This is a genomic window from Kitasatospora sp. NA04385 (assembly GCF_013364235.1).
GTDB lineage: Bacteria > Actinomycetota > Actinomycetes > Streptomycetales > Streptomycetaceae > Kitasatospora.
This window is the reverse complement of the sequence record NZ_CP054919.1, coordinates 2461151-2518355: the sequence shown is the minus strand read 5'-3', so window position 1 is coordinate 2518355 and position 57205 is coordinate 2461151. Positions and strand designations below refer to the sequence as shown.

The window sequence follows — 57205 nt, the reverse complement described above, 5'->3', positions numbered from 1 at the left end:
ACACGCGCCCGTCCGCCCGGCCGCTGGACGAGCGGCGGCTCGCGGTGCTCAGGGCGATCGTCCAGGACTACGTGGGCACCGAGGAGCCGGTCGGCTCCAAGGCGCTGGTGGAGCGGCACAACCTGGGCGTCTCCCCGGCCACCGTCCGCAACGACATGTCCGCGCTGGAGGAGGAGGGGTACATTCACCAGCCGCACACCAGTGCGGGCCGGATCCCCACCGACAAGGGCTACCGGCTGTTCGTCGACCGGCTCGCCGAGGTCAAGCCGATGACCGCTCCGGAGCGCCGGGCGATCCGGCACTTCCTGGAGGGCGCGGTCGACCTGGACGACGTGGTCGCCCGGACGGTGCGGCTGCTCGCCCAGCTGACCAGGCAGGTCGCGGTCGTCCAGTACCCCTCGCTGACCCGCTCCACCGTGCGGCACATCGAACTGGTGTCACTCACCCCGGCCAAGCTGATGCTGGTGCTGATCACCAACACCGGCCGGGTCGAACAGCGGATGGTCGACTGCCCCGCCCCGGTCGGCGAGGCCCTGCTCGGCGACCTGCGGGCCAGGCTCAACAGCATGGCGGGCGGCTGCCGGCTGCCCGAGGTGCCGACCGTCCTGGAGGACCTGCCGGCCGGCTTCGAGCCCGCCGACCGGCCCGCGGTCAGCACCGTGCTGACCGTCCTGTTCGAGGCGCTGGCCGAACAGAACGAGGAGCGGATCATGCTGGCGGGCACCGCCAACCTGACCCGCTTCGGCCACGACTTCCCGCTCACCATCCGGCCGGTCCTGGAGGCCCTGGAGGAGCAGGTGGTGCTGTTGCGCCTGCTGGGTGAGACGGCCGACTCGGCGATGACGGTCCGGATCGGCCACGAGATCGCCTACGAGGGGCTCAATTCCACGTCGGTGGTCTCGGTCGGTTACGGTTCGGGCGACCAGAGCGTGGCAAAGCTGGGAGTGATCGGTCCGACCCGGATGGATTACCCGGGCACAATGGGGGCGGTGCGCGCGGTGGCACGGTACGTCGGCCAGATCCTGGCGGAGTCGTAGCGGGACGGCGCGTCCGCAGCGGAACGGCGCAACAAGCAGCGTGCTGTCGCAGGCACTTCTAGAGGCGGAACAAACCGGAGCATTTGGTGGCCACGGACTACTACGCGGTACTCGGCGTCCGACGCGACGCGGGGCAGGACGAGATCAAGAAGGCGTTCCGGCGCCTCGCCCGTGAACTGCACCCGGACGTCAACCCGGACCCGAAGACGCAGGAGCGGTTCAAGGAGATCAACGCCGCCTACGAGGTGCTCTCCGATCCGCAGAAGCGCCAGGTCTACGACCTCGGCGGGGACCCGCTGTCGCCGGGCGGCGGCGCGGGCGGCTTCGGCGCGGGTGCGGCCGGGTTCGGCTTCTCCGACATCATGGACGCCTTCTTCGGCGCCGCGACCGGCCAGCGCGGCCCGCGCTCGCGCACCCGCCGCGGCCAGGACGCCATGATCCGGCTGGAGATCACCCTGGAGGAGGCCGCCTTCGGCACCACCAAGGAGCTCCAGGTCGACACCGCCGTCACCTGCACCACCTGCAACGGCGAGGGCGCCGCGCCCGGCACCTCCGCGCAGACCTGCGACATGTGTCGCGGCAAGGGCGAGGTCTCCCAGGTCACCCGGTCCTTCCTGGGCCAGGTCATGACCTCCCGCCCCTGCCCGCAGTGCCAGGGCTTCGGCACCGTCGTCCCCACCCCCTGTCCAGAGTGCGCCGGCGACGGCCGGGTCCGCGCCCGCCGCACCCTCACGGTCAAGATCCCGGCCGGCGTCGACAACGGCACCCGGATCCAGCTGGCCGGCGAGGGCGAGGTCGGCCCCGGCGGCGGCCCCGCCGGCGACCTGTACGTCGAGATCGCCGAGACCAGCCACCCGACCTTCCAGCGGCGCGGCGACGACCTGCACTGCACCGTCACCATCCCGATGACCGCCGCGTCGCTCGGCACCCAGGTGCCGCTGCAGACCCTGGACGGCCTGGAGGAGGTCGACATCCGGCCCGGCACCCAGTCCGGCCAGTCGATCCCGCTGCACGGCCGCGGCATCACCCACCTGCGCGGCGGCGGCCGGGGCGACCTGATAGTGCACGTCGAGGTGCAGACGCCCACCAAGCTCGACCCGGAGCAGGAGGAGCTGCTGCGCCGGCTCGCCATGCTCCGCGGCGAGGAGCGTCCGTCCGGGCAGTTCGCGCCCGGCCAGCAGGGCCTGTTCTCCCGGCTGAAGGACGCCTTCAACGGCCGGTGAGACCCGTACCACCCGGGCCGGGAGCGGCGGGGGGCTGCGCGCCCCCGCCGCTCCCGGCCGGTTTTTTCGATGGGCCCTGCTGAGAGGACCGCTGCACCGATGACCGCACCCGTGTTCGTCGTCGACGACCTGACGGGGACCGCCCCCGGCGCGACCGTCCGGCTCGACGGCCCCGAGGGCCGGCACGCCGTCGCCGTCAAACGCCTGGAGCCCGGCGAGGCGCTCACCCTCGCCGACGGCCGCGGCCGCGGCGCGGACGGCACCGTCGCCGCGCTGCACGGCAAGGACGCCCTCGACGTCCTGGTCACCGCCGTCCGCGAGGAACCCGCGCCCGCGCCCCGGATCACCGTCGTCCAGGCCCTCCCCAAGGGCGACCGCGGCGAACTCGCCGTCGAGACCATGACCGAGGCCGGGATCGACGCGATCGTGCCCTGGGCCGCCTCCCGCTGCATCACCCAGTGGAAGGGCGAGCGCGGCGCCAAGGCGCTCGCCAAGTGGCGGGCCACCGCGCGCGAGGCCGGCAAGCAGTCGCGGCGGCTGCGCTTCCCCGAGGTCCGGGACGCGGTGACCACCCGGCAGCTGCTGCCGCTGCTCGCCGCCGCGGGCTTCGCGGCCGTCCTGCACGAGGAGGGCGCGCTGCCGCTGGCCACCGCGCAGCTGCCCGCCGACGGCGAGATCGTCCTGGTCGTCGGGCCCGAGGGGGGCGTCTCCCCGGAGGAGATCGCCGCCTTCGCCGAGGCCGGCGCCGCGCCCTACCGCCTCGGCCGCTCCGTCCTGCGCACCTCCACGGCGGGCGTCGCGGCCGGCTCCCTGCTGCTGGGCCGCACCGGCCGCTGGGGGTGACGGGCGGGGCGGGCCTCCCCGGGGCCCGGCGCCCCGCGCGGCGGGTTTCGTGCTCCGTGCGGCGGGTTTCGGGTCCGGCGCCCCGCGCGGCGGGTTTCGGGTCCGACCTCTGACGTGGCGCCGCGGTTCCCGCCTAGGCTGGCGGGATGACGGAATCGACGCGCGGCTACCTGCGCCACCCCCACCTGCACGGCGACCTGGTGGCCTTCGTCGCCGAGGACGACGTCTGGCTGGCGCCGGTGGACGGCGGGCGGGCCTGGCGGGTGACGGCGGACCAGGTGCCGGTCGGCGCGGTGCGGTTCTCGCCGGACGGGCGGTCGCTGGCCTGGGCCTCGACCCGGGACGGCGCGCCGGAGGTGCACGTCGGCCCGGTGGAGGGCGGCCCGGCGCGGCGGCTGACGTACTGGGGGAGCCCGCTCACCGCGCTGGTCGGGTGGAGCGGCGACGGCCGGCCGGTCGCGATCACCACCGCCGGGCAGGAGACGATCCGGCGGACCTGGGCGTTCGCGGTGCCGCTGGACGGTGGGGAGCCGTCGCGGCTGCCGTACGGGCCGATCGGCTCGCTGGCCTTCGAGCCGGTGCCGGAGGGCGCCGGCGGCGGCCGGGTGCTGCTGGGGACGCACAACCGGGAGGCCGCGCACTGGAAGCGCTACCGGGGCGGCCGGGCCGGGAAGCTGTGGATCGGCGGCGCCCGGTTCGAGCGCCTGCACGCCGACCTGGACGGGCAGTTGGAGTGCCCGCTGTGGGTCGGCGACCGGGTGGCGTTCCTCTCCGACCACGAGGGCACCGGGCGGCTGTACTCCAGCCTCCCGGACGGCTCCGACCTGCGGGCGCACGGCCCGGCGGACAGCGGGTTCTACGCCCGGCAGGCGTCCACCGACGGCACCCGGGTCGTCTGGCAGAGCGCCGGTGAGCTGTGGCTGCTGGACGACTTGGACGGCGCCCGGCCGCGCCGGCTGGACGTCCGCCCGGCCGGGCCGCGCACCCGGCGCCGCCCGCACCCGACGGCCGCCGCCGGGCAGGTGGAGAGCGCCGCGCCGGACCGCACCGGCCGGGCCGCGGCCGTGGTGGTGCGCGGCACCGTGCACTGGGTGACCCACCGGGAGGGCCCGGCCCGGGTGCTGGACGAGACGCCCGGCGCACGGGCCCGGCTGGCCCGGGTCGTCCCCGGCGAGGACGGCGCGCAGGGCGCGGTCTGGGTCACCGACGCCGAGGGCGACGACGCGCTGGAGCACGCCCCGGCGGTGCTGGGCGCCGAGCGCCGCCGGCTGGCGGCCGGACAGCTCGGCCGGGTGCGCGCCCTGGTGGTCTCGCCGGACGGCCGGCAGCTCGCGGTGGCCTCGCACGACGGCCGGGTGCTGCTGGTGGCGCTCAGCGACGGCGCGGTGAGCGAGCTGGCGCGCAGCGCCGACGGCGAGGTCTCCGGACTGGTGTTCAGCCCGGACTCGGGCTGGCTGGCCTGGTCGCAGCCGGTGCTCGGCCCGTGGTCGCTGCGGCAGATCATGCTCGCCGACCTGACCTCGCGCACCGTCGGCGAGGCCACCCCGCAGCGCTTCCACGACTACTCGCCGGCCTTCACCGCGGACGGCAGGCACCTGGCGTTCCTCTCGGTGCGCAGCTTCGACCCGGTGTACGACCAGCACGCCTTCGACCTGTCCTTCCCCGGCGGCACCCGCCCGTACCTGCTGACGCTGGCCGCCGAGACCCCGTCGCCGTTCGGCCCGCAGCGCGGCGGGCGGCCGGCGGGCGGCGAGGAGGAGGAGCCCAAGGAGAGCGAGAAGGACGCCGCGGTGCCGGTCACCCGGGTCGACCTGGAGGGCCTCGCCGACCGGATCGTGCCGTTCCCGGTGGAGGCCGGGCGGTTCGGGGTGCTGCGCGCCGCGAAGGACGGGGTGCTGTGGACCAGGTACCCGTTCGGCGGCGAACTCGGCGACAGCGCCGCCTCGTTGGACGACGAGCCGGCCCGCACCGCGCTGGAGCGGTTCGACCTGCGCAAGCGGCGGGCGGAGGAACTGCTCACCGGCGTCGACGCGTTCGCGGTCAGCGGCGACGGCGCCCGGCTGGCGGTGCTGGAGGACGGCTCGCTGCGGATCGTGCCCGCCGACCAGAAGGCCGGGGAGGACGAGGAGGGCGACGTCGGCCTGGACCGGGTCCGGGTGACCGTCGACCCGGCCGCCGAGTGGCGGCAGATGTTCGACGAGAACGGCCGCCTGATGCGGGACAACTTCTGGCGCGCCGACCTGGGCGGCGTCGACTGGGCGGGCGTCCTGGCCAGGTACCGGCCGCTGGTCGAGCACCTCGGCAGCCGCTCCGACCTGGTCGACCTGCTGTGGGAGACGGTCGGCGAGCTCGGCACCTCGCACGCGTACGTGCTGCCGCCCGGCCGCGGCACCGAGGCCGCCCGGCGGCAGGGCCTGCTCGGCGCGGACCTGGTGCGCGACGGCGAGCTGTGGCGGGTGGCCCGGGTGCTGCCCGGCGAGTCCTCCGACCCGCGGGCCCGCTCCCCGCTGGCCGCGCCCGGCGTGGCGGTCCGGCCCGGCGACGCGCTGCTGGCCGTCAACGGCCGCCCGGTCGACCCGGTCAGCGGCCCCGCCCCGCTGCTGGCCGGCACCGCCGACCAGCCGGTCGAGCTCACCGTCACCGGCCGGGACGGCGGCGAGCGCCACCCCGTGGTGGTGCCGCTCGACGACGAGGAGGCGCTGCGCTACCACGACTGGGTCGCCGGGCGGCGGGCCGCCGTCCGCGAGCTGTCCGGGGGACGGCTCGGCTACCTGCACGTCCCCGACATGCAGAGCGCCGGCTGGGCGCAGCTCCACCGCGACCTGCGGTTCGAGATGTCCCTGGAGGGCGTCGTCCTCGACCTGCGGGAGAACCGCGGCGGCCACACCTCCCAGCTGATCGTCGAGAAGCTGGCCCGCCGGATCGTCGGCTGGAACCACGGCCGCGACCTCGCCCACCCCGACCCGTACCCCGGCGACGCCCCGCGCGGCCCGGTGGTGGCGCTGGCCGACGAGTTCTCCGGCTCCGACGGCGACATCGTCAACGCCGCGATCCAGGCCCTGGGCATCGGCCCGGTGGTCGGCACCCGCACCTGGGGCGGCGTCATCGGCATCGACAGCAGGTACACCCTGGTCGACGGGACGCTGGTCACCCAGCCCAAGTACTCGTTCTGGCTGAAGGGTTACGGCTGGAACCTGGAGAACCGGGGCGTCACCCCCGACGTCGAGGTCCCGATCGCCCCGCACGACTGGGCGGCCGGCCGGGACCCCCAGCTGGAGACCGCCGTCCGCCTCGCCCTGGAGTCCCTGGACCGCACCCCCGCCAAGACCCCGCCCCCGGTCGAGTGACCCCGCCCGCGGGGCCGTCCGCCGCCGCCCGGACGGCCCCCGGGAACGCCGGACCCGCCCGGTGCGGCGCGCCGGTCGCTGTAAGGTCGTTGCACCAGTGACGGGTTCAGGTGAGGAGTGCGGGAGATGGCCGGCGAGCCGCAGGCGGACTGTGTGTTCTGCAAGATCGTGTCGGGGGACATCCCGGCGACCGTGGTGCGCAAGAGCGAGCGGACGCTGACGTTCCGGGACATCAGCCCGCAGGCGCCCACGCACCTGCTGGTCGTCCCGCGGGTGCACTACGCCGACGCGGCCGAACTGGCCGCCGCCGAACCGGAGGTGGCGGCCGAGCTGCTGGCCGAGGCGGGCGGCGCGGCGGCGGGCGAGGGCCTGGACTCGTACCGGCTGATCTTCAACACCGGTGCGGGCGCCGGGCAGACGGTGTTCCACGCGCACGTGCACGTGCTGGGCGGCAAGCCGCTCACCGAGGGACTGGTCTGAGCGTTGTCGCAGCGTGAACTCGTCGTCCTGGGCACCGCCAGCCAGGTGCCGACCAGGCACCGCAACCACAACGGGTACCTGCTGCGCTGGGACGGCGAGGGGCTGCTGTTCGACCCGGGCGAGGGCACCCAGCGGCAGATGCTGCACGCCGGGGTGAGCGCCACCGGGATCACCCGGATCGCGGTGTCGCACTTCCACGGGGACCACTGCCTGGGGCTGCCCGGGATCGTGCAGCGGATCAACCTGGACCGGGTGCCGCACCCGGTGGACGCCTACTACCCGGCGTCCGGGCAGGAGTTCTTCGACCGGCTGCGGCACGCCAGCGCCTACCGCGCGACGGCCGAGATCCGCGAGCGCCCGGTGGCCGCCGCGGGCCCGCTGGAGGCGCCGGGCGCCCCGTTCGCGCTCGGCGCGGTGCGGCTCTCCCACCCGGTGGAGTCGTTCGGCTACCGGCTGACCGAGCCGGACGGGTTCCGGCTGCGGCCCGAGAAGCTGCGCGAACTCGGCCTGCGCGGCCCCGCGGTGGGCGTGCTGCAGCGCGAGGGCCGGGTCGAGCTGGACGGGCGGACGGTCACCGCCGAACAGGTCGGCGAGGTCCGGCCGGGCCAGCGGTTCGCCTTCGTGATGGACACCCGGCTCTGCGACGGGGTGCACGAACTCGCCGAGGGCGCCGACCTGCTGGTGATCGAGGCGACCTTCCTCGACCGGGACGCGGCGCTCGCCGAGGAGCACGGCCACCTGACCGCCGCCCAGGCCGCCCGGGTGGCCGCCGGGGCCGGCGTGCGCCGGCTGGTGCTCACCCACTTCTCGCAGCGCTACCCCGACCTGTCCGGCCACCTCGCCGAGGCGGCGGAGCACTTCGACGGCGAGATCGTGGTCGCCGAGGACCTCGCCCGGATCCCCGTCCCGCCGCGCCGTTGACCGCCCCCGGGCCCCGGCCCGCCCCGCCCGGCCCCGACGTGCGGGAAAACCGCTCGCGCATCGGGGCGCGAGCCCCCACCATCGAAGCCGCCGCGCCGCTCCGGCGAACACCTGCGCGGCGTACCCTGGTGACCCGGAGAGCCCGAGCCACACGACACGACGGATTGGGATGAGGCAGGCCGCAGCGCCGACCCATGACTGACACACCGCAGACCCGAACCGACGGACAGCGGCGCCCCGACGAGGCGTCCACCAGCACCCGGATCGTCATCCCGGAGAAGCACCCGATGGTCACCCTGCTGGGTGCGGCCGACTCGCTCCTGCGAGTGATCGAGGAGGGCTTCCCGGGCGCCGACATCCACGTCCGCGGAAACGAGGTGACGGCCACCGGCTCGCCCGCCGAGGTCGCGCTCGTCAAGCAGCTCTTCACCGAGATGATGCTGGTGCTGCGCACCGGCCAACCCCTGACGGAGGACGCCGTGGAGCGCTCCATCAGCATGCTCAGGAGCGCCGCCGAGGACCCGGCCCACCCGGCCCCGTCCGAGGTGTTCACGGCGAACATCCTGTCCAACCGGGGCCGCACCATCCGCCCCAAGACGCTCAACCAGCAGCGCTACGTCGAGGCGATCGACAAGCACACCATCGTCTTCGGCCTCGGCCCGGCCGGCACCGGCAAGACCTACCTGGCGATGGCCAAGGCCGTCCAGGCCCTGCAGGCCAAGGAGGTCAACCGGATCATCCTGACCCGGCCGGCCGTCGAGGCGGGGGAGCGGCTGGGCTTCCTGCCCGGCACCCTCTACGAGAAGATCGACCCGTACCTGCGCCCGCTGTACGACGCGCTGCACGACATGATGGACCCCGACTCGATCCCGCGGCTGATGGCGGCCGGGACGATCGAGGTGGCCCCGCTGGCGTACATGCGCGGCCGCACCCTGAACGACGCCTTCATCATCCTCGACGAGGCGCAGAACACCTCGCCCGAGCAGATGAAGATGTTCCTGACCCGCCTGGGCTTCAACTCCCGGGTGGTCGTGACCGGCGACACCAGCCAGATCGACCTGCCGGGCGGCACCCGCTCCGGCCTCAAGGTGGTCCAGGAGATCCTCGCCGACGTGCCCGACATCCACTTCTCGGTGCTGACCAGCACCGACGTGGTGCGGCACAAGCTGGTCGGCCGCATCGTGGATGCGTACGAACGCTGGGACGCCCGGCAGGAGGCCGAGGAGTCCGGCGACCGCAAACCCGTCCAACGGCGGGGCGCCCGGGCGCCCCGGCAGTCCCATCGCACCGAAAGCTGAGTACTGAGCCCTCCATGTCGATCGACATCGCCAACGAGTCCGGGTGGGACATCGACGAGGAGTCCATCCTCGACGTCGCCCGCTACGCCCTCGACAAGATGCGGATCCATCCGCAGTCCGAGCTCTCCGTGATCCTCTACGACAGCGAGTCGATGGCGGAGCTGCACGTCCAGTGGATGGACCTGCCAGGACCGACCGACGTGATGTCCTTCCCGATGGACGAGCTGCGTCCGGGCAAGGAGGGCGAGGACCTGCCGGAGGGCCTGCTCGGCGACATCGTGCTCTGCCCCGAGGTGGCGCAGCAGCAGGGACTGGCCGCCCCCACCAAGCACTCGATGGACGAGGAGCTGCAGCTGCTCACCGTCCACGGGGTGCTGCACGTGCTCGGCTACGACCACGAGGAGCCCGACGAGGAGCGCGAGATGTTCGCGCTGCAGAAGCGGATCCTGGACGACTGGCGGGCCGGCCGCGGCCTGTCCGGCCTGTCGCCCGCGCCGACCGTCCACTGAGGGCCGGCCCGCTGTGAGTGGTGAGAGTACGAGCTTCCTGATCGGCGCGCTGCTGCTGGTCGGCCTGGGCTGGCTGGCGGCGTGCGCCGAGGCGGGCATCTCCCGGATGTCCCGCTTCCGGGCCGAGGAGGCGGTCCGCTCCGGGCGGCGCGGCTCCGACCGGCTGCTGACCCTGGCCTCCGACAGCATCCGCTACCTCAACCTGGCGACGCTGATCCGGGTCGCCAGCGAGATGGGCGCCGCGGTGCTGGTCACCGTGGTGTGCGTGCGCAGCTTCCAGCAGACCTGGCAGGCCGTGCTGGTGGCGTTCGGCGTGATGGTGCTGGTGTCCTTCGTCGCGGTCGGGGTCTCCCCGCGCACGATCGGCCGCCAGCACCCGCTGAGCACCGTCACCGCCGCGTCCTACGTGCTGCTGCCGCTGGCCCGCATCCTCGGGCCGATCCCGCGGCTGCTGATCCTGCTGGGCAACGCGCTGACGCCCGGCAAGGGCTACAAGGAGGGCCCATTCGCCTCCGAGGCCGAGCTGCGGGCGCTGGTCGACCTGGCCGAGAAGGACGACCTGATCGAGGACGAGGAGCGCCGGATGGTGCACTCGGTCTTCGAGCTGGGCGACACCATCGTGCGCGAGGTGATGGTGCCGCGCACCGACCTGGTGATGATCGAGCGGCACAAGACCGTCCGCCAGACGCTGACGCTGGCGCTGCGCTCCGGCTTCTCGCGCATCCCGGTGGTCGGCGACAACGAGGACGACGTGGTCGGCATCGTCTACCTCAAGGACCTGGTGCGCCGCACCCACATCAACCGGGACGCCGAGTCCGACCAGGTCGACGCGGTGATGCGCCCGGCGGTGTTCGTCCCCGACTCCAAGCCGGCCGCGGACCTGCTGCGCGAGATGCAGCAGATGCGCTCGCACGTCGCGATCGTGATCGACGAGTACGGCGGCACCGCCGGACTGGTCACCATCGAGGACATCCTGGAGGAGATCGTCGGCGAGATCACCGACGAGTACGACCGGGAGATCGCCCCGGTCGAGGACCTCGGGGACGGCTCGTACCGGATCACCGCCCGGCTCACCGTGGAGGACCTCGGCGAGCTGTTCGGGATCGAGCTGGACGACGAGGACGTGGAGACCGTCGGCGGGCTGCTGGCCAAGTGCCTGGGCCGGGTGCCGATCCCGGGCTCCTCGTGCGAGGTGCCGGTGCCGGAGGGCAGCGGGCTGGCCGCGATCGGCCTGACCGCGGAGAGCTCGGCGGGCCGGCGCAACCGGATCGGCACCGTGGTGGCCACCCCGGTGCGGGTCGCGGAGGAGAGCGAGGAACCGGCGGAGGAAGCCGCCTCCTAGGCTCCCGGACGCCCGCGTGACGACGGGCCCCTGGACGGGCCGTCCCGATCGGAGACCCGGTTGGGACGGTACGGCCCGGGGCCCGTTTGCGGTGCCGCCTGGGGCGTGCGCACCGTGGAAGACATGGCACATCTACTGCGCGCGGAGTACGGCCCGAACGGGCCGGCCGGCGAGGTGGCCAGGTGGCACGTGGTCCGTGCCGCCGACCCCTCGCACGGCATGTGCGGCGCCGAGATCGCCTCGGACGCCGAGAGCAGGCCGGAGGAGGCCTGGGGCACCGGGCTGCACTGCTGCCAGCAGTGCGGGTCGCTGTACCTCCACGAAGTGCCGTTCCTCCGCACCGAGCACGCGGGGAGGACCTGATGAAACTGCACGACGAACTCCCGGTCGACCACCGGCTCGGCACGGTCTACCGCTACGGCGCGGGCCTGTGCGGGCTGTTCCTGGTGGTGTTCGGCATCCTCGGGCTGACCGGCACCCACCCCGGGTTCCTGGACACCTCGGGCAAGGAGGTGATCGGCCTGTCCAGCAACGGGGCGCTGAGCGTGCTCTCGCTGGTGGCCGGCGGGATCCTGATCCTGGGCGCCGTGATCGGCGGCAACACCGCCTCCAACATCAACATGATCATGGGCGTGCTGTTCGTGCTGGCCGGCTTCGTCGGCCTGATGGTGCTGGACTCCAGTGCCAACCGGCTCGCCTTCCACATCTCCAACGTCATCTTCAGCTTCGTGTTCGGCTTCGTGGTGCTGACCTTCGGGATGTACGGCAGGGTCGGCAGCCACCTGCCGCAGGACAACCCGTACTGGAAGCGGCGCCACGCCAAGGACGACGCGCTGCCGGACGGCCCGCCCGCCCTGGTGAAGGTGCTCCGGCCCGGACCGCCCAAACCGACCGGGCACTGAGCCGGTGGCGCTGAGCCGACGGGGGCCGGTGGCGCTGACTAAGCGGCGCTGACCGAGGCTTGGGCGGGGCGTCCGGCGGGTGGCGGGCGGTAACTATGCTCGGGGCCATGACCGAGATTTCCGAGCTGGACCCCGAGGACAAGAAGATCATCACGCTGGCCCGCTCGGCCCGCGCCCGCAACGGCGTGGCCGAGGGGGCCGCCGTCCGTGACGAGACCGGGCGGACGTACGTGGCCGGGACGGTGGCGCTGGAGTCGCTGCGGCTGAGCGCGCTGCGGACGGCGGTGGCGATGGCGGTGGCGAGCGGGGCGAAGGGCCTGGAGGCGGCCGCGGTGGTGTCCGAGGCGGACGCGCCGGCGGCGGACGACCTGGCCGCCGTGCGGGACCTGGGCGGGGCCGGGACGCCGGTGCTGCTGGCTGGGCCGGACGGAGTGCTGAAGGCGGCCGTGGCGGCGGAGTGAGAGCGGCTCGTCGCGGCTGACGCGGCAGGGCGGGGCCCGAGCGGGTGGGGCCCGGGCGGGCGGGGTGTCCGGAAGGGGCCCCGCCGCCCCTGCGGTCGGCCCTCTGGATCCCCTGGGTGCGATAATCGCATCGGCCGGGGCCGGTTCCGGCGGGGGAGGGGACATGGGCGTCGCGGCGTTCTTCTGCGGACTGATCCTCTGCGTCATGGGCTTCGGACGCTGGCACGAGACCGGCTCCCCGTGGTGGCTGGCCGGCACCCTGACCCTGCTGGCACTGGTCCTGGTCGGCGCGATCACCGGGGGCGGGAAGAAGAAGGCCGACTGAGCCCCCGCGGCCGGACGCCCGGGGCCGACCGGACGTCCGACCGGACGTCCGGGGGACCGGCCGGGTGCCCGGTGACCGGGACGGCGCCGCGGATCGGCGACAATGGGTGCCATGAATGCCCCTTCCTCCCCGTACCGCTCCGGGTTCGCGTGTTTCGTCGGCCGTCCCAACGCGGGCAAGTCGACCCTGACCAACGCCCTGGTCGGGACGAAGGTCGCGATCACCTCCGACCGTCCGCAGACCACCCGGCACACCGTGCGCGGCATCGTGCACCGCCCCGACTCCCAGCTCGTACTGGTCGACACCCCCGGGCTGCACAAGCCCCGCACCCTGCTCGGCGAGCGGCTCAACGACCTGGTCCGCAGCACCTGGGCCGAGGTCGACGTGATCGGCTTCTGCGTGCCCGCCGACCAGAAGCTCGGCCCCGGCGACAAGTTCATCGCCAAGGAGCTCGCCGAGATCCGCAAGACGCCGAAGGTCGCGATCGTCACCAAGACCGACCTGGTCGACTCCAAGCGGCTCGCCGAGCAGCTGATCGCCGTCCAGCAGCTGGGTGCCGAACTCGGCATCGAGTGGGCCGAGATCATCCCGGTCTCCGCCGTGGGCGACCAGCAGGTCGAGCTGGTCGGCGAGCTGCTGGCCAAGCTCATGCCCGAGGGCGTGCCGCTGTACCCGGACGGCGACCTCACCGACGAGCCCGAGCAGACCATGGTCGCCGAGCTGATCCGGGAGGCCGCGCTGGAGGGCGTGCGCGACGAACTGCCGCACTCGCTGGCCGTGGTGGTCGAGGAGATGATCCCGCGCGAGGGCCGTCCCGCCGACCGGCCGCTGCTGGACATCCACGCCAACGTGTACATCGAGCGGCAGAGCCAGAAGGCCATCGTGATCGGCGCCAAGGGCGCCCGCCTCAAGCACGTCGGCACCACCGCCCGCAAGCAGATCGAGGCGCTCCTGGGCACCCCGGTCTACCTGGACCTGCACGTCAAGGTGGCCAAGGACTGGCAGCGCGACCCCAAGCAGCTGCGTAAGCTCGGCTTCTGACGGCACGTCGCATCGGGAGGGGTCGGCCGGGATGGAACTGCACACCCACGAGTGGGGCACGGGCGGGCGCACCGCGCTGCTGGTCCACGGCATCCAGGCCGACCACCGCACCTGGCGGGTGATCGGCCCCGCGCTCGCCGAGCGCGGCTACCGGGTGGTCGCCGTCGACCTGCGCGGCCACGGCGCCTCCCCGCGCGGCACCGGCGCGACCCCGGCCGAGCGGTACGGGCCGGAGCTGTTCGCCGAGGACCTGGTCGACACCCTGCCCGCCGGTGCGGACCTGGCGATCGGCCACTCGATGGGCGCGCTGGCGCTCCACCTGGCCGTCGAGCGGCTGAAGCCCGCCCGGGCGGTCTACAGCGACCCCGCGTTCGTCTACGACCGCCCCGGGATGGGCCCCGAGCCGTTCGTCGACTTCAAGCGCTTCGGCACCAGGGACTTCATCACCGGCCTGCACCCCGACCGGGCCGCCGAGGACGTGGACGCCGAACTCGCCGCCCTCGCGCTCTGGGACACCGACACCGCGCTCGGCCTGTGGGAGCACCCGGAGCTCTCCCTGCTGCCGCGCGCCCCGGTCGTCCCCTCGCTGGTCCAGCTCGCCGACCCGAGCGGCCTGGTGCCGGAGCGGGACGCCGCCGAGCTGCGCCGCCGCGGCTTCGAGGTGCGCACCGTGCCCGGCGCCGGGCACTGCATCCACCGCGACGACCCGGCGGGCTTCCTGGCCTCGCTGGACGGCTGGATCTGAACGGCCCCTGCCGCGTCGGCGCGTTGACGGTGCCACGGGCGGTGTCGTGGGTGGTGCCCGGGGGGTGGCCGGGCGCCCGGGGGCCGGTCCGGTGGTGCCCGGGCGTCCGGTCAGGCGCCTTCGCGCAGCACCAGGCTGACCAGTTCGCGCTGGGAGTCGGTGAGTTTCGGATCGGCGCAGTGGACGGTGCGGCCGTCGACGGTGATCTCGTAGTGGAACCCGTCGGGCACGCCGTACGCGGGCGCGCGCAGCCCGCCGGCCACCGCTTCGCGGGCCAGGGCGTGCACGTGCGGAGCGTCCGCGCGCTCCTCGGTGTTCATCTCGGCATACCGGAGCAGGCCGGCGAACCCGCCGGTGCGGGTGACCTGGATACGCATGGTTGTCAGTGTGCTACGCAACGAAGGTCTTTGCCGAGGCTTTTCGCCAACTTCCCGCAGCTCTCCCGGGCTTTCCGGCGGTCGGCCGCGGTCGGGCGGCCGTCTCACTGGATGGGATCGTGGCGGGGCTCACTGCGTCGGCCCGTCCCGTCTTGTTACAGTGGATGCATCATGCGTATCCGGCTGCTTCTTCTTAGCTGCCGCGGCGAGGGCCTGTAGTCCAGTCAAGGCCGGCCCCCTCGCCGCGGGGAGTCGTGTTGCGCCCAGCGTGGTCTTTCGCGGCGCATTCAGTCGGCCGAGTTCGGGTGTCCTGTATCCCCCGACCGCAGACCGCCTTCGACAAGGGAAGCCGAGAGCCTCACCCATGACCGAACAGTCCTCCGTCGCCCGCGCGTTCGTCGACCGCCCCACCCCGATCACCGCCGCCACCGTGCAGCAGAAGCCCTCGGGGATGCCGTTCCAGCGCTACGTACCCTTCGGCACCGTCGACCTGCCGGACCGCACCTGGCCGAGCAAGGTGATCACCCGGGCCCCGCGCTGGCTGTCCACCGACCTGCGCGACGGCAACCAGGCGCTGATCGACCCGATGTCCCCGGCCCGCAAGCGCAAGATGTTCGACCTGCTGGTGAAGATGGGCTACAAGGAGATCGAGGTCGGTTTCCCGTCGTCCGGCGCCACCGACTTCAACTTCGTCCGCTCGCTGATCGACGAGGGCGCGATCCCCGAGGACGTCACCATCTCGGTGCTGACCCAGGCCCGCGAGGACCTGATCGAGCGCACCGTCGAGTCGCTGAAGGGCGCGCCGCGGGCCACCGTCCACCTGTACAACGCGACGTCGCCGCTGTTCCGCCGGGTGGTGTTCCGGGCGAGCCGGGACGAGATCAAGGCCATCGCGGTGGACGGCACCCGCCTGGTGATGGAGTACGCCGAGAAGATCCTGGGCGACGAGACGGTCTTCGGCTACGAGTACTCGCCGGAGATCTTCATCGACACCGAGCTGGACTACGCCCTGGAGGTCTGCGAGGCGGTGATGGACGTCTGGCAGCCCGGTGAGGGCCGCGAGATCATCCTGAACCTGCCGACCACCGTCGAGCGCTCCACCCCGAACGTCTACGCCGACAAGATCGAGTGGATGTCGCGGAACCTGTCGCGCCGCGAGTTCGTCTGCCTGTCCACCCACCCGCACAACGACCGGGGCACCGGCGTCGCCTCGGCCGAGCTGGCCGTGATGGCCGGCGCCGACCGCGTCGAGGGCTGTCTGTTCGGGCAGGGCGAGCGCACCGGCAACCTGGACCTGGTCAACGTCGGGATGAACCTGTTCTCCCAGGGCGTCGACCCGATGATCGACTTCTCCGACATCGACGAGATCCGCCGCACCGCCGAGTACTGCAACCAGATGCCGGTGGCCGAGCGCCATCCCTACGCGGGCGACCTGGTCTTCACCTCCTTCTCCGGCTCGCACCAGGACGCGATCAAGAAGGGCTTCGACGCCCTGGAGGCCGACGCGGCCGCCGCCGGCGTCCCGGTCTCCGAGCACACCTGGGGCGTGCCCTACCTGCCGATCGACCCGAAGGACGTCGGCCGCAGCTACGAGGCGGTCATCCGGGTCAACTCGCAGTCCGGCAAGGGCGGCATCGCCTACGTGCTGAAGAACGACCACAAGCTGGACCTGCCGCGCCGGATGCAGATCGAGTTCTCGCGGATCATCCAGGCCAAGACCGACGCCGAGGGCGGCGAGGTCACCCCCGCCGACATCTGGGCGGTCTTCCAGGACGAGTACCTGCCGACCCCGGCCAACCCGTGGGGCCGGATCTCGCTGCGCGGCTCCCGCAGCCTGACCACCGAGGACGGCCGCGACGTGCTGAGCACCGAGGCGGTCGTGGACGGCGCCCTGGTCACCCTGACCGGCACCGGCAACGGCCCGGTCTCCGCGTTCGTCAGCGCGCTGGCCTCGATCGGCGTGGACGTCCGCGTCCTGGACTACGCCGAGCACGCGCTGAGCGAGGGCGGCGACGCGCAGGCCGCCGCGTACGTCGAGTGCGCCGTCGGCGACAAGGTGCTGTGGGGCGTGGGCGTCGACAGCAACACCGTGCTGGCCTCGCTGAAGGCCCTGGTCAGCGCCGTCAACCGGGCCGCGCAGCGCGACTGACGCCGCCGCGCCCGCCCGTGCGCTCCGAGGGGGCCCGCCACCGGCGGGTCCCCTTCGCGTTCCCGGCCCGCGCGGGTCCTTCCCGCCTCTTCCGCTTCTCGCGTGCTGCTCCTTGGGTGCTGCTTCTCGCGCGCTGCTCCTTGCGTGCTGCGAGCGGGCATTGACGGATCATCAGGAGATATCCGGCTCGCGGTGCGGGCGTTCGGGGAGTGTCGGCGGTCACATGTGGTCCCGGTCACAAATTTTCCCCTCGGCACCCGTTCAGGGTGCTGACACGAGCCGGTAACCGTGGCAACATCGTCGGACCGGAACCGGGGTCGGTGGGACGACTCCGGCGTCCGGACGCGTGACCTGCCCATTGATGTGCAGGCCGCCTGCCATGTCTGGGGAGTGGCGCCGTGACAGGGTTGTGGGGTGTTCGCCCTCGGTGGCGGACGGATGTCCTCGGTGAATTCTTCTGCCCGGGCTGTGGTGGAGACCGCAACTACCGCCGGCAACACGGCCGGCGGTGGCTGCGGTTGCTCGGGACGCCGGTCCTGCCGCTCGGCGGCGTGGTCCGCAGCGTCCAGTGCACGTCCTGCCGCGGCCGCTACGGGGTCGACGCCCTGGACCAGTTGACCTCGGTCCGGCTCGGCGCGATGCTCCGCGACGCCCAGTACACCATCGCCCTGGCCGCGCTCGCGGCCGGCGGCACCGCTGGGCGCGGCGGGCGCGAGGCGGCCTGCGCGGTGATCAGGGAAGCCGGGTTCGACGACTGCGGCGAGGCCCAGGTGCTGGCCGCGCTGGCCGCGCTCTCCGGGCACGGCGGCGGCGAACCGATCGACGTGGACGCCGAGGGCGGCGGGCTCGCCGTCGAACTGCACGCCGCGCTCGAACCGCTCGCCCCGCACCTCGCCGTGCAGGGCCGCGAACGACTGCTCACCCTCGGCGCGGTGATCGCCCTCGCCGACGGCCGCTACCTCCCGCAGGAGCGGGCCGTGCTCGCCGTGGTCGGCCGCTGCCTGCGCCTCACCGACCAGCAGGTCGGCCTGCTGCTGGAGGCGGCCACCCGCGCCCCGCACTGACCCGACCCGCTCCCGCCACGCTCCTTCCCCCTTCCCGCTGCTCCCCGTCCCCCGTTCTCCGCCTTCTGCACCTCCGCACCACCGCACCACCCATGAGCCGGGCCCGAAACTCCCCCCTCCCGGGCCCGCCGTGTCCCGCACCGCACGGGTGAAAGCCCCCACAACCCCGGTGCGGGTTCACGGCTGCGCGCCGCCACCTCCCTCGTCCGGCCGGGCTGTCGGCGGGGTGCGGGACAATGGGTTCCACCATGAGTCTCTTCCGCGACGACGGCATCGTGCTGCGCACCCAGAAGCTCGGCGAGGCCGACCGGATCATCACCTTCCTCACCCGCCAGCACGGCCAGGTGCGCGCGGTGGCCCGGGGGGTGCGCCGGACCAAGTCGAAGTTCGGGGCCCGGCTCGAACCCTTCTCGCACGTCGACATCCAGTTCTTCAGCCGCGGCAGCGACCTGGTCGGCCGCACCCTGCCGCTGTGCACCCAGGTGGAGACCATCGCCCCCTACGGCGCCCGGATCGTCGACGACTACGCCCGCTACACGGCGGGCACCGCGATGCTGGAGACCGCCGAGCGCTTCGCCGAGAACGAGGGCCAGCCCGCCGTCCAGCAGTACCTGCTGCTGGTCGGAGCCCTGCGCACGCTGGCCGCCGGCACCCACCAGTCGCACCTGGTGCTGGACGCCTTCCTGCTGCGCTCGCTCGCCGTCAACGGCTACGGCGCGAGCTTCACCGACTGCGCCCGCTGCGGCCTGCCCGGCCCCAACCGCTTCTTCTCGCTCCAGGCCGGCGGCGTGCTGTGCGGCGACTGCCGGGTGCCCGGAAGTGCCGTACCCTCCCCTGAGACACTGGTACTGCTCGGCGCGCTGCTCTCCGGAGACTGGCAGACCGCCGACGGCTGCGAGCCGCGGTACTGGCGCGAGGGCAGCGGGCTGGTGGCCGCCTACCTGCAGTGGCACCTGGAGCGGGGCATCCGCTCGATGAGATACGTGGAGAAGTGAGCATGGTCGCGCGACGGCTGTTCGGCAGCAAGCGGACGTACGAGGCTCCGGCCCCGCACCCGAGCGGCGCCAAGCCGCCGAAGATCCCGGGCGAGCTGGTCCCCAACCACGTCGCGGTGGTCATGGACGGCAACGGACGCTGGGCCAAGGAGCGCGGCCTGCCCCGCACCGAGGGCCACCGGGTCGGCGAGGGCGTCGTCCTCGACGTGCTGCGCGGCTGCCTGGAGGTCGGGGTCAAGAACCTCTCGCTGTACGCCTTCTCCACCGAGAACTGGAAGCGCTCCCCGGACGAGGTGAAGTTCCTGATGAACTTCAACCGGGACGTGATCCGCCGCCGCCGCGACGAGATGGACGCCATGGGCATCCGGATCCGCTGGGCCGGCCGGATGCCGCGGATGTGGAAGAGCGTGGTCCAGGAGCTCCAGGTCGCCCAGGAGCAGACCAAGGGCAACGACGCGATGACGCTGTACTTCTGCCTCAACTACGGCGGCCGGGCCGAGATCGCCGACGCCGCGCTGGCCATCGCCCGCGACGTCGCCGCCGGGAAGCTCAACCCGGAGAAGGTCAACGAGAAGCTGTTCGCCAAGTACCTGTACTACCCGGACATGCCGGACGTCGACCTGTTCCTGCGCCCCAGCGGCGAGCAGCGCACCTCCAACTTCCTCGCCTGGCAGTCCGCCTACGCCGAGCTGGTCTTCCAGGACGTGCTCTGGCCGGACTTCGACCGTCGCGACCTGTGGCGCGCCTGCGAGCAGTACGCCCGCCGCGACCGCCGTTTCGGCGGGGCGCTGCCCAACGACGTCGCCGCCGAGCTCCCGCCCCAGCGCTGACCGCGGCGCGGCCGTGGCCTGGGCCGTAGCCCCGGCCACGGCGGGGCCTGGCCCTGGCCCTGCTCGGGGCTACGCCGAGGGCCCGGATCGGACTGTTCCGATTCGGGCCCTCGCCGTTGCCGGGGCCGGGTTCCGCCGTCCGGCCGCCGGGCGGCTACTCCGTCTGCTGCTTGGCGGCGCAGTCGCCGCAGGTGCCGAAGATCTCCAGGGTGTGCGCGATGTCGCTGAATCCGTGTTCGGCGGCGACCGCGTTGGCCCAGCGTTCGACCGCGGGGCCCTCGACCTCGACGGTCGCCCCGCAGTGCCGGCACACCAGGTGGTGGTGGTGCCCGCTGCTGCACCGCCGGTAGACCGCCTCGCCCTCGGCGGTGCGCAGCACGTCCACCTCGCCGGCCTCGGCCAGCGACTGCAGCGTGCGGTAGACGGTGGTCAGACCCACCGAGTCGCCCCGGTGCTTGAGCATGTCGTGCAGTTCCTGCGCGCTGCGGAAATCCTCAATCTCGTCCAGGACCGCCGAGACGGCGGTGCGCTGCCGAGTCGATCGCGCGCGCGGCGACGGGCCTGCGGTGGTCACCGTGGGTCCTCCTGCTGATCGGGTGGTTTCGCACATCATTGTGCCAGCCCCCGACTTGACAGCGACTCCCCCGGCAGCGGTGCATCGGTCGTCGTCCCCGCCGGTGCCCGGACCGGCTCCGTTCCCCCCAGGACTGCCGCCGGGCCTCCGGTGGTTCCCGACCCGCCCGGGGAACTCCCGGCGGCGCCGTCGGGCAGGGCCACGTCGCACACCACCGGGCCGTGCTCGGCGGACGCCCGGTGGCGCCGTCGGGCCAGCGGTGCGGCGACCGCGCTGAACAGGGCGAAGGTGAGGATGGCCAGGAACACGATGGTCGGGCCGGACGGCAGGTCGGCCTGGTAAGAGGTGCCGACGCCGAGCAGCGCCGTCACCACGCCCACGCCGATCGCGGTGGCCTGGGTGGCCGCGAAGGACCGGGTCAGCTGCTGGGCGGCCGCCACCGGGACCACCATCAGCGCGCTCACCAGCAGCAGGCCGACCACCCGCATGGCGACCGTCACGGTGACGGCGGCCATCACCGCGATCAGCAGGTTCAGCACCCGCACCGGCAGGCCCGTTACCCGGGCGAACTCCTCGTCCTGGCAGACCGCGAACAGCTGTCGGCGCAGGCCCACGGTGACCGCGAGGACCACCGCCGCGAGCAGGCCGATCACCGCCAGGTCGCCGGGGGAGACGAACAGGATGGAACCCCAGAGGTAGCTCTCCAGGCTGCCCGCGCCGGACTGGCTGCTCATCGAGACCAGCAGCTTGCCGCCGGCCATGCCGCCGTAGAAGAGCATCGCCAGCGCGATGTCGCCGCGCTGGTTGCCGCGGGACCGGACGAGCTCCATCACGACGGCGCCCAGCACGCAGACCAGCACCGCCGTCCACATCGGGTTGGCCTGGAACAGGAAGCCGAGGCCGACACCGGTCAGCGCGACGTGCCCGATGCCGTCGCCCATCAGCGCCTGTCGGCGCTGCACCAGGTAGATGCCGATCGAGGGCGCGGTGACGCCGACCAGGACGGCGGCGAGGAACGCCCGCTGCATGAAGTCGGGTTGGAACATCTCGATCATGTCAGTAGCCCCTGGGTGGTGCGGTGGTGGTCGTCGGCGTGCGGGTGGACGTGGTCGTGACCGGGCAGCGCGTGCTGGCCGACGCCCCGGGGCGGCGGTCCGTCGTGCGCCACGCAGCCGTCGCGGAGCACCACGGCGCGGTCGATCAGCGGCTCCAGCGGCCCGAGTTCGTGCAGCACCAGCAGCACCGCGCAGCCGCGTTCCACCTCGGTGCGGAGGATGTCGGCGAGCACCTGCTGGCTGTCCACGTCGACGCCGGCCATCGGCTCGTCCATGATCAGCAGGTCGGGGGCGCCGACCAGGGCGCGGGCGATCAGCACCCGCTGGTGCTGTCCGCCGGAGAGGTGGGCCACCCCGTCCCCGGCCCGCTCCAGCATGCCGACGGCGGTCAGCGCCCGGTCCACCGCGGCCCGGTCCTTGCGACGGAACGGCAGCAGCCCGTGCTGCGGCAGCCGCCCGGTGGAGACCACCTCGCGCACCGTGGCCGGCACCCCGCCGGCGGCGGTGGTGCGCTGCGGGACGTACCCGATCCGGTGCCAGTCCCGGAACCTGCGGTACGGCCGGCCGAACAGCTCCAGGGTGCCCGACTCCAGCGGCACCGAGCCGATCACGCTCTTCACGGTGGTGGACTTGCCGGACCCGTTGGCGCCCAGCAGGGCGACCACTTCGCCCGGCCGGACGGTGAGGTCGACGCCGCGGAGCACCGGCCGCCCCCCGACGGTGGCGACCGCGCCCCGGAGCCCGACGACCGCCGGCCCGGCGTCCTCGGGGGAGGACGGATGCGGCCGGTCGGAGTCTGTCGTGGCAATGACAGCACTCATGATGGTTCCTCGCTCTGCTCTCGCCGCTCGCTCAGGTCCGTTTCGGAGGGGCCCGGGTGGGTCGGGGCGGGCTCTGGTGCTTCCAGGTGGGGTTCGGGCACCCGGTTCCGGGTCTCAGGCCCCGGGTTCCGGGAGGTTCCGGGTTCCGGGAGGGCCCGGGAGATCCGCGGTGGTTCCGGGGTGGTTCCGGGGTGTCCGGGGAGGGCTCAGCGGGCGCCGAGCGCGGCCCGCAGGTTGGTCAGGTTCTGCCGCATGACGGAGAAGTAGTCGTTCCGGTCCGGCTCATTGATCCCTTCCAGGGGGTCGAGCACGGCGGTCTTGAGCCCCAGGTCGGCGGCCACGGTGTCGGCCAGCTTGGGGCTGACCAGGGCCTCGAAGAAGACGGTGGTCACGCCGTTCTCCTTGGCGGCGCGCTGGATCGCGGCCATCCGGGACGGGGTGGGCTCGGCCTCCGGGTCGACCCCGTTGATCGCGACCTGCTCCAGTCCGTAGTGGTCGGCGAGGTAGCCGAACGCGGCGTGGCTGGTGACGAAGGTCCGGGTGGCGGTACCGGTCAGGCCGTCCTTGAACTCCTGGTCCAGGGAGCCGAGCCGGGCCACCAGGTCGTCGGTGTTGTGCTGGTAGTCGGCGGCGTTGGCGGGGTCGATCCCCGCGAGTTCGGCGCCCACGGCGCGGGCCACCGCCGCGTACCGGGTCGGGTCCAGCCAGATGTGCGGGTCACCGGTCGCGCCGCCGTGCTCGTCCTCGTGCTCGCCGTCGTGCGCCTCGGTCCCGTCCTCCCCGCCCTCGTCGAGGTGGTGGTCCACCAGGGGGGAGACGGCGGTGGCGTCCACCGCGTGCTTGACGTGGGACTGCTCGACCGCCTTGTCCACGGTCGGTTGCAGGCCCTTCAGGTAGACCACCGCGTCGGCCCGCTGGACGGCCGCGACCTGCTTGGCCGTCAGCTCCAGGTCGTGCGGCTCGACTCCGGGAGCGGTCAGGTCGGTGACCTTGACGTGCTCCCCGCCTATCTGCCGGGCCAGGAACTCCATCGGGTAGAAGGAGGCCACGACCTCCAGCCGGCCGCCGTCCTTCCCCGCCGCGCTGCTGACGCCGCCGCAGCCGGAGAGCAGCAGGGATCCGGCGAGGGCGGTGACGGCGAGTGCTATCGGGGTGGACGTGCGGCGAATCCTCATGACAACCATTCTCATCTTATCTGGAAATGATTGTCAACTTGCATTGGGTGGGCCCGTCCCTTACCAGCCACGCCCCGCCGGTGCCGCCGCCTGTACCGTCCGGGCACCGCACCTTCACCGGGCGACCCCCAACACGCCGGAGAACGCACGGCTGTTCACTCCCGGTACAGCCACCCGGCGGCCCTCCCGTGCCACTATCGAGTTGAACCCCGCCCCTGCATCCCCGGTACCCTGAGTTATTCGGGCGCGCGCAACCAGCCGCGCCCTGACCGTGCCGTCGTACTGAAGAGAGCACTGTGGCCGCCGACAAGATCGACACGATCGTCAGCCTGAGCAAGCGCCGTGGCTTCGTCTACCCTTGCAGCGAGATCTACGGCGGTACCCGTGCCGCCTGGGACTACGGTCCGCTGGGAGTCGAGCTCAAGGAGAACATCAAGCGCCAGTGGTGGCGCGCGATGGTCACCGCTCGGGAGGACGTCGTCGGTATCGACTCCTCGGTGATCCTCGCCCGCGAGGTCTGGGAGGCCTCCGGCCACGTCGCGACCTTCAACGACCCGCTGACCGAGTGCCTCTCCTGTCACAAGCGCTTCCGCGCCGACCACCTGGAAGAGGCCTACGAGGCCAAGCACGGCAAGCTCCCCGCCAACGGCCTGGCCGACCTCAACTGCCCGAACTGCGGCAACAAGGGCGCCTTCACGGAGCCCAAGGAGTTCTCGGGCATGCTGAAGACGCACCTCGGTGTCACCGAGGACGCCGCCGGCCTGGCCTACCTGCGCCCGGAGACCGCGCAGGGCATCTTCACCAACTTCCGCGCCGTGCAGACCACCACGCGCAAGAAGCCGCCGTTCGGCATCGCCCAGGTCGGCAAGAGCTTCCGCAACGAGATCACCCCCGGCAACTTCATCTTCCGGACCCGCGAGTTCGAGCAGATGGAGATGGAGTTCTTCGTCAAGCCGGGCGAGGACGAGACCTGGCACGAGTACTGGCTCGAGCAGCGCTGGAACTGGTACGTCGACCTCGGCCTGCGGACCGAGAACATGCGCTTCTTCGAGCACCCCAAGGAGAAGCTCTCCCACTACGCCAAGCGCACGGTGGACATCGAGTACCGCTTCAACTTCGGCGGCAGCGAGTTCTCCGAGCTGGAGGGCGTGGCCAACCGCACCGACTACGACCTGACGGTGCACAGCGAGCACTCCGGCCAGGACCTCAAGTACTTCGACCAGGACGCGAACGAGCGGTACTTCCCGTACGTGATCGAGCCCGCGGCCGGCCTCAACCGCGCCATGCTGGCCTTCCTGCTCGACGCCTACTTCGAGGACGAGGCGCCGAACGCCAAGGGCGTCATGGAGAAGCGCGTCGGCATGCGGCTCGACCCCCGGCTCGCCCCGGTCAAGGTCGCGGTGCTCCCGCTGTCCCGCAACGCCGACCTCTCGCCGAAGGCCCGCGGCCTCGCCGCCGACCTGCGCTCCGCCTGGAACGTCGAGTTCGACGACGCCGGCGCGATCGGCAAGCGCTACCGCCGTCAGGACGAGATCGGTACCCCGTTCTGCGTCACCGTCGACTTCGACACCCTCGAGGACAACGCGGTGACCGTCCGCGAGCGCGACACCATGGCGCAGGAGCGCGTGTCGCTCGACCAGGTGAAGTCCTACCTGGCCACCCGCCTGATCGGCTGCTGACACCGGGCCCCGGAGCAGAGCCGCAGTTCTCCGTCCGGCCGGCGGACACCCCTTCGCAGGGGCGTCCGCCGGCCGTTCGGCGTTCGGGCCCCGTCCGTTGAAGTTCCCGACCGCCCTGCCGGGCGGGCCCGTTCGAGTGGCGTGCCGAGCGGGGCGGTCGGGACGAGCAAGCGGGACGAGTGGGCGGGACGAGTGCGAGGGTGCGCGGGCCTGGATATCCGGGCGGGGTGTGCGGTCCGGGACGCGCGGTGCGGTGCGGTGCGGTGCCCGCGCGGAGGCCCGGTCAGCGGCGCTGGCGGGACTTCGACCGGGGCCGGGCGGCCGGTTCGGTCGGCAGCCCTGCGGTGCGCAGCGCCGCGAACACGCTGCGGGCCCGGCTCTCCTCCAGGCCGTCCGTGGCGAACAGCACCGCGTTGTACAGCTCCACCGAATCCCGGACCGCGGCCGCGAACTGGCCCACGTCGTCGGCCGAACGCATCCGCACCAGCTCCCGGACCAATTCGGCGGCAGACTCCTCGTCCAGCGCCGCGGCGATCGTGGCGACCTCTCCGACCGGTCGGCCCGCGGCCTGGCGCAGCAGGTGGTGGACGTCGCCGGAACGTCCCGAGGCCCGCAGGCACCGGGCCAGCTCGGAAAGTTCACCGGCAGGAGCGGAGGCCCGTTCCCACAGCAGGGTCTGCCCGTCGGCGGACTGCCCCGACTGCTCCAGTGCGGCGAGCAGAGCGGGAAGCGCCTGCGCGTTCACCGTCCACAGGGCGTGGAACAGGTCGGCCGCCTCCTCCACCAGCCCCTCGCGGCGCAGTTCCGCCAGTGTGGCCGCCGCGTGCTCCGGAGCGCCGAGGGCCACGGACCTGGCCAGGTAGGTGGAGGAACCGGCCGGTCCCTCGCCGTGCAGCAGGGCCGCCAGCCCGACCAGGTCGGCCGGCGCGATCATCAGCGCCACCTGCCCCACGATGGCCGCGGACTCGTGCACCGCGCCCTGCCGGTGCAGGTCGGTGATCCGCTGGACGAGGGCGATCAGCTCGGCACCGGTTCGGAGCCGCGCCCCGCCCGCCTCCGGGGCCGTCCCCGCGCCGGCCCCGGCGCCCTGGAACCCGGCGTCGGGGCTGCTGTTGTTCGCGCTGCCGTTCCCCCTGCCGTCGTGCGTGCTGTTGTCGCGACCGGTGCGCGGCCGGTCGGAGCGCCAGGAGTCGGTGCCGGGCGCCTTGGTGCCGCCAAGCCCGTCTCCGGGAGAGTGTGTTCTGGCCCACGAGGTGCCGAGGTGTTCGTCGTTTCCGGCGCTCGGGCCGTTGCCCCGGGCGGCCGTGTCGCGTCCGGCGGGGCCGGTGTCGGTGTGGGGCGGTGCGGACGGGGAGGCCCCGCGGTCGTCGTTCCTCCTGCTGGAGCGGAGGGGGCGGCTGGTCCTGAACCGGGCACCGCGCAGCGGCGGGGCGTCCGCGGCCGGGGGCGCGGTCGAAGCGGAGGCGCCGATGGTGCTGGTCGTGTCGGTCGTGCCGGTGGAGCCGCCAGCTGTGGAGTTGAAGTCATGGGCGGGATCAGGGCGGTGCCCGCCACCGAAGCGGGCCCCGGTCGGGAACGAGCGCTGCGGGAGCACCGGGGCGGCAGTCGGCCCGGTTGGCTCGGCCAGCCCGGTCGGGCGGTGGGATCGGGGGCCCCCGAGCTGGCCTCCGAAGGCATCGTTCGGGCCGGGAGCGTGGGCGGAGGCGTGGGCAGCGGGTGCCTCGGCCAGTCGTACCGCCAACTGCCGGTCCTCGGCGGCGAGGAGGCGGTCGCTCAGTTCCAGGCAGCGCGCGCCGAGTCCTTCGCGGAGGTTCTGCGCCTGGGCGAGCTGTCGTACCAGTTCGGGATCCGGTTGCCGGGGCGGGCGACCGTACGCGGGCGCGTGGTCGGGTTCGTGGCCGCCCCGGACGGCTTCGGCGAGCCGGCGCTCGCGCTGCGCGGCGAACTGCCGCGCTCTCAGGAGTTCGTCCAACTCCGCTCTGAGCATTTGGACATCGGCCGCATCCGGCCTCGTATTGCGTACGGTCATCGCGTCCCGCCCCGACCTCTCCGAGGAGGCCACCCGACCGGCCTCCGAACACAACAACTGGTGGCCATCCTGGCGCTGCCGTACGGCGGGAACGTTACGGGAGCAAGTCTTAACCTTTTCGGGATGTGGATGGGAACGGCCGTTGTGGTGCCGGAGACCGGTGCAATGCGTGGATTGCGGCCAAATCCCGCCCTACTCACCCCACTTGCGCGAGTTGAGGCCAATCGGCTTACAGGGAGGGGTGGTTCAGCGTGGGAGGTCAGCCCGCCAGCCGGGCCCGCGCCTCCATCAGGGCGAAACCGAGCAGGTTCAGGCCCCGCCACTGCTCCGGGGAGACGGCCCGCTCGTCGTCGGCCGCGAGTCCGATGCCCCAGATCCGGTCGAGCGGGCTGGCTTCCACCAGGACGCGGGTACCGGTACGGAGCAGGTACGTGCGGAGCCGTTCGTCCTGTCCGAACTTCGCGGTGCTGCCGGTCACCACCAGTTCGAAACGGTGCGCCACCCACCGGTCCTCGTCGAACCCCTGGATCAGGCGGCCCAACTTCTTCGCCTCCGCGGGCGTCCGCGCCCCGAGGATCTTCGGGACGGCCTCCTCGTCCCCGAACAGCCTGGCCTTCCCGGCCATCATCCAGTGTTCGGCGGTGTGGTACCGGACCCCGTCGACGGTGAACGGGGAGGGCCACCACTGGCTGAGCGAACCGGGACCGACCTGTCCGTCCTGCTGCGGTCGGTGCCCCCAGAAACACAGGTACTTCGGACGCACCCCGGACGACGTGATCGCGGCCGTCAACTGCTCGTGGGTACGCGTCTCGTGCGGGAGGAGGGGCGGGGGCGTCGTCATGCCGCCATCCTCGCACCGGCTCCGGACAGCGGCTTCCCATTTTCGCGCGGCCCCTGCCGCCGCGTTCTTCCGCGCGGGACGCCGCCCCGCCCCGCCCCGTCGCCGGGCCCGCTTCCCGCCCCGTCCGCACCTGGCAAACCGTAGTAGTGCCCGCCGACCATGCCCGCACCGGTGAGCGCGACCCCGGCAACGGGGGGTCGATCGCCGGATAGCGGTCGTTGGTCGGCAGGGCGCATCGCACTATGGAGGAGTCAAGGACCGAGGGTCTACAGGAGGAAGAACGAGAGCGGATCGGTGGCGGCGGCATCCGTCGGATCACCGGCAGGTCGGGCGGCTCCTTTCGGCCCCGAGCGAGGCAGGTGGTTCAGGTTCCTTGGGCAGGGGTGGGGAAGCGAACCTTCCGAGGCGGGTTTCCTCCTCAGGCGCTCAGTTCCCCAGCGCGGAGCGGCGGCGTGGACCGGCTGTGCTTCTGCGGGACTGCCGGGAGCGCACTTCCCCGAAGCGGGACTGTCGCTCCAGACCGGGTCGCCGCCGCACTCCGGGATCGCGCCGAGCGGAGACGGTCGTTCTCACCGTGTCGGACGCTGCTCGGCTGGCCCGGCCGGGTCGGGGCGGGGACGCCCAGGTCTCGGCCCGGCACCGGGGCCCGGCAGCCCTGGACCCGCCGGGCGATCGAGCCGGACGGTCGCACCCGCTCGTCCGCGCGGGCGTGGCGGGCGTGGCGGACATGACCGATGTGGCGGGTGCGACGGGCACGGGCACGGGCACGGTGCCGGGCCGGGGAGCCCCAGCAGCGGCCGAGCGGTTCGGTCGGCCCCCATCCGCAGCGACCCGCAACCGGCTCGACATCCCGGTGTACAGCCGGTTCGCCGGAGAGCCGGACGCGATCCCCGTAGCGACCTGTGTCGTCAGGTGGACGTTCTGCACTGACACTCCTTCCTTGAGGAACCCGGTGGGCCGGTCGCCCACCGGAGTCGGGACGGCGGCCCGCCTCCGGATCTTCCGAAGCCGGAATCGCCGGAGCCGGAGACGCCCGGCGACCCGGGGTACCGGACCGGCACCCGGCCGGAACGCCGTCACCCCGCACACGGCGGCCAACGGCAGCTCCGCGCCCACCGCCATCAACAGGGCGACCAGCAGCTCCGACCCGCTGGAGGCCGCCGCCAGGTCGCACCCGGCGTCCGTGACCAGCAGGACGCCGGCCAGAACGGCGGGCCCGAACGGGCTCCGGCTCCGTCGCAGCCGCACGGAGGCCGCGGACAGGGCCGCCGCCTCGGCCAGATCGAGCACCGCCCAGGGGCGGCCGCCGGGCAGCGCGGCGAGCAGTGCCGCCCAGGGCAGCAGGACCAGCGCGCAGCCCAGGAACAGCACCTCGGCCCGCAACCACCCGGCCCACCGGCCCGGAACCGCGGGACGCCCGGCCCCTAGGACACCACCGGCACCGCCCGCGGCGGGTACGGGAACCAACCCGATCACGCTGCCCTCCCCTGTATCGGGCGGCCCGCGCAAGCGCAGCCGACGGCCGCAGGCAGCCGCGCCCAGCGGAACTCTCCGGCCACCGAGCCGAACCAGAACCGGCCCGCCGTCCGCACGGTGTCCGCACCCGTGGGCCGCCGCCGCAGACCACCGGCGAGGAAGTGCACCGACGGGGGCGCCCCGCAGGGTGGCAGCCGGCCCCACGCGCACGAGACCGGCCCTCCCCCCGGTCTTCCGGCCGGGCCGCGTCGGGCCCCGCGCAGCCCGGAGCCACCCAGTGAGGACTCGACCACGACGTCGAGCAACTCGCCGTACTCGTAGACCTCCATCGCGGTGCGGCGGCCCTCGCGCAGCCGCACCGCCCACGGGCCGACCTCGGCGATCATCCCCAACTCGGCGGCAGAGGAGGCGAGTTCGGATGAGGTGCCGAGGAGGTCGGCGGTCGCCGCCCGGACGGCGGAGAAGGGGACGCGGCCACAGCGGATCAGGTTCGTGTTCGTCATGCCGTCAAGAATCCTTCGGGGCAGTGATCTTGTCGGTAGCGCACGGCTCCGTCTTCTTGGTGTAGCCAGGTACACCAAAAAGACGGAGGCTCACGCCATGGAGGCCGTGATCGGACGGCCTCTACGCTGATCCGCATGTTCCAGTCGAAGATCGATACGCCTCCGAGCCGGGCGGTACAGGGTGCCGCGGTCCGCGCCGCCCTGGTCGCGCGCACGCCTTGGTCCGCGATTGCTCGACGGGACTCGCTGTTCCTGGCCGCTGGCCTCCCGTTCGGCCTGCCCTGCGCGATCGTCCTCAGCTCCTCGGGCGGCGCCCTGCTGCTGTGGTCGTTCCTGGCCGTGGTCCTCTTCGACCTGCTGACCACCGCCCAGCGCAGCCGGGTCCGCGCCCTGCATGGAGTGGAGATCCCGGGCCGGGTCCCGCCGGGCGCGGGGTGGCTGGTCCGGCTCCGTGCGGGGCTGACGTGGCGCCAGGCCCTCCACCACCTGGTGGTCGCCCCGCTGCAGGCCCTGTGCGCCGGCCTGGTGCTCGCCCTCTCGGGGGCGTCGCTCGTCCTGCTCGGTTTCTTCGGCTGGGTGTGGCTGCTGCCGCCCGGCAACCCCCTGCGCACCGGGCCGGGTTGGGCCGTCGAAGGTGCCTTCGCCACGTTCGGCGGCCTGCTCCTGCTGGCGGCCGTGCCCTGGCTCGCCGCCCTGTTCGCCGCGGTCGACCTGTGGACGGTCCGGGCGCTGCTCGGCCCGAACCGGGCGGAGGTGCTGGAGCGCCGCGTCGAGCACCTGGCCCGCAGCCGGGTCGACGTGGTGGACGCCGCGGACGCCGAACGGCGCCGCATCGAGCGGGACTTGCACGACGGCGCGCAGCAGCGGCTGGTCTCGCTCGCGATGAACCTGGGCCTCGCCCGGCGCACCCTCAAACACCTCCCGCCCGAGGCCCTGGAGGTCATCGCCGCCGCGCACGAGGAGGCCCAGGCCGCCGTCAAGGAGCTCCGCGACCTGGTCCGCGGCCTGCACCCCGCGGTGCTGGAGGACCGGGGGCTCGACGCGGCGCTCTCCGGCATCGCCGCCCGCAGCCCCGTCCCGGTGCACCTCACGGTCGACCTGCCGGGCCGGATAGCCCCCACCGTGGAGGCGGTCGCCTATTTCACGGTCTCCGAAGCGCTGGCCAACGCCGCCAAGCACTCCCGGGCCTCCCGGGTGGACCTCGCCCTGCGCCGGTCGGCCGACCGGCTGCGCATCACCATCACCGACGACGGCATCGGCGGGGCGGAGGCCGGCCGGGGCACCGGTCTGGACGGCCTGCGCAAGCGCGCCGCCTCGGTCGACGGGTCGTTCGCCATCACCAGCCCCCGCGGGGGCCCGACCACCATCACCATGGAGCTGCCATGCGAGCTGTGATCGCCGAGGACTCGGTCCTGCTGAGGATCGGCATCGTCAAGGTGCTGGAGAGCGAGGGCTATGAGGTCGCCGCCGCGGTGGGGGACGCCGAAGCGCTGCTCGCCGCCGTCGAGGAGCACCGCCCGAAGATCGTCGTCGCGGACGTCCGGATGCCCCCGGGCTTCTCCGACGAAGGGGTCCGGGCCGCACTGATGATCCGCCGGCAGTGGCCCGATACCGCGGTCGTCCTGCTCTCCCAGTTCGTCGAGGAGCGCTACGCGGCGGACTTGCTGGCCAGGAACACCAGCGGTGTCGGCTACCTGCTCAAGCAGCGGGTCGCCAACGTGGATGAGTTCGTGGAGGCGCTGCACCGGGTCGCCCAGGGCGGTACCGCCCTCGACCCCGAAGTCGTCGCCCAACTGCTGCTGCGCCGCGACAGCGATCCGCTGCACCGGCTGACGCCCCGCGAGCGGGACGTGCTGGCGCTGATGGCCGAGGGGCGTTCGAACACCGCGATCGCCGATTCCCTGGTGGTCAGCGACAGCGCCGTCTCCAAGCACATCAACTCCATCCTCACCAAACTCGACCTGCCGCCCGCCGAGGACACCCATCGGCGGGTGCTCGCGGTGCTGCGCTTCCTGGAGGTCAGCCAGTGACGAGGCCCGCCCCGCCCGAGCCCCGGGTGGTTCCCGCCGAGCCCCGGGCGGTTCCCGGACCGGGCAGGCTCGCCCGCTGGCTGCCGGTCCCGGGGCCGGTCGGCCCGACGGCCGCGCCCGGCCCGGGCGAGCGCCGGGTCTGGCGGATCGTCGGCGTGCTGGCCCTGGCCTGCGTCGTCCTGGCGGGCGCCGCTGCCACGGGGGCGCTGCTCGTCCGGCAGGAGGCGGTCCGGGAGCGGACGTACTTCGAGACGGTCGGGCAGCTCGACATCGACTCCGGCCCCGCCCAGGTCACCGTGCGTTCCGGCGGCACCGACCGGGTGGTGGTGTCCGAGCGGATCGGCTGGGCCCTGCGGAAGCCCACGGTCACCGCCAGGATCGGCGAGGGGACGATGACGGTCTCCGTCGACTGCCCGGAGGCCCGGATCCTGCACGGTTGCCCGGTGGCCCTGGAGATACAGGTGCCGCCGTCGACCAGCGTCCACGCCCGCAACGGCTCCGGGCGGACGGAGATCGCGGGTGTGTCCGGCAACGTCTCGGCGGAGACCGGCAGCGGCCAGATCGAATTGATCAAGGTCAGCGGGTCGATCTGGGCGAGGAGCGGGTCCGGACAGATCATCGGCACGGAGCTGAGCTCGTCGAGGGCCCAACTGTCCGCCTCCTCCGGGTCGGTCACCCTGCAGTACGACCGTCCGCCGGACGAGGTCACCACCCGCCTCGCCTCCGGAAACCTCGTCCTGCAACTGCCCGACGACCACAGCCGGTACCGGATCGACCTCAGCAGCGACGGCGGCAGCCAGACGATAGACCAGTCCCTCCAGGACAGCGGCGCGCCGAGACTGCTCGACATCACCTCCTCCTCCGGCACCGTCACCATCGGCCGGACCGGGAGACCCTGACCCGCCCGGGCCCGCCCGACAAGGGGGGCCGCTCGTCGCACTCGTCCCTCACCGCACCCATCCCCACCACGCCGCACCAGCCCAGCCCTGACCGCCCGGCCCCACCCCCCGGTCCAACCACCCAGTTCCGCCAGGTCAGCCCGCCCCGCACCGCCCCGTCAGCCGCCCCGCCCCGGTCCCGGACGGGCCCGCCCGGCGGGTGGGAGAGAATGGAGAGTCCGGAAGCCCGCCGTTGGGGCCCTACCCGTATGAGGATCCGCCGCGCATGACCACCACGCCCGACACCGTCCAGGCCACCCCGGCAGCACCCGGCGCACCGGAGTTCGCCCCGTTGAACATCGGGCCGATGCAGGTCTGGCCGCCGGTGGTGCTGGCGCCGATGGCCGGCATCACCAATGCCCCCTTCCGCACCCTGTGCCGGGAGCAGAGCGGCGGCCGGGGTCTGTACGTCTCCGAGATGATCACCACCCGCGCGCTGGTCGAGCGCAACGCCAAGACCATGCAGCTGATCAAGTTCGACCCGAGCGAGAAGCCGCGCTCGATCCAGCTGTACGGGGTGGACCCGGAGACGGTCGGCAAGGCGGCGCGGATGATCTCCGCGGAGGGCCTCGCCGACCACATCGACCTCAACTTCGGCTGCCCCGTCCCCAAGGTGACTCGCAAGGGCGGCGGCTCCGCGCTGCCGTACAAGCGCAACCTGCTGCGCGACATCCTGCGCCAGGCGGTCGCCAACGCCGGCGACCTGCCCGTCACCATGAAGATGCGCAAGGGCATCGACGACGACCACCTCACCTACCTCGACGCCGGCCGGATCGGTGCGGAGGAGGGCGTCTCCGCCATCGCCCTGCACGGCCGTACCGCAGCCCAGCACTACGGCGGTACCGCGGACTGGTCGGCCATCGCCCGGCTCCGCGAGTCCGTCCCGGCCGGCATCCCGGTGCTCGGCAACGGTGACATCTGGTCCGCCGACGACGCGGTGCGGATGATGCGCGAGACGGGTTGCGACGGCGTGGTCGTCGGCCGGGGCTGCCTGGGCCGGCCCTGGCTGTTCAAGGACCTGGTGTCGATCTTCGAGGGGGACGTCGACTACGCCCGCCCCACCTTCGGCTACGTGGCCCGCGCCATGGTGCGGCACGCCCAGCTGCTGGGGGAGTGGCTCGGTGACGAGGCCCGCGGCGTCATCGACTTCCGCAAGCACGTCGCCTGGTACACCAAGGGCTTCTCGGTCGGCTCCGAACTGCGGGTGAAGCTCGCCGGTTCCAGCTCGCTGACCGAACTGGCCGAGACGCTGGCCCTGGTCGACCAGGAGCAGAGCTGGCCGATCGGTGCGGACGGTCCGCGCGGCCGGACCAGCGGCAACAACCGGGTGGTCCTGCCGGAAGGCTGGTTGGACGATCCGTACGAGTGCGCCCGACTCGCCGAAGACGCCGAATCGGACACCTCTGGTGGATGATCTGTACGCCACGGCAGGTTCTGCCTGGGCCCGAGCCTGGCCGTGGCGTCCCAGCCTGATTGTCCAAGATGGACAGTGAGGCTCCTTCGAGGCTAATTCGAGCAACGCAGAGCGACTGGATCATCAACGGAAAGCGACACTCGACGTAGTCCGGGTCGGCTCGACAGCTGAGATGCGCTCGTGACGCTGGCCACATATCGTGGCGAGTGACAGCCAGTCAGCGGACTTCGCCAAGGTGTACAAGTCCGGATCGCTTCCCGAACGGCCCTGCCGGCGGATCGCCGCAGCTGACTGCAGGAAATCAAGCCGGGGAAACGTGGTGGAGCGAATGCCGTCACGGTGTGTCCGGTTCGCGTGAGCTGCATGTGGCGATGTGTTCACTTCTTGAAGCATCGCAAGCGTCACCCGGACGATTTCAGCAACGCAGGCGAACGCCCGCCCGGGCATTAGATCTGCTGGCCAATCGCCCGCTCAGCAGCTCGTACGAGCTATTCGCTCCCCTAGAAGGCCTTCGAAATGGGTATGTTCTCCGGCGTCAGGGCAACCGTGTGCGAGGAGAACGACCCGTGGCGGCGAAGCAGAAGTTTGTTTACTCCTTCACCGAAGGAAACAAGGACCTCAAGGATCTTCTCGGCGGGAAGGGCGCGAACCTCGCCGAGATGACCAACCTGGGTCTCCCCGTCCCTCCGGGGTTCACCATCACCACCGACGCCTGCAAGGTGTTCCTGGAGACCGGTACCGAGCCGGGCTCGCTGAACGAGGAGATCACCGGCCACCTGGCCGCCCTCGAGGAGCAGATGGGCAAGCAGCTCGGCCAGGCGGACAACCCGCTGCTGGTCTCGGTGCGTTCGGGCGCCAAGTTCTCGATGCCCGGCATGATGGACACCGTCCTGAACATCGGCCTCTCCGACGCCTCGGTGACCGGGCTCGCCGCCCAGTCCGGCAATGAGCGCTTCGCCTGGGACTCGTACCGCCGCCTGGTCCAGATGTTCGGCAAGACCGTGCTGGGCGTCGACGGCGAGCTCTTCGAGGAGGCGTTGGAGGAGGCCAAGCACGCCAAGGGCACCGCCAACGACCTGGACCTCACCGCCGCGGACCTGGAGTCGCTGGTCGCCACCTTCAAGGCGATCGTGCTCCGGGAGACCGGCCGGGAGTTCCCGCAGGACCCGCGCGAGCAGTTGGACCTGGCGATCCACGCGGTCTTCCACTCCTGGAACGGCGACCGGGCCCGGCTGTACCGCCGGCAGGAGCGCATCCCGAACGACCTGGGCACCGCCGTCAACGTCTGCACCATGGTCTTCGGCAACCTCGGCGAGGACTCGGGCACCGGTGTCGCCTTCACCCGCGACCCCTCCACCGGCACCCAGGGCGTCTACGGCGACTACCTGCAGAACGCCCAGGGCGAGGACGTGGTGGCGGGCATCCGCAACACCCTCCAGCTGGCCGACCTGGAGCAGCTCGACAAGAAGTCGTACGACGAGCTGATGACCATCATGCACACCCTGGAGAACCACTACCGGGACCTGTGCGACATCGAGTTCACCATCGAGCGCGGCAAGCTCTGGATGCTGCAGACCCGGGTCGGCAAGCGCACCGCCGCCGCCGCGTTCCGGATCGCCGTCCAGCTGGTCGACCAGGGCCTGATCGACCTGGACGAGGCGCTGCACCGGGTCACCGGCGGCCAGCTCGCCCAGCTGATGTTCCCGCGCTTCGCGCCCACCTCCGAGACCAAGCCGGTCGCGTACGGCATCGCCGCCTCGCCCGGCGCGGCGGTCGGCCGGGTGGTCTTCGACTCGTACACCGCGGTGAAGTGGTCCCGCTCCGGCGAGCAGGTCATCCTGGTCCGCCGCGAGACCAACCCGGACGACCTGGAAGGCATGATCGCCGCCGAGGGCATCCTCACCTCGCGCGGCGGCAAGACCTCGCACGCGGCCGTGGTCGCCCGCGGCATGGGCAAGACCTGTGTCTGCGGCGCCGAGGAGCTGGAGGTCGACACCAAGAACCGCAAGTTCACCACCGCCGACGGCCAGGTCGTCCACGAGGGCGACGTGGTCTCCATCGACGGCGCCAACGGCAAGGTGTACCTGGGCGAGGTCCCGGTGCTGCCGTCCCCGGTGGTCGAGTACTTCGAGGGCACCATCCACGCCGGCGCCGACGTCCAGGGCGGGCTGGTCCAGGCGGTGCACCGGCTGATGTCGCACGCCGACGTCCGCCGCCGCCTCGCGGTGCGCGCCAACGCCGACAACGCCGAGGACGCGAACCGCGCCCGCCGGTACGGCGCCCAGGGCATCGGCCTGTGCCGCACCGAGCACATGTTCCTCGGCGAGGAGCGCCGCAAGGAGGTCGAGCACCTGATCCTGGCGGACAACGACAAGGACCGCGAGAACGCGCTGTCCAGCCTGCTGCCGCTGCAGAAGGGCGACTTCCTGGAGCTGTTCCAGTCGATGGACGGCCTCCCGGTGACGGTCCGGCTGCTCGACCCGCCGCTGCACGAGTTCCTGCCCGACATCACCGAGCTGTCGGTGCGCGTCGCCCTCGCCGAGGCCCGCAAGGACCCGAACGAGAACGACCTGCGCCTGCTCCAGGCCGTGCACCGGCTGCACGAGGCCAACCCGATGCTCGGCCTGCGCGGCGTCCGCCTCGGCCTGGTCATCCCCGGCCTGTTCGGGATGCAGGTCCGGGCGATCGCCGAGGCCGCGGCCGAGCGCAAGCTGGCCGGCGGCGACCCGCGCCCCGAGGTGATGATCCCGCTGGTCGGTACCGTCCAGGAGCTGGAACTGGTCCGCGACGAGTGCGAGCGGGTGCTCGCCGAGGTCGCCGCGTCCACCGGCGTCACCCTGGACATCAAGCTCGGCACGATGATCGAGCTGCCGCGGGCCGCCGTGACGGCCGGTCAGATCGCCGAGGCCGCCGACTTCTTCTCCTTCGGCACCAACGACCTGACCCAGACGGTGTGGGGCTTCTCCCGCGACGACGTCGAGGCCTCCTTCTTCACCGCCTACCTGGAGAAGGGCATCTTCGGGGTCAGCCCGTTCGAGACCATCGACCGCGACGGCGTCGGCGCCCTGGTCAAGAACGCCGCCCAGGCCGGCCGGGCCACCCGCCCGGACCTCAAGCTCGGTGTCTGCGGCGAACACGGCGGTGACCCCGACTCGGTGCACTTCTTCCACGAAGTGGGGCTGGACTACGTATCCTGCTCTCCCTTCCGGATTCCGGTGGCGCGCCTGGAGGCAGGCCGCGCCGCCATCGAGACGGCGGGCAGCGACTCGCGCTGACACGAAGCAGCGCGGTTCACTGACCGCACCCCTCCGGAAGGGGAGGGGCGTACGGCGGAGCTCGGCGCAGGAGAGCCGCCGTACGAAGCAGCCGGGGCGGGAACGGACAACGGCGTCCGTTCCCGCCCCGGCGGCGTTCTCCCGTCCGCTCCGCCCCAGCCTGCCCGCTTCGCTTCCGGTCGTCCGCTCCGCTCCCGCCCGCCGGGTGCGTGCGCCGCGCGCCGTGCGCCGTTCGGGTGAGCGGGTGCGGCAGGCTGGGGGCCATGAACAGCCGCAACCGCCTGATCAGCCTCGTTGCCGTGGTCCTCCTCGGCATCGCCGCGGGCGTCGCCGCCCTGCTGAACGGCGGGAACGACCCGGACGGCGCGAGCAGCGCGAAGTCCCCGCCCGCCGCGTCCGCCCCCGCTTCCCCGTCCGCCACCCGCGGCGGAACCGCGAGCGCACCCAAGCCGTCGGCCCCGGCCAAGTCGTCCGCCGCCCAAGGCGCCTGGGTCCCCACCGACCCGGCACTGGCCGACGTCTGCCGTGGCAAGCTGCCCGTCCAGGCCCTCGACACCCTCGGCCTGATCGCCCGGGGCGGCCCCTATCCGTACCGCTCGGACGGCATCGTCTTCGAGAACCGGGAGGGTCGGCTGCCCCGTCAATCCAACGGCTACTACCACGAGTTCACCGTGGTCACGCCCGGGTCGGGCGACCGCGGAACCAGGCGGATCGTCACCGGGGGCATCGGTGAGCAGTACTGGACGGCGGACCACTACGCGAGCTTCCAGGAGATCGATCCGCGCTGCTGAAGCACCTGCTGACAAGCCGTCGGAAAATTACTTTCCCCTCCGGAAAGTATGTGTCAGAGTGATAGCACTTGATCCGGCAGCGGGCCGGATTCGACGGCACGTCCGCTCGGGGGTCCAGATGGTTGACGACAAGCAGCACGCGCACGAGCAGTCCGAGGAGCTCACGCCCGCACAGGCGTTGGCGATCGCCCAGCGCGCGCAGGCTGCCGCCCGGCGGCCCGCACCGATGCCCTGGTGGTACGGCCCCGGAGTGGGCGCGACCCTGGCGGTCTACTGCGCGGCGATCGGCCAGAGTTTCCAACGGCAGGCACAGTGGCTGATACCGCTGTGCGCGGCCGCCCTCGCGGCGGTGCTGGCGGCCATAGTGCGGGTGGCCATGCGTTCCAGCGGTGTCGCCGCGCAACTGGAGAAGACCAAGGTTCCGCCGGGCGTCCTGCGGGCGCTCGGCCTGACCGTCCTGCTGTCGGTGCTGGCCTGGTTCGGCACCTGGCTGGCCACCGGCGAGCAGGGATGGGCCATGGCTGCCGCGGGCGTGGTCGCGGGCCTGGCCGTGTGGGGCGTCATCACCATGGCCAACCGGGAAATCAAGGAGCAGAGCATGAGCAGCGAGCAGTGAACGGGCTCGACCCGATACTCCACCAGCCCACCAGGCTCACCGTCCTGGCCTTCCTCAGCGGGTGCCAGGAAGCCGAGTTCTCCGTCGTCCGCGACTACTGCCAGGTCTCGGACTCGGTGCTCAGCAAGACGGCCTCGGGCCTGGAGACGGCCGGCTACCTGCGGGCCCGCAAGGGCTACGTCGGGAAGCGGCCCCGCACCTGGCTCTCCGCGACCCAGCAGGGCCGCACCCTGCTGGCGGCGCACCTCGCGGCGCTCCAGCAGATGGCCGCCGCCGCGGAGGCAGCTGGGGCAGCGGCCGGAACCGGGCCAGCCGGAACCGGACCGGACGGGAGCGGGAACGCGGGCTGAGACAGGGCGGAGAGCGGGCCGCCCGGCGGAGTGTCAAAAGGATCACACCCAGGAGCGGAGGTGGGCCCGACCCAGTGCTGTCCGTGCTCCTTGACAACTCGACAGAGTGCCGAGAAATCTCCGGCGGGAACCGGCCGGGGCGGGACGCGACACCGCGCGGTGCCGCGCCCCCGCCCCGGACCGGGACGACCACCGGCTCAGGCGGCCGGCATCAGGGAGTCGCCGATCATCGGATCGGAGACCAGGGAGCTGCCGTGTCTAAGGCACTCCTGGTTGAGGGGGGCCGGGTCCGGCGCGCTGGGCGAGGTCGCGGCGGCGATCCGCAGCTCGATGATGTCCCGGACGGCGGGCCACTCCTCGTCCAGGATCGAGTAGAACGCGGTGGACCGGACCACCCCGTCCAGCCCGCGCGAGTGCGCCCGGCGCACCCCCTCGGAGGTGGCGCCCAGCCGCTCGATGGCGATCCGGGAACGGGTGTTGCGGGCATCGGCCCGCAGCGAGATTCGCTGCACCCGCCACACCTCGAAGGCGTGCCGCAGCATCAGCAGCTTCGCCTCCGTGTTGATGCCGGTGCCCTGGGCCCGCGGGGACAGCCAGGTGTTGCCGATCTCCGCGGCGTCGGGAACCGCTTCCACCGGATCGCCGTGCGGCACGCCCGGCACGGGCGGCCAGACCAGCGGGCCCTGCCAGTAGTCCAGTTCCAGGAACCGGGTGGAGCCCACGACCCGGTTGTCGGCCGTGCTCACGGTGGCGAACGGCATCGACCGGCCCGCCGCCCGATCGGCGAGGGCGCGGGCGATGTACTCCCGGGCGGCCTCCAGGCCGTGCGGCACGGGGGTGAAGGCGTAGGTCGTACGGTCCTCGGAGCCTGCCACGGCCAGGGCCGCGGCGTGGTGCTCGGCGAGGGGCTCCAGCCGCACGGTGCGGCCGTAGAGGGTGACGGGTACGGGCACGGATCCTTCGGTCCTTCGGCGGTCGTCGGGGCCCGCGTGCCGGGTTCGCGGCGCGAGGGCAGTGGTCGATGTCGCCCCGGCCCCGGAGAACGGCCGCCCGGGGGCGCTACGCCAGAGGCTCGGGCGTGCGGCGGGACGGCAGCCCGGAGGCGGGCAGCGCGGTGCCGGTACGGACACGGGTCGACGGACCGATCCGGCGGGATGAGCGACGGGACAGTGTGCGTCCGCGAGATGGCCGAGAGAGAAACGAGATCACGAAGCGAAGCAGGCGGCCAAGTGAAGGCAAGGTGCGCATGGGATGGCTGGCAGCGCAACGGACCGGGGCGTGGCCCACGACGTGACAGACGGCGTGGCGCGACGACGCGACGATGCGAGGCAGCGAGAGGACGATACCCGCCAGAAGGCGGTGCGTCACTTCGCGGCGCGCCAGCGGGGGCGCGCGGGTCCTTCCGGCACGCCGCGACGCTCCGCCGTCCCGTCGGCAGACCCGTCTGCCACGCCCGCGACCAGGTGCTTTGCCCGAAGGTGAGAGGATTCGAGAGACGGCGTGAAGACTCGTGCGCGGGTGGGAATTCCGACGAGCCGTCGCACGCTGGACAGATCAGATTCGAAAGCATTGCGAGACGACGAGACGGAACGGGGATGGGTGCGCCGTGCGTGATCCCAAGGAGCTGTACGAACTGGAACCGCAGGGGGTGACCGCCCTGGCGGCGGCGCGCGCCGCCGCCGAGGCCGGCACCGGCCTGGTGCTGCTGTACCACTTCGAGGGCTTCATGGACGCCGGCGAGGCGGGCGGCCAGGTCGTGGCGCACCTGCTGGAGCAGGGGTCCCCGCAGGTGGTGGCCAGGTTCGACCACGACAGGCTGGTCGACTACCGGGCCCGCCGCCCCGCGATGACCTTCGACCGCGAGAGCTGGACGGACTACGAGCCGCCGGAGATCCTGCTCCAGCTGGTGCGCGACTCGGTGGGAGCGCCCTTCCTGGTGCTCACCGGCCCCGAGCCGGACACCGAGTGGGAGCTGTTCGCGGCCGCCGTCGGCGACCTGGTGGAGCGGTTCGAGATCCGGCTCGCGCTCTCCTTCCACGGCATCCCGATGGGCGTCCCGCACACCCGTCCGGTCGGCCTCACCCCGCACGGCAACCGGGTCGACCTGGCCGCCGGCCACCCCAAGTGGTTCGACCAGGCGCAGGTGCCCGGCAGCGCCCAGGCACTGGTCGAGTACCGGCTCGGCGAGGCCGGGCACGACGTGCTGGGCTTCGCGGCGCACGTCCCCCACTACATCGCCCGCTCGTCCTACCCGGCGGCCGCGGTGGCGATCCTGGAGGCCACCCAGTCGGCCACCGGCCTGGTCCTGCCCGGCAGCGAACTGCGCGCCCGGGTCAACGAGGTCTACGCCGAGATCGAGGACCAGCTCTCCCAGGGCGACGGCGAGCTGCGCTCGGCGATCCAGGGCATGGAGGGCCAGTACGACGCCGTCTCCGGCGCCGTCGACCGCGAGAGCCTGCTCGCTGAGGCCAGCGACCTCCCCTCGGCCGACGAGCTCGGCCGGAGGTTCGAGGAGTTCCTGGCCGAGCACGAGCGCGGCGCCGAGTAGGTGCGCCGCCGGTTCCCGGCCGCCGCGGCGGCCCTGACCGGGGCGGTCCTGATCGGCACCGCGGGGTGCGGCGCGGGGGGCGCCTCCCCGCTGCCCGAACCCGAACGGCCCTCCCCGACGCTCTCGGCCACCCGCGCCGCCGTCACCGGGCCGTACGTGGCCCTCGGCGACTCCTACACCTCGGGCCTGCGGATACCGCCGCAGAACGGCTCCCCGCTGGGCTGCGGCCGCTCCGGCGTCAATTACCCGTCCCTGGTGGCCCAGCGGCTCGACCTCAAGGAGTTCACCGACGTCAGCTGCAGCGGGGCGCGCACCGGCGACCTGACGGCGGCCCAGCGGACCGACGACGGGACCAACCCGCCCCAGCTGGACGCGCTCGGGGCGGCCACCCGGCTGGTGACGCTCGGGATCGGCGGCAACGACGCCGGCTTCCTCGACGTGCTGGGCCGCTGCGCGATCGAGAACGTCCGGCACAGCCTGACCGGCCGGGGCGAGGACGCGCCCTGCCGGGCGTACTACACGACCGGCGCCGGGCGGGGCGAGGTCCAGCAGAAGATGGCGGCCACCGGCGAGCGGCTCGCCGCCGCCCTCGGTGAGATCAAGCGCCGCGCCCCGCAGGCCGAGGTGCTGCTGATCGGGTACCCGGCCCTGCTGCCGCAGGACTCGGGCCGCTGCGCCGGAACACTGGGCGAGGGGATCGCCGGCGCCGACGTCGATTTCGTCTCCGAGCAGGAGCAGGGCTTGAACGGCATGCTCCGGCAGCGGGCCGAAGCCGCCGGGGTGGCGTTCGTCGACACCTACTCAGCCTCCGCCGGCCACGACATGTGCGAGGACGTGGGCACCCGCTGGGTGGAGCCGCTCGCCCCCGGCCAGGGGCTGGCACCGATCCACCCGAACGCCCAGGGGCAGCAGGGCATGGCCGCCGCCGTCCTGGCCGCGCTCCGGCCACAGCGCTGACCTCGCCCCCGTCGGCGGGACGACGGGGGCGAGGCCGGTCGGAGCGGGGCGGGCGGGCCGCCCCGGGTCCCGGGTCAGAGGACCGAGTCAGGGGCTGGGTGAGCGGGCCGGGTCAGACGGAGCGGGCCGCGTGGACGGCGATCCGGACGCCCTCGTCGTCCAGGCACTCCCCGGTGGCCAGGTCGAAGCGCTGCTTGAGCAGCGGCGAGGCCACGTAGACCCGGCCGTCCGAGGTGGAGCCCAGCAGGCCGCGGGAGAGGACGTACGCGCCGGTGAACGGATCGCGGTTGTCGGCGGCGTAGAGGCGGTCGTTGCCGTCGCGGAACACGGCGACCTGGCGGCCGTCCGGCAGCAGGACGGCGACGCCGCGGCCGGGGACCAGCAGGTCCCAGTCGCAGACCGGGGACCAGCCGGCGTCGGAGAGCAGTTCGACCCGGGTGGCGGTGGCGGTGGCGGTCATCGGGCTTCCTCCAGGATGCGGGCGGCCGGGAACGGGGCGTTGTCGGGGTCGAGGGCGGCCAGCAGCTGCTCCGAGGTGGACAGCAGCACCAGGTCCGGCTTGACCTGGTCGCGCTCGGGCACGAAGCGGATGCTCGGGTCGGGCACCCCCGGGGCGTTGACGAAGGAGACGAACCGGCGCATCCGGTCGGGGTCGGCCAGGGTGGCCGCCCACTCGTCCTGGTAGTCGCCGATGTGGCGCGCCATCAGCGCCTCCAGCTCGTCGGCGATGCCCAGCGAGTCCTCGACCACCACCTCGCGGACGTGGTCCAGGCCGCCGTCGATCCGCTCCAGCCAGGTGGAGGTGCGCTCCAGCCGGTCGGCGGTGCGGATGTAGAACATCAGGAACCGGTCGATCAGGCGGACCAGCTGCTCGTCGTCCAGGTCCTGGGCGAGCAGGTCGGCGTGCCGGGGCGTGGCGCCGCCGTTGCCGCCCACGTACAGGTTCCAGCCGTTGGTGGTGGCGATGACGCCGAAGTCCTTGCCGCGGGCCTCGGCGCACTCGCGGGCGCAGCCGGAGACCGCGGACTTGAGCTTGTGCGGCGAGCGCAGGCCGCGGTAGCGCAGCTCCAGCTGGATCGCCATGGCGACCGAGTCCTGCACGCCGTAGCGGCACCAGGTGGAGCCGACGCAGGACTTCACCGTGCGCAGCGACTTCCCGTACGCGTGGCCGGACTCGAAGCCCGCCGCGACCAGTCGGCTCCAGATCATCGGCAGCTGGTCCACGCTGGCACCGAACAGGTCGATCCGCTGACCGCCGGTGATCTTGGTGTAGAGGCCGAACTCCTTGGCCACCTCGCCGATCACGATCAGCTTGTCCGGGGTGATCTCGCCACCCGGGATGCGCGGCACCACCGAGTAGGAGCCGTTCTTCTGCAGGTTGGCCAGGAAGTGGTCGTTGGTGTCCTGCAGGCCGCCCTGCTCGCCGTCCAGGATGTGCCCGGAGGCCTCCAGTTCGGGCGCCAGCGAGGCGATGATCGAGGCGACGGTCGGCTTGCAGACCTCGCAGCCCTCGGAGCCCTCCGGCACCCGGCCGTGCTCGGCGAGCAGCCGGCGGTGCGTGGAGATCCGCTTGACCAGGACGATCTCGTAGAGCTCGGCCCGGGTGTGGGCGAAGCACGGGCACAGGCCCCGGTCGACCTCGACGCCGCTCGCCTCCAGCTCGTCCGCGACGATCGTGCCGAGCAGCTTGACGCAGGAGCCGCAGTTGGTGCCCGCCCGGGTGCACTTCTTCACCTCGGGGACGGTGGTGCACCGGTGATCGGTGACGGCCGCCCGGATCGTGCCCTTGGTGACGTTGTTGCAGCTGCAGACCACCGCGTCGTCGGGCAGCGCGGAGCTGCCGAGCGAGACGGCGGTGTCCGCGCCGGCCGGCAGGACCAGCGATTCGGCGGGGACGGGCAGCGGCCGCCCGGTGCCCGCCAGCGGGCGGAGGGTGGCGTAGGCCGAGGCGTCGCCGACCAGGATGCCGCCGAGCAGCGCCCCCTCGCCGGTGACCACCAGCTTCTTGTAGACGCCGGAGCGGGAGTCGGAGTACACCACGTCCAGCGAGCCGGGCGTGCTGCCGAAGGCGTCGCCGAAGCTGGCCACGTCGACGCCGAGCAGCTTGAGCTTGGTGGAGAGGTCGGCGCCGGTGAACGGCTGCGCGGCCTGCTCGGCCAGCTGCTGGGCCACCGCGACGGCCATCTCGTAGCCGGGGGCGACCAGGCCGTACACCCGGCCGTCCACCGCGAGGGCGCACTCGCCGATGGCGAAGACGTGCGGGTCGGAGGTGCGGCAGTGCTCGTCGATCGCGATGCCGCCGCGCTCGCCGACCGTCAGGCCCGCCTCGCGGGCCAGTTGGTCGCGGGGGCGGACACCGGCGGAGAACACCACCAGGTCGGTCGCCAGCTCGGAGTCGTCGGTGAAGGACATGCCGACCGCGCGCCCGTCGGCGACGGTGATCGCCTTGGTGCCGATGCCGGTGTGCACCACCACGCCCATCGACTCGATGGTCCGCCGCAGCGCGGCGCCGCCGGCGTCGTCGACCTGTACGGGCATCAGCCGCGGCGCGAACTCCACCACGTGGGTCTCCAGGCCCAGGCCCTTCAGCGCGCCCGCGGCCTCCAGCCCGAGCAGGCCGCCGCCGACCACCGCGCCGACCCGGGCCCCGGCCGAGTACGCCTCGATCGCCTGCAGGTCCTCGATGGTGCGGTAGACGAAGCACCCCTCGGCGTCCCGGCCGTCCACCGGGGGGACGAAGGGGTAGGAGCCGGTGGCCAGCACCAGGGTGTCGTAGGAGAGGGTGTGCCCGGCGGCCGTGGTGACGGTCCGGGCCGCCGGGTCGAGCGAGACGGCGGGGGAGGAGAGGTGCACCTCGAACCCGTGCCGATCGGTGAAGCCCTCTTCGGCGAGCAGCAGGTCGTCCGCGCTCCGGCCGGAGAAGTAGGAGGTCAGGCCGACCCGGTCGTAGGCGTGCCGGGGCTCCTCGGCGAGGACGACGACCCGGTAGCGGGCGGCGGCCCCGGTGTCGGCCAGGGCTTCCAGGAAGCGGTGGCCGACCATGCCGTAGCCGACCAGGAGCAGTGTGGGCTTGGTGGTGGTCATCGGGAAGTCCCTCCGAGGTCGTGCTCCGGACGGTGGGCGGTCGGAGCTGGCGGGCGGGCCGGGCGCCGAACGGATCACCGTCGGTCCGGTGGCGCAGCGCACCTCCGGTCCCGCCGGAGGCCTCGACCGGGCGGGCCTTCGGTGGCCCGGGACCCGGTCGCTGTCGTGGTACCGAGCATGCTCGGAGGGTGTTTCCCGACCGGTGCCGCCCTGTTTCACGGTCGGAACTTCGGCCTCAGCGGCGCCGGGTGGCCGCTGTGAGAGCCCCCGGGCACCGCCGGCACCGGGCGCCTTCCGCCGGACTCCCCGGCCCGGCTCTCCGCCGACTCCCCACCGGGCCGGGTTGGACGCCCCGGACCGACTCCCCGGCGGGCCGTCGTCGGCGCCCGCGTTGCCGCCCTCGTCGAAGCCCTCCCTGCCGGGCGGACCGGCCGTCCGGCGCCGCCCCCGGGCGGCCCTATAGCAGGTGGCGGGCCCACCCGGAGGCAGGAACGCCGATTCGGAATGCGATTCGCCAAGAAGTCGGTACGAGGGGGTACGGGAGTGCGTACTCTGCACGCAGGGGAGCGGGTTCGAAGATCCGGTCCGCGTCCGGCCGGGGAGCTGGCATGACAACAGACGTGCGGGGGAGGGGCCGGGAGACCCGCTCCGAGGTGCTGCGCGAACTCCTGCTGCTCTGGGACGAGGCCCGTCGGGCCGACGGTCGGGCGGTCACCCAGAAACGGCTGGCCAGGATCGGCGGCATCAGCCCGTCCACCCTGCACGGCTGGCTGTCCGGGCGCTCGGTGCCCCGCGAGGCGGACCGACTCGCCGCGGTGGCGGGGGAGTTGGCCCGCGTCTCGGGCCGTCCGGTGCGGCGGTCCGCCTACTGGTCCGCGCTCCTGGAGGCCGACCGGAGCCGGGCCCGGATCCCCCGGCAGCAGACCGGGCGTCCGTCGGGAGAACCGGGCCCCGGCGTGACCTGCCCGTCCGTGCGGCGGCCGACGGCCCTCCGAGGAACGGCGGTCGTCCGGGCCGCGGACGGTACGGGCCGCTGGGTCAGGTCGACGGTGGCCACCGGAACGGGCGGTGGCACTCGCCGCGGCACCGGAGGCGGTCCGCTGCCGGCCGGGGCACGGCTGGTGAACCGCTACCGCACGGCGCCGCCGGCCGCCAGGGCCGTCGTCGATGCCGCGCTGGACGCGGTGCGCCTCGGCCACCGCCCGGTCCTGCCGGCGGCGCTGCTGGCGGCGTCCGCCCCGCACTACCTGACCTCCCGGGAGCGCAACGCCCTCCGCCCGGGCTGGGTGGCCGACGGGCTGGAGTACCTGCGCGAGGCGGTCCCCGGCACGGGTGCGCTGCTGACGGCCGGCGACCCGGCGGCCGCCAAGGCCGCGGCCGCCCGGGCACCGCGCGGCGCCGTGACATCCCGGGGCGTCGGGGCCGCCCGCACGACCGGCGGGCCCGAGGTGCGGATCGCCGAGGCCCTGGTGCGGCGGCTGCGGCCGGAACGGGAGGGACGCACCGTCCCGGCCGGGCTGTGGGAGTCCCTGGCCCGGTACGCCCACCCCGCCGACCGGTCCGCCCTCGCACGGTCGGCGGCCGTCCGCGGGCTCACCCGGATCGCGGTCGGGCTCTGCGCCTCGGCCGCCGAAGCGGGCGACCTCGCCGCGCTGTCGGTCGGCGCCGCCCTGCTCGCCGAGGCGGGCCGGACGGCCGAGGCCGCCGACTGGTACGCCGCGGCAGCCGACCGGGGAGTGCCCGAGGCCGCGCTGCGGGCGGCCGAACTGCTGGAACGCGACGGCAGGTTCGAGCAGGCCGTCGACTGGTACGACCGGGCCGCACTGGCCGGGAGCACCGACGCCCGCTTCCGGGGCGCCGAACTCCTCGGCCGCTCCGGCGGGATCGCACCCGCCCTGCACCGCTTCGAGGAGGCCGCCCGGGCCGGCCACCGCGCCGCCCGCCACCAGGCCGGACGCCTGCTCGCCGAACTCGGCCGCGCCGACGAGGCCCTGGAGTGGTTCGCCCGGGCGGCGGACGACGGGCACCCCGAAGCGGCCGTCGACTGCGCCAGGATCTGCGCCGCCGCGGGCCGGATCGACCGGGCGGCCGCCTGGTGGGAACGGGCCTGGGCCCAGGGTGCGGTGGCCGTCGTGCCCGAGGCCGCCGGAACGCTGGAGGCGGCCGGCCGGATCGACGAGGCCGCCGCCTGGTACGAGCGCGCGGCGACTTGCGGCGACGAGACCGCCTGGCACGAGGCCGCCGCCCTGTTCGCCAGGCACGGCCAGTACGGCAACCTGCCCTGGTACGCCCACATCGGCGACCCGCAGGCGCTGCGCGACCGCGCCGAGCGGTGCGAACGGGACGGGGACCCGGACGGGGCGCTGGACTGGTACCGGAAGGCGGCCGAAGCGGGCAGCGAGACCGCCCTGTTCCAGGCCGCCGACCTGCTGGAGCGACAGGGCGACAGCACCGGCGCCGTCCACTGGTACGAACGCGCAGCCGCCCGTGGCGACGCCTACGCGATGCGCGAACTCGGCCGACTGCTGGGCGAACTGGGCCGCTCCCGGGAGTCCGTCGGCTGGTACCGGGCCGCGGCCGCGGCGGGTGACCGGCACGCCCTGCTCGCCGTCGCCCACCCCGCCGTCGCTCACCTCAATGCCGCTCACCTCAGTGCCGCTCACTTCGATGCCGCCCACCCCGCTGCCGTCCGGCCCGGTACCGCCGCGCTCGCGCCGGGCCTCGAACCGCGGGCGTCGCAGGTAGCCGGCCGCCCGACCGCGGGCCCCGCACCGGCGGCCGCTCCCACCGGCCGGACCGGGCCCGTGACGCTGGACGAGGCGGTGGAACTGCTGGTGCAGGCCGGTCGGCCCTTCGAAGCCGGGCTGCTGCGGGGCCACGACGGCACGGAGCCGGAGCGGCTGCGCGAGGCGTCCCGGATGCTGTCCAGGTCGACGTGCGAGGACCGGGCCATCGCGTGGGTGCAGCGGCTCGCCGACGCGGGCGACGGGCGGGCCGTCCGGGAGGCCGCCGAGATGCTGGAGAGCCGGGGCCGGATCGACGACGCGCTCACCTGGTACGGGCGCGCGGCCGCCGAGGGCGACCGGGACGCCCTGCTCGCCGGGGCCCGGATGCTCGCCGAGCGCCGCCGGCCGCAGCAGGCCGAGGAGTGGTACCGGCGGGCCGCCGACGCCGGTGATCCGCTCGCCCACCGCGAGTCGCTGATGCTCCTCCAGGAGTACGGGGCGCCGTCCGAAGCGGTGGGGACGGCCACGCCCGCGCCCGCCACGGCAGCGCTCACCGCTGCGCCGTCCGGCGCTGCCCCGGGGCACTCCCCGAGGGTCCCCCGGCAGCCCGGGACACGCGCCCGGACGGAACCCTGACCAGGCCCCCTGAGCCCTCCGGCTTCAAGAACCCCGGCTTCAGGAACCCCGGCTTCGGGAACCCCGTCCCGGACCACCCGTCCCGGACCGCGTCCGCCCGGCGCGGTGTCCCGGGCGAGCCCGGCCCGGCCGCTCACCCGCGCGGGCCGGTCGGGTGAGAGCGGGGGAAACCACCCGTGACCGATGGGCAACCGGATCGAAACAGGTGTCCGGCACGCTGGAGGTATGACCACCACTTCGCTCCCCGGCCGCCTCGCCCCGTTGCGGGTGCTGCACGCGGCCCGCCGCCCGGCCCTGGTGCTGGTGGCGCACGGCTCGCACGACCCGGCCGCGTCCGCCGAACTCGGTCGGCTGCACGCCCGGCTGCGGCGGGCCAGGCCGGAGCTGGACATCCGGCTCGGGCACCTCGGCCTGAACGACCCGCTGCTGCCCGAGGTGCTGGACGAACTGAGCGGCCGGGTGGTCCTGGTGCCGCTGCTGCTCAGCCGCGGCTACCACAGCAAGGTGGACATCCCCCGGACGCTGGCCGCCGCACCGCACCTGGCGGGAGAGTGCGCCCCGCCGCTCGGCCCGGACCCGCTGCTCACCGAGGCACTGGCCGACCGCCTGGTGGCGGCCGGCTGGCGGGGCGAGCCGGTGGTCCTCGCGGCCTCCGGCTCCCGGGACCAGGACGCCGCCGAGGACACCGGGGCGCAGGCCGCGCTGCTGTCGGCCCGGCTGGGCGTCGCCGTCCGCCCGGGGTACGTGGCGGCGAGCGGTCCGAGCGTGGCCGCGCGGGTCGCCGAACTCACCGCCGAGGGCCACCCGCGGGTCGCCGTCGCCTCCTACTTCACCGCGCCGGGTGACTTCGCCCGCCTGGCCGCCGCGGCCGACGGTGCACTGACCTCCGCCCCGCTGGGCGACCACCCGGCGCTGGCCGCACTGGTCCTGGAGCGGTACCAGTCCTGCGTCACCCGGACCGTCCGGCTGGCGGGCTGACCGCAGCCGTCACCGGCGTTCCCGTCCGGCGCCGCCGCCCGGCTCCTGACCCCGGGCCGTACCGGCCCCGGCCACACCAGTCTCCGTACCAGCTCCAGCCACACCGGCCCCGGCTGCGCCAGCACCGGCACCGGCACCAGCACCGGTCTCGCGGACCGGCACGCGGCGCTCGGTGGGCAGGTCGCGGACGCGGCGCATCGGCGAGCACCAGAGGATCAGCGCGGCCAGCGGCACGCCGGCGGTCATCAGCCACATCGCGGGCCGCACGCCCAGCTGGGTGCCCAGGACGCCGGCCAGCAGCGCGCCGAGCGGGATGGAGCCGAAGTTGAGCACCGCGCTGCTGGCGGAGAGCCGGCCGAGCAGCTCCGGCGGGCAGTAGCGCTGCTGGAAGGTCGCCTTGATGACGTTCCCGGCGACGACCCCGCAGGAGGCGCCGAACCCGCCGACCAGGTACCAGACCAGCCCGGCACCGCGGTCGGTCAGCGGGATCAGCACGGTCAGCGCGGGCAGGGCGAGCTCCAGCACCAGCATCGCCCGCGCCGTGCCGATCCGGGCGGCGATCCGGCGGGCGACGGCCGCGCCGACGATGCCCCCGGTGGAGGCGGCCGCGACCAGCAGGCCGACGGTGCCCTCGCCGACGCCGACCTCGCGGATCAGGAAGACCACCAGCAGCGACTGGTAGCCGGTCAGGACCAGGTTGGACGCGGCGCCGAACAGCGCGAAGGTGCGGAACCAGACGTCGGAGGCGAGCAGCCGCAGCCCCTCGCCGATCTCCCGGCGCAGCGCCCGGCGGGGGCGCCCGCCGCGGCCGGGCTCGCGGTGGCCGATCCGGGCGGTGCACCAGAGCGAGAGCAGGAACGTCGCGGTGTTGGCCAGCAGCCCGTTGACCGGCCCGGCCAGCTGCGCGATCAGGCCGCCGCTGCCCAGCCCGGCGATGCCCGCGGCCGAGGCGCTGCCGTGCAGCTTGGCGTTGCCCTCGGACTGGTCGGCGGGTTCGAGCAGCTGCGGCAGGTACGCGGTGTACGCGGTCTGGAAGAACACCCCGGCGGCCCCGGCGAGCAGCGCGACGGCCAGCAGGTGCCACAGCGTCAGCGCCCCGGCGAGCGCGGCCAGCGGGACGGTGGCGTACAGCAGCAGCGAGACGGCGGTCGAGGCGAGCATGATCGGGCGGCAGCGCAGCCGGTCCACCCACACCCCGGCCGGCAGGCCGATCAGCAGCCAGGGCAGCCAGCCCGCCGCGCCGAGCAGCCCGACCTGGAGGGTGCTCGCGTGCAGGGTGCTGACCGCGACCAGCGGCAGGGCCAGGCCGGTGACCGCGGAGCCGTACTTGTTGGCGGTCTCGCCGACCCACAGCATCCGGAAGTCGCGGTGCCGCCGCAGCAGCCCGCCGGACGCCGGCGCGGACACGCCCCCGGCCCGGTCGGCCGGGGTGGAAGCGGAGGAGGAAGGGGAGGAGGCGGCGGCACCGGCGGCGGAGGAACCGGGTGCGGTCGCGGAGGCGGCGGGGACGGGCGCGGAGGCGGGTGCGGTCATGGCCGGTCGGGGTCCTTTCGGGGCAGCGCCTGGATCTGGACGATGACCGGCCGCGCCGCCGGGTCGGGGGCGGCGTCCGGGTCGGGGGTGTGGCGGGCGACCACGGCGGCCAGGTCCTCGGCGAGGGCCTGGAGCTGGGCGGGGGTCAGCCGCAGGTTGTTCCAGTCGGTGACGGTGCCCGTCCCGCGCCACTCGCCCTGCCAGTCGGCGCCCAGCGAGTCGGCGACCCGCTGGTACTGCCGGCGCAGGTTCTCCGCCTGGTACACCGAGAGCGCGGCGCGGGCGGCCGGGTCCTGGTCGAAGTCGGTGGCGGACAGCACGATGGCGCCGCGCACGGCGCGCCACCAGCGTTCCCGCTTGGTGCCGCGGCCCGGCTCCTCCTCGATGAAGCCGTGCTCGGCGAGGTGCCGCAGGTGCCAGCTGATGGTCCCGGTGGACTCGCCGGTCCGCTCGGACAGCCGGGCGGAGGTGGCGGGCCCGTTCAGCCGCAGCTCGTCCAGCAGCCGCATCCGCAGCGGGTGGGCGAGCCCGCGCAGCGACCCCGCGTCCAGCCGCCGGCGCGGCGCATCGCCCACCGCGGGCACCTCGGCGGCCGACGGGGAGGGGGAGGACGACGGGGAGGAGGGGGAGGACGACGGTTCTTCGGGGCGGTGCTCGTTCATGGCTCCAGCGTAGGTTGCAGAGAACTCTCTGCATAGAGGTCTCTGCAAAGAATCCTCTGCAACTCTCGGACGAGCCGCCCGCCCGCCACTTCCCGTTCGCGCGCCCGTTCGCGCGGCGCAGGGTCGAATGTCCGTCATCCGGCGTACGGTGACTGGCATATGAAGAACACCGCTCCGTACGATCCGCAGTCCGAGGCGCGCTGGGTGCCCGAGCCCGACAAGCGGCCCGGCCGCACCTCCTTCCAGCGCGACCGCGCCCGGGTGCTGCACTCCGCGGCGCTGCGCCGGCTGGCCGGGACGACCCAGGTGGTCGCGCCGATGCGCAGCGACTTCCCGCGCACCCGGCTGACGCACTCGCTGGAGTGCGCGCAGGTCGGCCGCGAGCTGGGCGCGGCGCTCGGCTGCGACCCGGACCTGGTGGAGACCGCCTGCCTGGCCCACGACATCGGCCACCCGCCGTTCGGCCACACCGGCGAGGAGGCGCTCGACCAGGCCGCCCGGGAGTGCGGCGGCTTCGAGGGCAACGCCCAGTCGCTGCGCATCCTGACCAGGCTGGAGCCCAAGCGCTTCGCCCCGCAGGGCGAGCCCGAGGTCCGGCTCGCCCCGTGGCCCGGCCGCAGCGTCGGCCTGAACCTGACCCGCGCCGCGCTGGACGCCGCGACCAAGTACCCGTGGGCGCGCGGGCAGCACCCCACCGACCCCGGCTCCACCAAGTACGGCGTGTACGGGGACGACCTGCCGGTGTTCCGCTGGATGCGCACCGGCGCGCCCGACGGCCGAAAGTGCTTCGAGGCCACCGTGATGGACTGGTCGGACGACGTCGCGTACTCCACCCACGACGTGGAGGACGCGCTGCAGGCCGGCCACATCGACCCGGCGGCGCTGGGCTCCTCCGCCGAGCGGGCCGAGCTGTTCAAGATCGCCGAGCGCTTCGCCGAGGCCGAGCCCGCCGAGTTCGACGAGGCGCTGGACCGGCTGCGCGCCGAGGACTGGTGGCCGTCCGGCTACGACGGCACCGCCCGCGCCCGGGCCGGCCTGAAGGACCTCACCAGCCAGCTGATCGGCCGCTTCTGCCTGGCCGCCGAGCAGGCCACCCGGGCCCGCTACGGCCCCGGCCCGCTCACCCGGTACGCGGCCGAGCTGGTCGTCCCGCGCGGCGTCCGGCTGGAGTGCGCGGTGCTCAAGGCGGTCGCCGTCCGGTACGTGATGCAGCGCGACGAGCAGGCCCAACTGCGCTCCCGCCAGCGGGTGGTGATCGCCGAGCTGGCCGACGCGCTGATGAACGACGCCCCGCAGCTGCTGGACCCGGTGTTCGCCGCCCAGTACGAGGAGGCCGAGGACGGCCGGGCCGCGCTGCGCAGCGTGATCGACCAGATCGCCACCCTCACCGACGCCTCCGCGCTCGCCCTGCACGCCAAGCTGGTCGGCTAGCCCCGGGCCGACCGACACCCGGGCCGGCCCCCGCGCGAACCGGCCGACGCCCGGCCCGGCCCCCGCGCCGACCGGCTTCCGGACCGGCGGGCCCCGGACTGTCACACCCGCTCCCGTAGACTTTCCCGGTGGCCGGTCGGATCAGGGACGAGGATGTGCAGGCGGTGCGTGCCGCCCTGCCGATCGACGCCGTGGTCGGCGACTACGTGCAGCTGGCGGCCGGTGGCGGCGCGCAGCTGAAGGGCGTCTGCCCGTTCCACGACGAGAAGTCGGCCTCCTTCTACGTCCACCCGGGCAAGGGCGTCTTCCACTGCTTCGGCTGCGGCGAGTCCGGCGACACGATCACCTTCCTGATGAAGATCGAGCACTGCTCGTTCGCGGAGGCGGTCGAGCGGATGGCCGCCCAGGCGGGCGTCACCCTGCGCTACGAGGAGGGCGGCTACAGCCCGCGCCACCAGCAGGGCGAGCGGACCAGGCTGGTCGAGGCGCACAAGGTGGCCTCCGCCTGGTTCCAGGAGCAACTGGCCACGCCCGAGGCGGAGATCGGCCGCCGCTTCCTGGCCGAGCGGGGCTTCGACGAGGCGGCCGCCAAGCACTTCGGGGTGGGCTACGCCCCGGCCGGCTGGGAGCACCTGGTGCGCTTCCTGCGCGGCCGCGGCTTCACCGACAAGGAGATCTCGGTCGGCGGCCTGGCCTCGCAGGGCCAGCGCGGCGGCCTGATCGACCGCTTCCGGGGCCGCCTGGTCTGGCCGATCCGGGACAGCGCGGGCGACGTGGTCGGCTTCGGCGCGCGCCGGCTGCGCGAGGACGACAACGGTCCGAAGTACCTGAACACCCCCGAGACGCCGATCTACAAGAAGTCGAACGTCCTGTACGGCATCGACCTGGCCCGCAAGGAGATCGCCAAGTCCGGCCGGGCCGTGGTGGTCGAGGGCTACACCGACGTGATGGCCTGTCACCTGGCGGGCGTCACCACGGCGGTGGCCACCTGCGGCACCGCCTTCGGCGAGGACCACATCAAGATCATCCGTCGGCTGCTGATGGACACCACCTCCACCGCGGGCTACCGCGGCGAGACGGTCTTCACCTTCGACGGCGACGCGGCCGGCCAGAAGGCCGCCCTGCGCGCCTTCGAGGACGACCAGAAGTTCGCCGCCCGCACCTCCATCGCCATCACCCCCGGCGGCATGGACCCGTGCGAACTGCGCCTGGCCCAGGGCGACGAGGCGGTCCGCACCCTGGTGGACAACCCCGTCCCGCTGTTCGAGTTCGCGCTCCGCTCGGCCGTCGCCCGCCACCGGGTGGACACCGCGGAGGGCCGGGCCGCCGCCCTGGAGGAGGCCGCCGGGATCATCGTCAAGATCAAGGACCGCTCGATCCAGCACGAGTACGCCGTCCAACTGGCCGGCATGGTCGGCATCCTGGACGAGCGCTTCGTGGTCAACCGGATCGCCCAGCTGGCCCGCTGGCAGCGCGAGAACCAGCAGAACGGCCAGCAGCGCACGCTGCGCCGCCCGGACGCCGCCCAGCCGCCGGCCCGTCCCGAGCGGCCGGTCTTCCGGCTCAACCCGCGCGACCCGGCCCAGTTCGTGGAGCGCGAACTGCTCAAGCTCGCCCTCCAGCACCCCGACCTGGTCAGCCCGGCCTTCGACCAGTACGGCGAGGACGAGTTCCCCACCCCGCCGTACCGGGCCGTCCGCCGCGCCGTCGGCCAGGCCGGCGGCACCGCGTACGGCGCGAGCCTGCCCGACTTCACCGCCGCCGTCCGCGAGGCCAGCCCGGACGACCAGGTGCGCGGCCTGGTCACCGAACTGACCGTCGAACCGATCCGCTCCCGCCGCAAGGCCGACCAGATCTACGCGGGGGAGTTCCTGGTCAAGCTGCGCCTGCAGGCCGTGGACCGCCGGATCGACGAGGTCCGCGCCCACCTGCGCCGGCTCGGCGACCGCGCCACCGCGGAGGAGCAGCACCCCGTGCAGAGCGAGCTGTGGGCCCTGCAGCAGTACGGGCAGCAGCTCCGCTCCCGCGGCGCGGCCGCGCTCTGACCCGCCCCCCGCAGCGCTGCCGGACCGTTCCTGACCCGCCGTCAACTCGTGGCACCGGTGGGCCCGCCGGGTGCCGTCCGGCCACCTCGCGGCCGCCCGCAGGTGCCCGGGCCCGCCGGGCTGGGTATCTCCTGGGGTGTGGCGCGGCAACCCCCATGCCGCGCGCGGCCCCTGGAGGGATGCCCGTGGAGCTTTCCGTTGCCCGCCCGCCCCAGACCGCCCCCGTCCGGGACGCCGCGATCCCGCCCCAGACCGGCCCGTCCGGCATCGAACGCACCCCCGCCCGGCCGGGCACCGAACCGGCCCCCACCCGGCAGGCCGACGCACGGCCGGCCGACGCGCAACAGACCGGAGTCCAGCAGGCCGACACCGCCGCCCCAGAGCCCGCCGCCGAGGCCGACACCACGGAGGCCGAGCCCGCCGAGGCCGAGCCCACCGCCGAGGAGCTCGCCGAGGAGCCGCCGGAGCCCGCGCTGGACGAGGGCACCGGCCCGGCCGCCGACCTGCTGCGCCAGTACCTGCGCGAGATCGGCCGGATCCGGCTGCTGACCGCCGTCGAGGAGGTGGAGCTGGCCCGGGCCATCGAGGCCGGACTGTTCGCGGAGGAGGCGATGGCCCGCGTCCCGGCCGCCGACGAGCGCCTGCTCGGCGACCTGGACCGGCTGGTGGTGCTCGGCCGGATCGCCAAGCGCCGCCTGATCGAGGCCAACCTGCGGCTGGTCGTCTCGGTCGCCAAGCGCTACGTCGGGCGCGGCCTGACCCTGCTCGACCTGGTGCAGGAGGGCAACCTGGGCCTGATCCGGGCGGTGGAGAAGTTCGACTACGCGCGCGGCTACAAGTTCTCCACCTACGCCACCTGGTGGATACGCCAGGCGATGAGCCGGGCCCTCGCCGACCAGGCCCGCACCATCCGGGTCCCGGTGCACGTGGTGGAGCTGATCAACCGGGTGCTGCGGGTGCAGCGCTCGCTGCTGCAGGAGCGCGGCGTCGAGCCGACGCCGGCCGAGGTCGGCAAGGTGCTGCAGCTGACGCCGGAGCGGGTCCGGGAGGTCCTCAAACTGGCCCAGGAACCGGTCTCGCTGCACACCCCGGTCGGCGAGGAGGACGACGTCGCGCTCGGCGACCTGATCGAGGACGCCGACGCCGCCT

Annotated in this window: 48 protein-coding genes (2 of these 48 cut by a window edge); 35 read left to right on the top strand and 13 right to left on the bottom strand. The window is 73.5% G+C overall.

Annotated features, from left to right (window positions below):
- The 15 genes from hrcA to HUT16_RS10915 all read left to right on the top strand — a co-directional run.
- Positions 1–1037, top strand: partial view of a heat-inducible transcriptional repressor HrcA gene (hrcA, locus tag HUT16_RS10985; protein WP_217712052.1) — the 3' portion only. 37 nt of this gene lie to the left of the window's left edge; only the last 1037 of its 1074 coding nucleotides appear in the window; its start codon lies off the left edge, out of view; the stop codon is at positions 1035–1037.
- A gap of 86 nt (positions 1038–1123) precedes the next feature.
- Positions 1124–2260 (top strand): molecular chaperone DnaJ, encoded by a 1137-nt coding sequence (dnaJ, locus tag HUT16_RS10980; RefSeq protein ID WP_176187817.1) that lies wholly within the window; start codon positions 1124–1126, stop codon positions 2258–2260.
- Positions 2261–2359: 99 nt separating this feature from the next.
- Positions 2360–3103: a 16S rRNA (uracil(1498)-N(3))-methyltransferase gene (locus HUT16_RS10975; protein ID WP_176187815.1), complete on the top strand. Its 744-nt coding sequence runs from the start codon at positions 2360–2362 to the stop codon at positions 3101–3103.
- 146 nt (positions 3104–3249) lie between these two features.
- Positions 3250–6450: a S41 family peptidase gene (locus HUT16_RS10970; RefSeq protein WP_176187813.1), complete on the top strand. Its 3201-nt coding sequence runs from the start codon at positions 3250–3252 to the stop codon at positions 6448–6450.
- 126 nt (positions 6451–6576) lie between these two features.
- Positions 6577–6930, top strand: a complete 354-nt coding sequence (locus HUT16_RS10965; protein ID WP_176187811.1) for an HIT domain-containing protein — start codon at positions 6577–6579, stop codon at positions 6928–6930.
- Between the two features lie 3 nt (positions 6931–6933).
- Positions 6934–7851: a ribonuclease Z gene (locus tag HUT16_RS10960; protein ID WP_176187809.1), complete on the top strand. Its 918-nt coding sequence runs from the start codon at positions 6934–6936 to the stop codon at positions 7849–7851.
- A gap of 287 nt (positions 7852–8138) precedes the next feature.
- Positions 8139–9149: a PhoH family protein gene (locus tag HUT16_RS10955; protein ID WP_227480292.1), complete on the top strand. Its 1011-nt coding sequence runs from the start codon at positions 8139–8141 to the stop codon at positions 9147–9149.
- 14 nt (positions 9150–9163) lie between these two features.
- Positions 9164–9658, top strand: coding sequence for an rRNA maturation RNase YbeY (gene ybeY, locus HUT16_RS10950; RefSeq protein ID WP_176187807.1), 495 nt, complete (start codon positions 9164–9166; stop codon positions 9656–9658).
- A 13-nt stretch (positions 9659–9671) separates the two neighbouring features.
- Positions 9672–11000 (top strand): hemolysin family protein, encoded by a 1329-nt coding sequence (locus HUT16_RS10945; protein WP_176187805.1) that lies wholly within the window; start codon positions 9672–9674, stop codon positions 10998–11000.
- Positions 11001–11123: 123 nt separating this feature from the next.
- Positions 11124–11363 (top strand): hypothetical protein, encoded by a 240-nt coding sequence (locus tag HUT16_RS10940; protein ID WP_176187803.1) that lies wholly within the window; start codon positions 11124–11126, stop codon positions 11361–11363.
- A complete protein-coding gene (locus HUT16_RS10935) occupies positions 11363–11902 on the top strand; it encodes a DUF4383 domain-containing protein (protein WP_176187801.1) in 540 nt (179 codons plus the stop codon). The genes HUT16_RS10940 and HUT16_RS10935 overlap by 1 nt, the downstream gene beginning before the upstream one ends.
- Positions 11903–12009: 107 nt before the next feature.
- Entirely contained in the window at positions 12010–12363 is a 354-nt protein-coding gene (locus tag HUT16_RS10930; protein ID WP_176187799.1) for a cytidine deaminase, read from the top strand.
- 163 nt (positions 12364–12526) lie between these two features.
- Positions 12527–12688, top strand: coding sequence for a hypothetical protein (locus tag HUT16_RS10925; protein WP_176187797.1), 162 nt, complete (start codon positions 12527–12529; stop codon positions 12686–12688).
- A gap of 111 nt (positions 12689–12799) precedes the next feature.
- Entirely contained in the window at positions 12800–13729 is a 930-nt protein-coding gene (gene era / locus HUT16_RS10920) for a GTPase Era (RefSeq protein ID WP_176187795.1), read from the top strand.
- A gap of 31 nt (positions 13730–13760) precedes the next feature.
- Positions 13761–14474 (top strand): alpha/beta fold hydrolase, encoded by a 714-nt coding sequence (locus tag HUT16_RS10915; RefSeq protein ID WP_176187793.1) that lies wholly within the window; start codon positions 13761–13763, stop codon positions 14472–14474.
- A 110-nt stretch (positions 14475–14584) separates the two neighbouring features.
- Here the strand turns inward: HUT16_RS10915 and HUT16_RS10910 are convergent, their stop codons facing one another.
- On the bottom strand, positions 14585–14851 hold the full coding sequence (locus HUT16_RS10910; protein WP_176187791.1) for a protealysin inhibitor emfourin: 267 nt from the start codon (positions 14849–14851) through the stop codon (positions 14585–14587).
- 364 nt (positions 14852–15215) lie between these two features.
- On the opposite strand from HUT16_RS10910, the gene leuA reads away from it, so the two are divergent.
- From leuA to HUT16_RS10890, 4 genes are all read left to right on the top strand, one after another.
- Complete coding sequence (gene leuA / locus HUT16_RS10905) at positions 15216–17000, top strand: 2-isopropylmalate synthase (protein ID WP_176187789.1); 1785 nt, start codon at positions 15216–15218, stop codon at positions 16998–17000.
- Positions 17001–17518: 518 nt separating this feature from the next.
- Positions 17519–18064 (top strand): TerB family tellurite resistance protein, encoded by a 546-nt coding sequence (locus HUT16_RS10900; RefSeq protein WP_368662680.1) that lies wholly within the window; start codon positions 17519–17521, stop codon positions 18062–18064.
- 248 nt (positions 18065–18312) lie between these two features.
- Positions 18313–19059 carry a DNA repair protein RecO gene (gene recO / locus HUT16_RS10895; protein ID WP_033215919.1) on the top strand — a complete coding sequence of 249 codons (747 nt, stop codon included), beginning with the start codon at positions 18313–18315 and terminating at the stop codon, positions 19057–19059.
- Between the two features lie 2 nt (positions 19060–19061).
- A complete protein-coding gene (locus tag HUT16_RS10890) occupies positions 19062–19889 on the top strand; it encodes an isoprenyl transferase (protein ID WP_176187785.1) in 828 nt (275 codons plus the stop codon).
- A 154-nt stretch (positions 19890–20043) separates the two neighbouring features.
- Here HUT16_RS10890 and HUT16_RS10885 read toward each other — a convergent pair whose 3' ends face one another.
- The 4 genes from HUT16_RS10885 to HUT16_RS10870 all read right to left on the bottom strand — a co-directional run bounded on the left by HUT16_RS10885 (position 20044) and on the right by HUT16_RS10870 (position 23514).
- On the bottom strand, positions 20044–20463 hold the full coding sequence (locus HUT16_RS10885) for a Fur family transcriptional regulator (RefSeq protein WP_176187783.1): 420 nt from the start codon (positions 20461–20463) through the stop codon (positions 20044–20046).
- Positions 20464–20498: 35 nt separating this feature from the next.
- Positions 20499–21518, bottom strand: coding sequence for a metal ABC transporter permease (locus HUT16_RS10880; RefSeq protein ID WP_254897754.1), 1020 nt, complete (start codon positions 21516–21518; stop codon positions 20499–20501).
- A complete protein-coding gene (locus HUT16_RS10875; protein WP_176187782.1) occupies positions 21515–22339 on the bottom strand; it encodes a metal ABC transporter ATP-binding protein in 825 nt (274 codons plus the stop codon). The genes HUT16_RS10880 and HUT16_RS10875 overlap by 4 nt, the downstream gene beginning before the upstream one ends.
- A 206-nt stretch (positions 22340–22545) precedes the next feature.
- Positions 22546–23514, bottom strand: coding sequence for a metal ABC transporter substrate-binding protein (locus tag HUT16_RS10870; protein WP_176187780.1), 969 nt, complete (start codon positions 23512–23514; stop codon positions 22546–22548).
- Positions 23515–23810: 296 nt separating this feature from the next.
- On the opposite strand from HUT16_RS10870, the gene HUT16_RS10865 reads away from it, so the two are divergent.
- The gene (locus HUT16_RS10865) at positions 23811–25193 is read left to right on the top strand and encodes a glycine--tRNA ligase (protein WP_176187778.1); all 1383 of its coding nucleotides are present in this window, start codon (positions 23811–23813) and stop codon (positions 25191–25193) included.
- Between the two features lie 283 nt (positions 25194–25476).
- Here HUT16_RS10865 and HUT16_RS10860 read toward each other — a convergent pair whose 3' ends face one another.
- From HUT16_RS10860 to HUT16_RS10850, 3 genes are all read right to left on the bottom strand, one after another.
- Positions 25477–27180: a hypothetical protein gene (locus HUT16_RS10860; protein WP_176187776.1), complete on the bottom strand. Its 1704-nt coding sequence runs from the start codon at positions 27178–27180 to the stop codon at positions 25477–25479.
- Between the two features lie 301 nt (positions 27181–27481).
- Positions 27482–28063 (bottom strand): NADAR family protein, encoded by a 582-nt coding sequence (locus HUT16_RS10855; protein ID WP_176187774.1) that lies wholly within the window; start codon positions 28061–28063, stop codon positions 27482–27484.
- Between the two features lie 1472 nt (positions 28064–29535).
- The gene (locus HUT16_RS10850) at positions 29536–30042 is read right to left on the bottom strand and encodes a hypothetical protein (protein WP_176187772.1); all 507 of its coding nucleotides are present in this window, start codon (positions 30040–30042) and stop codon (positions 29536–29538) included.
- A gap of 135 nt (positions 30043–30177) precedes the next feature.
- Here HUT16_RS10850 and HUT16_RS10845 point away from each other — a divergent pair, with 135 nt between their 5' ends.
- The 8 genes from HUT16_RS10845 to HUT16_RS10810 all read left to right on the top strand — a co-directional run bounded on the left by HUT16_RS10845 (position 30178) and on the right by HUT16_RS10810 (position 39456).
- Positions 30178–31437 (top strand): sensor histidine kinase, encoded by a 1260-nt coding sequence (locus HUT16_RS10845; RefSeq protein WP_176187770.1) that lies wholly within the window; start codon positions 30178–30180, stop codon positions 31435–31437.
- The gene (locus tag HUT16_RS10840) at positions 31425–32072 is read left to right on the top strand and encodes a response regulator transcription factor (protein ID WP_176187768.1); all 648 of its coding nucleotides are present in this window, start codon (positions 31425–31427) and stop codon (positions 32070–32072) included. The genes HUT16_RS10845 and HUT16_RS10840 overlap by 13 nt, the downstream gene beginning before the upstream one ends.
- On the top strand, positions 32069–32971 hold the full coding sequence (locus tag HUT16_RS10835; RefSeq protein WP_176187766.1) for a DUF4097 family beta strand repeat-containing protein: 903 nt from the start codon (positions 32069–32071) through the stop codon (positions 32969–32971). Before HUT16_RS10840 ends, HUT16_RS10835 begins: the two co-directional genes overlap by 4 nt.
- A gap of 346 nt (positions 32972–33317) precedes the next feature.
- Positions 33318–34424: a tRNA dihydrouridine synthase DusB gene (dusB, locus tag HUT16_RS10830; protein WP_176192609.1), complete on the top strand. Its 1107-nt coding sequence runs from the start codon at positions 33318–33320 to the stop codon at positions 34422–34424.
- 566 nt (positions 34425–34990) lie between these two features.
- Positions 34991–37699, top strand: a complete 2709-nt coding sequence (ppdK, locus tag HUT16_RS10825; RefSeq protein WP_254897753.1) for a pyruvate, phosphate dikinase — start codon at positions 34991–34993, stop codon at positions 37697–37699.
- A gap of 263 nt (positions 37700–37962) precedes the next feature.
- The gene (locus tag HUT16_RS10820; RefSeq protein ID WP_176187762.1) at positions 37963–38490 is read left to right on the top strand and encodes a ribonuclease; all 528 of its coding nucleotides are present in this window, start codon (positions 37963–37965) and stop codon (positions 38488–38490) included.
- A 118-nt stretch (positions 38491–38608) separates the two neighbouring features.
- Positions 38609–39106, top strand: a complete 498-nt coding sequence (locus tag HUT16_RS10815) for a hypothetical protein (RefSeq protein WP_176184164.1) — start codon at positions 38609–38611, stop codon at positions 39104–39106.
- Positions 39103–39456 (top strand): transcriptional regulator, encoded by a 354-nt coding sequence (locus HUT16_RS10810; protein WP_254897752.1) that lies wholly within the window; start codon positions 39103–39105, stop codon positions 39454–39456. The genes HUT16_RS10815 and HUT16_RS10810 overlap by 4 nt, the downstream gene beginning before the upstream one ends.
- Positions 39457–39653: 197 nt before the next feature.
- On the opposite strand, the gene HUT16_RS10805 is transcribed toward HUT16_RS10810, so the two are convergent.
- Positions 39654–40409, bottom strand: coding sequence for a GNAT family N-acetyltransferase (locus HUT16_RS10805; protein ID WP_176187758.1), 756 nt, complete (start codon positions 40407–40409; stop codon positions 39654–39656).
- Between the two features lie 653 nt (positions 40410–41062).
- On the opposite strand from HUT16_RS10805, the gene HUT16_RS10800 reads away from it, so the two are divergent.
- Entirely contained in the window at positions 41063–42004 is a 942-nt protein-coding gene (locus HUT16_RS10800; RefSeq protein ID WP_176187756.1) for a PAC2 family protein, read from the top strand.
- Positions 42005–42961 (top strand): SGNH/GDSL hydrolase family protein, encoded by a 957-nt coding sequence (locus tag HUT16_RS10795; protein ID WP_176187754.1) that lies wholly within the window; start codon positions 42005–42007, stop codon positions 42959–42961. It begins immediately after the preceding gene.
- Between the two features lie 112 nt (positions 42962–43073).
- Here the strand turns inward: HUT16_RS10795 and nirD are convergent, their stop codons facing one another.
- Together nirD and nirB are read right to left on the bottom strand one after the other, a co-directional pair.
- A complete protein-coding gene (nirD, locus tag HUT16_RS10790) occupies positions 43074–43421 on the bottom strand; it encodes a nitrite reductase small subunit NirD (RefSeq protein WP_176187752.1) in 348 nt (115 codons plus the stop codon).
- Positions 43418–46045 carry a nitrite reductase large subunit NirB gene (gene nirB, locus HUT16_RS10785; RefSeq protein WP_176187750.1) on the bottom strand — a complete coding sequence of 876 codons (2628 nt, stop codon included), beginning with the start codon at positions 46043–46045 and terminating at the stop codon, positions 43418–43420. Before nirB ends, nirD begins: the two co-directional genes overlap by 4 nt.
- A gap of 608 nt (positions 46046–46653) precedes the next feature.
- Between nirB and HUT16_RS10780 the strand changes: the two genes are divergently transcribed.
- Both HUT16_RS10780 and HUT16_RS10775 read left to right on the top strand, forming a co-directional pair.
- Positions 46654–49407, top strand: coding sequence for an SEL1-like repeat protein (locus tag HUT16_RS10780; RefSeq protein WP_176187748.1), 2754 nt, complete (start codon positions 46654–46656; stop codon positions 49405–49407).
- A gap of 225 nt (positions 49408–49632) precedes the next feature.
- The gene (locus HUT16_RS10775; protein ID WP_176187746.1) at positions 49633–50385 is read left to right on the top strand and encodes a sirohydrochlorin chelatase; all 753 of its coding nucleotides are present in this window, start codon (positions 49633–49635) and stop codon (positions 50383–50385) included.
- A 9-nt stretch (positions 50386–50394) separates the two neighbouring features.
- Here HUT16_RS10775 and HUT16_RS10770 read toward each other — a convergent pair whose 3' ends face one another.
- The gene (locus HUT16_RS10770) at positions 50395–51741 is read right to left on the bottom strand and encodes an MFS transporter (RefSeq protein ID WP_254898283.1); all 1347 of its coding nucleotides are present in this window, start codon (positions 51739–51741) and stop codon (positions 50395–50397) included.
- Between the two features lie 173 nt (positions 51742–51914).
- Positions 51915–52580, bottom strand: a complete 666-nt coding sequence (locus HUT16_RS10765; RefSeq protein ID WP_176187741.1) for a helix-turn-helix domain-containing protein — start codon at positions 52578–52580, stop codon at positions 51915–51917.
- A 159-nt stretch (positions 52581–52739) separates the two neighbouring features.
- On the opposite strand from HUT16_RS10765, the gene HUT16_RS10760 reads away from it, so the two are divergent.
- The 3 genes from HUT16_RS10760 to HUT16_RS10750 form a co-directional block, all read left to right on the top strand.
- Complete coding sequence (locus HUT16_RS10760) at positions 52740–54011, top strand: deoxyguanosinetriphosphate triphosphohydrolase (RefSeq protein ID WP_176187739.1); 1272 nt, start codon at positions 52740–52742, stop codon at positions 54009–54011.
- Between the two features lie 128 nt (positions 54012–54139).
- Complete coding sequence (gene dnaG / locus HUT16_RS10755) at positions 54140–56056, top strand: DNA primase (protein ID WP_176187737.1); 1917 nt, start codon at positions 54140–54142, stop codon at positions 56054–56056.
- Between the two features lie 179 nt (positions 56057–56235).
- Positions 56236–57205: the 5' portion of an RNA polymerase sigma factor gene (locus tag HUT16_RS10750; RefSeq protein ID WP_176187735.1), read on the top strand. It continues 251 nt past the right edge of the window; the window shows 970 of its 1221 coding nt (coding positions 1–970); its start codon is at positions 56236–56238; the stop codon falls past the right edge of the window.

What these genes read in the sequence shown, in the direction of transcription:
- era (WP_176187795.1), top strand. Translation starts at nt 12,800, where the DNA reads ATGAATGCCCCTTCCTCCCCGTACCGCTCCGGGTTCGCGTGTTTCGTC.
- HUT16_RS10890 (WP_176187785.1), top strand. Translation starts at nt 19,062, where the DNA reads ATGGTCGCGCGACGGCTGTTCGGCAGCAAGCGGACGTACGAGGCTCCG.
- HUT16_RS10770 (WP_254898283.1), bottom strand. Translation starts at nt 51,741, where the DNA reads ATGCTGTGGGTCGGCGAGACCGCCAACAAGTACGGCTCCGCGGTCACC.
- HUT16_RS10940 (WP_176187803.1), top strand. Translation starts at nt 11,124, where the DNA reads ATGGCACATCTACTGCGCGCGGAGTACGGCCCGAACGGGCCGGCCGGC.
- HUT16_RS10760 (WP_176187739.1), top strand. Translation starts at nt 52,740, where the DNA reads ATGAAGAACACCGCTCCGTACGATCCGCAGTCCGAGGCGCGCTGGGTG.
- HUT16_RS10975 (WP_176187815.1), top strand. Translation starts at nt 2,360, where the DNA reads ATGACCGCACCCGTGTTCGTCGTCGACGACCTGACGGGGACCGCCCCC.
- HUT16_RS10955 (WP_227480292.1), top strand. Translation starts at nt 8,139, where the DNA reads ATGGTCACCCTGCTGGGTGCGGCCGACTCGCTCCTGCGAGTGATCGAG.
- HUT16_RS10925 (WP_176187797.1), top strand. Translation starts at nt 12,527, where the DNA reads ATGGGCGTCGCGGCGTTCTTCTGCGGACTGATCCTCTGCGTCATGGGC.
- HUT16_RS10765 (WP_176187741.1), bottom strand. Translation starts at nt 52,580, where the DNA reads ATGAACGAGCACCGCCCCGAAGAACCGTCGTCCTCCCCCTCCTCCCCG.
- HUT16_RS10845 (WP_176187770.1), top strand. Translation starts at nt 30,178, where the DNA reads ATGTTCCAGTCGAAGATCGATACGCCTCCGAGCCGGGCGGTACAGGGT.
- HUT16_RS10850 (WP_176187772.1), bottom strand. Translation starts at nt 30,042, where the DNA reads ATGACGAACACGAACCTGATCCGCTGTGGCCGCGTCCCCTTCTCCGCC.
- ybeY (WP_176187807.1), top strand. Translation starts at nt 9,164, where the DNA reads ATGTCGATCGACATCGCCAACGAGTCCGGGTGGGACATCGACGAGGAG.
- HUT16_RS10820 (WP_176187762.1), top strand. Translation starts at nt 37,963, where the DNA reads ATGAACAGCCGCAACCGCCTGATCAGCCTCGTTGCCGTGGTCCTCCTC.
- HUT16_RS10780 (WP_176187748.1), top strand. Translation starts at nt 46,654, where the DNA reads ATGACAACAGACGTGCGGGGGAGGGGCCGGGAGACCCGCTCCGAGGTG.
- nirD (WP_176187752.1), bottom strand. Translation starts at nt 43,421, where the DNA reads ATGACCGCCACCGCCACCGCCACCCGGGTCGAACTGCTCTCCGACGCC.
- HUT16_RS10875 (WP_176187782.1), bottom strand. Translation starts at nt 22,339, where the DNA reads ATGAGTGCTGTCATTGCCACGACAGACTCCGACCGGCCGCATCCGTCC.
- HUT16_RS10910 (WP_176187791.1), bottom strand. Translation starts at nt 14,851, where the DNA reads ATGCGTATCCAGGTCACCCGCACCGGCGGGTTCGCCGGCCTGCTCCGG.
- HUT16_RS10970 (WP_176187813.1), top strand. Translation starts at nt 3,250, where the DNA reads ATGACGGAATCGACGCGCGGCTACCTGCGCCACCCCCACCTGCACGGC.
- HUT16_RS10930 (WP_176187799.1), top strand. Translation starts at nt 12,010, where the DNA reads ATGACCGAGATTTCCGAGCTGGACCCCGAGGACAAGAAGATCATCACG.
- recO (WP_033215919.1), top strand. Translation starts at nt 18,313, where the DNA reads ATGAGTCTCTTCCGCGACGACGGCATCGTGCTGCGCACCCAGAAGCTC.
- HUT16_RS10840 (WP_176187768.1), top strand. Translation starts at nt 31,425, where the DNA reads ATGCGAGCTGTGATCGCCGAGGACTCGGTCCTGCTGAGGATCGGCATC.
- HUT16_RS10880 (WP_254897754.1), bottom strand. Translation starts at nt 21,518, where the DNA reads ATGATCGAGATGTTCCAACCCGACTTCATGCAGCGGGCGTTCCTCGCC.
- HUT16_RS10815 (WP_176184164.1), top strand. Translation starts at nt 38,609, where the DNA reads ATGGTTGACGACAAGCAGCACGCGCACGAGCAGTCCGAGGAGCTCACG.
- HUT16_RS10870 (WP_176187780.1), bottom strand. Translation starts at nt 23,514, where the DNA reads ATGAGGATTCGCCGCACGTCCACCCCGATAGCACTCGCCGTCACCGCC.
- dusB (WP_176192609.1), top strand. Translation starts at nt 33,318, where the DNA reads ATGCAGGTCTGGCCGCCGGTGGTGCTGGCGCCGATGGCCGGCATCACC.
- HUT16_RS10860 (WP_176187776.1), bottom strand. Translation starts at nt 27,180, where the DNA reads ATGCTCAGAGCGGAGTTGGACGAACTCCTGAGAGCGCGGCAGTTCGCC.
- HUT16_RS10935 (WP_176187801.1), top strand. Translation starts at nt 11,363, where the DNA reads ATGAAACTGCACGACGAACTCCCGGTCGACCACCGGCTCGGCACGGTC.
- HUT16_RS10775 (WP_176187746.1), top strand. Translation starts at nt 49,633, where the DNA reads ATGACCACCACTTCGCTCCCCGGCCGCCTCGCCCCGTTGCGGGTGCTG.
- leuA (WP_176187789.1), top strand. Translation starts at nt 15,216, where the DNA reads ATGACCGAACAGTCCTCCGTCGCCCGCGCGTTCGTCGACCGCCCCACC.
- HUT16_RS10965 (WP_176187811.1), top strand. Translation starts at nt 6,577, where the DNA reads ATGGCCGGCGAGCCGCAGGCGGACTGTGTGTTCTGCAAGATCGTGTCG.
- nirB (WP_176187750.1), bottom strand. Translation starts at nt 46,045, where the DNA reads ATGACCACCACCAAGCCCACACTGCTCCTGGTCGGCTACGGCATGGTC.
- HUT16_RS10915 (WP_176187793.1), top strand. Translation starts at nt 13,761, where the DNA reads ATGGAACTGCACACCCACGAGTGGGGCACGGGCGGGCGCACCGCGCTG.
- HUT16_RS10855 (WP_176187774.1), bottom strand. Translation starts at nt 28,063, where the DNA reads ATGACGACGCCCCCGCCCCTCCTCCCGCACGAGACGCGTACCCACGAG.